The sequence below is a fragment of the Methylobacterium indicum genome (assembly GCF_017347565.1).
GTDB lineage: Bacteria > Pseudomonadota > Alphaproteobacteria > Rhizobiales > Beijerinckiaceae > Methylobacterium > Methylobacterium indicum.
This window is the reverse complement of record NZ_AP024145.1, coordinates 6450702-6508372: the sequence shown is the minus strand read 5'-3', so window position 1 is coordinate 6508372 and position 57671 is coordinate 6450702. Positions and strand designations below refer to the sequence as shown.

Genomic DNA, 57671 nt, shown 5'->3' with positions numbered 1-57671 from the left:
TGCGGTGCGAGATGTCGACCAGGGAATGGGCGCGGCCCTGGAGGTCGGCGGCCACCGCCTCCATGAGGAGGTCGGCCTCGCCCTCGGGCATTCCGATCAGCCACTCGTCGGGCCCGAGCCGCGCGACCCAGCGCCGGTCGTCGCCCGTCACCGTGTTGATCGGCCGGTCGAGGGGGAAACCTCCCGGGGAGAGGGGACCGCGCAGGCGCAGGGAGAAGCGCGCCTCGGCCTCGGCCGGCTGGACGAGGATGCCGCCGCGGGCCAAGGCGGGCGCCACCGGGCGCCCCAGCGGCAGGGTGCGGGCGGTGCGGTAGCGGACCTCAAGCATTGATGCGCTCCCCCTTGGGATCGAGGAATACCGGCTCGGCCACCGTGGCGGTGGTGAAGCCGTCCGGGGTCGTGACGTGGAGCGTCCGGCCCATGAGGTCGCGCCCGTCCGCCACGAGGGCGAGGGCGATGGAGCGCTGGCAATTCGCGCTCCAGTAGCTCGACGTGACGTGGCCGAGCATCCGCATCGGGATCGGCTGGCCCGGATCGGCGACGATCTGGGCGCCCTCGTCGAGGACGAGCTTCGGGTCGTCGGTGACGAGGCCGATCAGCTGCTTGCGGCCCTTGGCGACCACGTCGGGCCGCGCCAGGGAGCGCTTGCCGACGAAGTCCTTCTTCGCCTTGGCGATCATGCCGGCCAGGCCCACGTCGTCCGGCGTCACCGTGCCGTCCGTCTCCTGGCCGACGATGATGTAGCCCTTCTCGGCGCGCAGGACGTGCATCGTCTCCGTGCCGTAGGGGGTGATCCCGTGCGGCCGGCCCGCCTCCATGATCGCCTCCCAGACGGCGAGCGCCTGGTCGGAGGGCACGTTGATCTCGAAGCCGAGCTCGCCCGTGAACGACACGCGGAACAGCCGGGTCGGCACGCCGCAGATCGTGCCGGTGCGCATCGCCATGTGCGGGAAGGCCTGCGGCGACAGGTCGATGCCGTCGACCAGGGGCTCGATCACCGCGCGGGCCTTCGGGCCCTGGAGGGCGATCACCGCCCATTGCTCGGTGGTCGAGGTCAGGAAGACGTCGAGGTCGGGCCACTCGGTCTGGAGGTAGTCCTCCATGTGGGCGAGCACCCGGGCGGCGCCGCCGGTCGTGGTGGTGACGTGGAAGCACTCGGGCGAGACCCGGGCCACGACGCCGTCGTCGAGGATGTAGCCGTCCTCCTTGAGCATCAGCCCGTAGCGGCAGCGGCCGGGTTCGAGCTTGGCCCAGGGGTTGATGTACATCCGGTTCATGAACTCGGCCGCGTCCGGGCCGACGATCTCGATCTTGCCCAGCGTCGACGCGTCGAAGATGCCGACCCCCTCGCGCACCGCCTTGCACTCGCGGGCCACCGCCGCGTGCAGGTCCTCGCCCGGCTTCGGGAAGTACCAGGCGCGACGCCACAGGGCGACGTTCTCGAACAGCGCGCCATGGGCCTCGGCCCAGCCGTGGATCGGCGTGGTGCGGATCGGGTCGAACAGGGCGTGGCGCGCCGGGCCGACCAGGGCGCCGAAGGTGACGGGCGTGTAGGGCGGCCGGAACGTGGTGGTGCCGACGCCCGGCAGGGTCTTGTCGAGCTGCCCGGCGACGATGCCGAGCGCGTTCATGTTCGAGGTCTTGCCCTGGTCGGTCGCCATGCCGGTCGTGGTGTACCGCTTGACGTGCTCGATCGAGTGGAAGCCCTCGCGCACCGCGAGCTTGATGTCCTTGGCGGTGACGTCGTTCTGGAAATCGACGAAGGCCCGGATCTTGGTCGGGTTCGCGTCGGTCGGCATCACCCGCACCGGCTGGAAGCCGGTCGCGGTCGGCGTCGCCGCGAGGGGGTGCCGGGCGTCCGAGCCGGCCGCCGCCGCGCCCGCCGCATCGCCCTCGGTCAGGCAGGCGGCGAGGTCGTAGGTGCCCTTGGCCGCCCCCGCCGAGCGCTCGGCCTGCGCCGAGGTGCCCGGCACGAAGGCATCGATGTCCCAGTCGTAGTGGAGCTTGCCGCGGGACTGCGAGAACAGGTGCACGGCCGGCGTCCAGCCGCCCGACATGCCGACGCAGTCGCAGGAGAGGAGGCGGGAGGTCCCGATGCGCCCCTCGGGCCCGATCGGCGCGACGAGGAGCCCGGTCACCCGCTTGCCGCCCTTGGCGCCGAGCACGGTGTGGCCGGTCAGGACCTCGATCCCCGCCGCCCGCAGCCGCGCCGGCTCCGCCCCGCAATCGGTCTCGAGCCGCAGGTCGACGAGGGTGACCTCGGCCCCGGCCGCCTTGGCGTCGAGCGCCGCCCGATAGGCCGAGGCGCCGGCCGTCGCGAAGACGATGCGCCGGCCCGGCAGCACGCCGTAGCGGTTGACGAAGACCCGCACGCTCTCGGCCAGCATGATGCCGGGCCGGTCGTTGTCGGCGAAGACCAGCGGCCGCTCGTGGGCGCCGCCGGCCAGCACCACCTCGCCGGCGCGGACCTGCCAGAGCCGCTCGCGCGGCGCCTGCCCGCCGCCCGCCGGCAGGTGGTCGGTGACGCGCTCGGCGAGCGCGACGTGGTTGTGGTTGTAGTAGCCGAAGGCCGTGGTGCGCGGCAGCAGGATGACGTTCTCGCGCGCGTCGAGATCGGCCAGGGTCTCGGCGAGCCACGCGGCGGCGGGCCGCCCGTCGATCTCGGAGGTCAGGTCGTGCAGGAGCGAGCCGCCGGGCTCGGGCCCCTCGTCGGCCAGGATCACCCGCTTGCCGGTGCGCGCCGCCGCCAGCGCCGCCGCGAGGCCCGCGGGACCCGCGCCGACCACCAGCACGTCGCAATGGGCGTGGCGGTTGGCGTAGCGGTCCGGATCGGCCACGGCCGGCGCCTTGCCGAGGCCGGCCGCTGCGCGGATGAACGGCTCGTAGACCTTGTCCCAGAACTTCCGGGGCCACATGAAGGTCTTGTAGTAGAAGCCCGCGACGAAGACCGGCGACAGCAGGTCGTTGACCGCGCCGACATCGACCTCGAGCGAGGGCCAGTGGTTCTGCGACAGGGTCTTGAGCCCGTCGCGCGCCTCGACCACCGAGGCGCGGTTGTTCGGTTCGACCCGGCCGGGCCCGCGATCGACCGAGAGCAGCGCGCTCGGCTCGTCGGGCCCGTGGCTCAGGATGCCCCGCGGCCGGTGATACTTGAACGACCGGCCGACGAGGTGGATGCCGTTGGCGAGGAGCGCCGAGGCGACGGTGTCGCCGTGGTAGCCCTGCACGGTCCGGCCGTTGAACGTGAAGGTGAGCGGGCGCGCGCGGTCGATGCGGCCGCCCCGGGAGAGTCTGAACGGCTGTGCCATCACGCCCTCGCTTGAGTCACGGTGGAGTGGGTTGCGGTGGTGGGGATCTCGGCCGGCGCCGCCTCGGCGGGCCGGGAGGGCTCCGCGCCGATCGGGTAGGTCTCGATGAAGCGGTCGCTGACGGTGTCGCGCAGGGCGTTGAACCAGCGCCCGCAGCCGTGGCTGTGGCACCACCGCTCGGCGTGCACGCCGCGGGGGTTCGACCGGATGAACAGGTGCTCGCTCCAGGACTGGTCGTCGAGGGCGGCCGGATCGGCGGGCCGGGCGATGTGGGCTTGGCCGCCGCACCGGAACTCGGTCTCGGGTCGGTTACCGCAATAGGGGCAGGCGATCAGCAGCATCGGGCGCCTCGTGGCGGCGGAGGGGAGGGGGCGTCGCGGTGGAGGGGGAGGGCGCGCCCGGACGTCGCCGTCCGGGCGCGCGCATCAATGCGCGACGGCGGCCGCCGCGGCCTCGTCGATCAGGCGCCCGGTGCGGAAGCGCTCCAGGGTGAACGGCGCGTTGATCGCGTGCGGGGTGCCGGTGGCGAGGGTATGGGCGAAGACGTGGCCCGAGCCCGGGGTCGCCTTGAAGCCGCCGGTGCCCCAGCCGCAATTGACGAACAGGTTCTGCACCGGGGTCTTGCCGATGATCGGCGAGCGGTCCGGCGTCACGTCGACGATGCCGCCCCAGGAGCGCAGCATCCGCATCCGGGTGAATTGCGGAAACAGCTCGCAGATCGCGTCGAGGGTGTGGGTGGTGATGTGGAGACCGCCCTGCTGGCTGTAGGACGTGTACTGGTCGGTGCCGGCGCCGATGACCAATTCGCCCTTGTCCGACTGCGAGATGTAGGCGTGGACCGCGTTCGACATCACGACGCAGGGGAAGACCGGCTTGACCGGCTCCGAGACCAGGGCCTGGAGCGGGTAGCTCTCGAGCGGCATGCGCACGTCGGCCATCGCCATCACGGTCGAGGTGTGGCCGGCCGCCACCACGCCGATGCGCCCGGCCTGGATGAAGCCGCGGGTCGTCTCGACGCCGATCGCCGCCCCCGAGGCGTCGCGGCGGATGCCCTTGACCTCGCAGTTCTGGATGATGTCGACCCCGCGGGCATCGGCGCCGCGGGCATAGCCCCAGGCCACCGCGTCGTGGCGGGCGGTGCCGGCCCGGCGCTGCAGCGCGCCGCCGAGGACGGGGTAACGGAGCTTGTCCGAGATATCGATCGGCGGACAGAACTCCTTGCACTCTTCCTTCGACAGCCACTCGTTGTCGATGCCGTTGAGGCGGTTGGCGTAGACGTGGCGCTTGAAGCTCTGGACGTCGTGGATGTTGTGCGCGAGCATCAGGACGCCGCGCTGCGAGAACATCACGTTGTAGTTCAGCTCCTGGGACAGGCCCTCCCACAGCTTGAGCGCGTGCTCGTAGAGCGCGGCGCTCTCGTCGTAGAGGTAGTTGGAGCGGATGATCGTGGTGTTGCGGCCGGTATTGCCGCCGCCGATCCAGCCCTTCTCCAGCACCGCCACGTTGGTGATGCCGTGGACTGTGGCGAGATAATAGGCCGTGGCGAGGCCGTGACCGCCGCCTCCGACGATGACGACGTCGTAGGCGGCCTTGGGCTGCGGATCGCGCCACTGGCGGCCCCAGCCCTGGTGTCCCTTCAGGGATTCGGAGAGCAGCGACGTGAGGGAAAAGCGGCGCATCGGTCAGCCTCGCTGTGTTGAGGGATCATCGGCCGGGCGCCCCGCCGGAGCTTTCTCGACGGCGACCGCGAGTTTGAGATTTGCGACGCCGCCGGGGCAGGGCGTCGCCCATCGACTACGATTCCCCGCAGGATCGGGTATCCTGGAACGATTCTCGCTTTGTCGGAGCGGAAGCGATGCAGAGGACCGGGGCGCGGGCGATGGAACAGGCCGGATACGGGTCCGCCGTGGCGGTGGAGACGACCTCGGTCGGCTTCATGCTGGTGGCGCAGTTCTCGATGATCGCCTTCACCTCGGCGATCGAGCCCCTGCGCCTCGCGAACCGTGCGGCAGGGCGCGATCTCTACCGCTATTCGCTGTGGTCGGCGGACGGAAAGACCTGCGAGGCCTCGAACGGCGTCGAGGTCAGGGCGACGGGCCGGTTCGAGGAGGCGCAGGGCCTCGACATGCTCATCGTCTGCGGCGGGCTCGACATCCACCGCCACGACCATCATGCGCTCCAGAGCACCCTGCGCCGGAGCGCCGCCCGCGGCACGGCCATCGGGGCGGTCTGCACCGGCACCTACGTGCTGGCGAAGGCCGGACTCCTCGACGGCTACCGGGCGACGATCCACTGGGAGAACCTCGCGAGCCTCGCCTCCGAGCATGATTCCCTCGAGATCGGCTCCGACCTGTTCGAGATCGACCGCGCCCGCTTCACCTGCGCGGGCGGCACCGCGGCGGCCGACATGATGCTGTCGCTCATCGCCCGGGCGCACGGGGCGAGCCTCGCCTCCGACGTCGCCGACCAGCTGATCCACCACCGCATCCGCGAGGCCGACGAGCGCCAGCGCATGGACCTGCGCATGCGCCTGGGCGTCGCGCATCCCAAGCTCCTGCAGGTGGTCGCCCTGATGGAGAAGACCTTCGCCGAGCCGCTCGGCAGCCAGGCCCTGGCGGACACCGTGCGGCTGTCGAAGCGCCAGCTCGAACGGCTCTTCCTCAAGTATCTCGGGTGCTCTCCGGCCAAGCATTATCTGCATGTGCGCCTCGACCACGCCCGCCACCTGATCCGCCAGACGGCGATGCCGCTCCTCACCGTCGCGATCGAGTGCGGCTTCTCCTCCGCGTCGCATTTCTCCAAGGCCTATGTCGACCATTTCGGCCGGCCGCCGAGCGCCGAGCGCAAATCCTCGACGACCCCTCCCGTCCCGCGGGCCCGGCGCGAGGGTGCGGTCCGCCGAAGCGAGGTTGCGGGGCGTCGGGAGCCGGTCTGAGCGGGGACCGCTCCGAAGACGGTGCGGCTCTTCTGCCCGCTCCCCTCTCTCCTTTGGGAGCACGGTACACGACGCAGCAGGTTGTGCGATGCAGGCGCGACGGCTGTGAGCGTGAACCCTCCCCCCTCTGCGGGGGAGGGTGGCCCCTGCGTCAGCAGGGGCCGGGAGAGGGGGCGCCGCTTCCAGAGAGGTCGCGACCATGATGACGGTCGCCATCTGGAACAGCGGCGCGCTGCCCCTCTCCCGGCTTACTGCGTTCGCCACCCTCCCCCGCAGAGGGGGGAGGGGTCACGCTCACGGCCGTCGCGCCCGCACCGCAGAACCTGCTGTGTCGTGTACCGTGATGTAAAGAGAGAGGAAACGCGCCCTTCCCTGACAGCCCCGCCACGAGGGGAACCGGAAAGAGCCTGTATTGACCGCGGCTCGACGCGCAAACGGAAAGCGTGAATCCGGCAAGACCCTGCGAGGGTGACCACGCCCGCCCGGTCGTTACCGACAGGGCGGCCCGCCCGGATGGCCGCAGCCGTGGCCCGGTCCCGCGCCGTGGGGCGCCGGGCGGGGCATCTGCGGCATCGGCCGGGGGGCCATCGGCTGGGGCCGCGGGGCGGCCATCTGCGGCTGGCGCATCGCCTGGGCCTGCTGGCGCCGCATCGCGTCCTGCATCTGCTGCTGCTGGCGCTGCATCATCTGCTGCGCCTCGCCCCGCTGGCGCGCCTGAGCCTGGGCCTGCGCTTGCTGGGCCTGCTGGCGCATCGCCTGCTCCATCCGCATCCGGCGCAAGGGATCGTCGGCCTGTGGCGCCCGAGCGGCCGGGCGGGGCGGCTGCGCCATCGGCGACGGTGTCATGCGCGGCTGGGGCTGGGCGATCCGGGGGTGCATCGCCGGGGGCGGAGTGGGTTGTGCACCGGGGGGCATCCGCAGGGGTTGGGCGCTGCGCAGCGGCTGGACCTCACGCAACGGTTGGACTTGGCGCAAGGGGTGGACTTGGCGCAAGGGTTGGACTTGGCGCAAGGGTTGGACTTGGCGCAAGGGTTGGACTTGGCGCAACGGCGTGACCGGCGGGCGCACGCCCTGCGCCAGGCCGGCTGCCGTTTCTTGCGGCGGCGGAGCGGCCTGGATGCCGGACGGGGATGGACGGTCCGCCGGCGGCGTCGCGCCGGCCCGCGCCGCGGCGGGCGGAATCTGGTTGAGCCCCGCCCGGCCGGCGGGCGGCTCAGCGGGCCGTCCCGGACGGCCGGCGATGGCGGGCAGCGGCGTGCCGCCGGCGCCCGGCAGCGCCTGGACCGGGTTCGGGGCCGGGTTCGGCGCTGCTGGGCGCGGCTCGGCGGCAGGCGGGATCTGCCCCGGCAGGCTCGGCCGCAGGGCCGTCGCGCCCGGGGGCGGGCCGGGAGGCAGGCCGTCGTGCCGCGGGATCTGTCCGGGAGCGCCGGGCGGGCTCTCCGCCCTCCGGGCGAGGGCGGGCGGCAGGGCGACGCGGGCCGCCGCCGCCCCGATCACCGCGCCCGCGGCGGCACCGGCGACCGGCGCGAGGGCCGCCGCACCGGGGGACGCCCCGTGCGGCTCCGGCGCCACCGCGACCGGAGCGTGGAGGTTGTGGAACAGGACCGGGTTCGGCGGCGCCACCACGGCGGGCGGGGCGACCACGTAGGTCGGCACCGGAACGTAGGCCGGCACCGGCAGCAGGTAGGCCACGGGCGGCGGCGGGGGCGGGGCCAGCTCGACCAGCACGACCGGGGGCGGCGGCAGAAAGACCGCGGGCGGCGGCGGCAGGGCGTAGACCGGATCGTCGAGGACGAGGGCCGGGCGCTCGACATAGACGATCTCGTCGGGCGGCGGCGGCGGCACGTCGTAGGCGAAGGCCCGGTAATCCGGCGGCGGCGCCAGCGCCACGGCGAACGCCGAGAGGCGGCGACGGGCATCCCAGGCATGCGGACCGCGGGGATAGCGGGCGAGGTAGGACCAGTAGGAATCCGGCGTGTCCGCCATGGCGCTCGCGCGCCACGTCAGGGCCTCGCGCCGCGCCGCGATGATCGCGCGCACGCGCTTGGCCAGCGGGTCGCGGGGGTAGGCGGCGGTGAAGTCCTCGTAGGCCGGCAGGGTGTCGCGGGCGAGGCAGGCGGCGTAGGCCTCCCGCGCGCCGATCTCGCCGAGCGGCTTCTGCGGCGGCGCGAAGCCGGCGAGGGAGGGCGCGCCCGCCTCCCGCTCCAGGAAGACGAACGGCGCCTCGATGCGGGAGGCGCTCCACGGCACTTCGGCGCCGCGGGTCGTCTCGGCGACCCGCAGGCGCACCCGCTCGAACAGGGCGGCGGGCGCGAGGCCGCCCTCCCGGATCATCTCGACGAGGGCCAGCGCGTAGGCGCCGTAGGGGCCGGTCTCGGCCGGGCCGACGGTGCCGGGCGCGGCGTTGGTGGCGATCAGGCTGCCGGGCCCGGCCTCCATCAGCGGCAGGCCGCCGGCGAGCGGTTCGCCCTTGAGGTGGAAGGGCGAGGCCCGCGCGGCGTCCAGCACCACGAAGCGGGCCTTGAGCGGCAGGGCGGCGAGGCGTGCGACGTAATCCGAGATCCGCAAGGTCCGCAGCGGCACGTCGCTGGCGGTCTCGATCCGCGCGTCGACCGGGGCGAGATAGGCCTCGTTGGCGAGCTGCAGCCCGTAGCCGGAGAGGTAGAGGAACGCCACCGCGTCCGGTCCCGCCGCCGCGGCCTTGTCGGTGAAGTCGCGCAGGGTCCGCCTCAGGGAATCCTCGTCGAGGTCGCGGGCGCCGACGACGTCGAACCCCGCCGCCTGCAGCGTCTGGGCGACGAGGCCGGCATCGTTGGCGGCGGTCGCCAGCGCGCCGCCCGGATAGGCGCCGTTGCCGATCACGAGGGCGATGCGCCGCTCGGCGGGCGCGGCCGCCGCCGGCAAGAGGGGGGCGACGAGGCTCGCCAGCGCTGCGAGCGCGAGAACCAGATGGCGGAGCGGCGGCATGGCTTTGCCCTCCCGTGGCTGACGGGCCGCGGTCCTTCGCGGCGGATCGCACCGGATCGCCTGTTTTCCGGGCAGGACCAAGGCGTGCCCCATCTCGACCCCCGGCCCTTGAACCGGCACTGAACAATGCGGCATCACCCTTGCTGTGTCGCTTGCTGGTGCTGCGGCGCTTGCCGGTGCCGCGGCGCTTGCCGGAGAGGGAGCCTCGATGCCGGACAGACTGATCCACGCCGCCGCCAGCATCGCGCTGATGATCGCCATCGCGGTGCTGTTCTCGACCGACCGTCGGGCGATCCGGCCGCGGGTGGTGCTCTCGGCGCTCGCCGTGCAGGTGACGCTCGGCGCCCTGGTGCTGTTCTGGCCCCTCGGCCGCGCGGGCCTCGGCGCCGTCGCCGAGGCGGTCCAGGCGGTCTTGTCCTACGGCGACAAGGGCGTGGCGTTCCTGTTCGGCGGCCTCGTCGAGCCCAAGATGTTCGAATTGTTCGGCGGCGGCGGCTTCGTGCTGGCCCTGCGGGTCCTGCCGCAGATCATCTACGTCTCGGCGCTGATCGCCGTGCTCTACCATTTCGGCGTGATGCAGGCGCTCGCCCGGGCGCTCGGCGCGGCCTTGCAGCGGATTCTCGGCACGTCGCGCATCGAGACCTTCTCGGCGGTCATCACCATCTTCATCGGCCAGAGCGAGATCGCGGTGGCTTTGCGCCCCTTCCTGGCGCTGCTCACCGGGGCCGAGCTCTTCGCCGTGATGACGAGCGGGGCGGCCTCCACCGCCGGCTCGATCCTCGCCGGCTACGCCGCGCTCGGCGTGCCGATGCCCTACCTGCTCGCCGCCTCGTTCATGGCGATTCCCGGCGGGCTCCTCTACGCCAAGATCCTGGTCCCCTCGACCGGGCCGAGCCGGGTGACGACGATGCAGGTCACCTTCGGCGAGACCCGGGCGGTCAACGTGATCGAGGCCGCCGCCGACGGCACCCAGAAGGGCCTCGCGGTGGCGGCGGCGGTCGGCGCGATGCTGATCGCCTTCGTCGGCCTGATCGCGCTGCTGAACGGTCTCGTCGCCACCGCGGGCGGCCTCGTCGGCATGCCCGGCGCCTCGATCGAGGGCGGGCTCGGGTTCGTCCTGGCGCCGCTCGCCTGGCTCCTCGGCGTGCCCTGGGACCAGGCGACGCTGGTCGGCGGCGCCATCGGCCAGAAGCTCGCCTTCAACGAGTTCCTGGCCTACGCCAACCTCTCGCCGGTCCTGAAGAGCGGCGAGCTCGGCCCCCGCACCACCGCGATCCTGTGCTTCGCGCTGTGCGGCTTCGCCAACCTGTCGTCGATCGCGATCCAGCTCGCGAGCTTCGGCAGCCTGATCCCCGAGCGCCGCTCCGAGGTCGCGGCCTACGGCCTGCGGGCGATCCTCGCCGGCACCCTGTCGAACCTCACCAGCGCGGCGATCGCCGGGGTGTTCATCGGGGCGTGAGGCTCCGGTACACCGCCGTCTCGAACGCCAGAAAGTTCTCGACGGAGGCCGGATCGGCGAAGGGGAAGAGCTGCGTGCCCCAGAACCCGCCGACTCCCCTGGTCCGGTCGATCCAGAAATACAGGTTGGCGAGGCCCGCCCAGGCGAGCGAGCCGGCTGAGCGACCGGTCGGCGCCTCCTCGTCGTTGATCATGAAGCTCAGGCCCCAGGATTTCGGCATCCCGGGGAAGAACTCGGCGTCGTGGGAGAGGTGGCGTTTCACCCCCGGCAGGGCGTGGATCCTGAGATCCGTCCCGAGGCCGTTCGTCGCCGCCATGGCGACCGTCTCGGGCCGCAAAACCGTTCCGTGCGGGCCCGCGCCGTCGTTGAGCCACATCCGGATGAAGCGCAGGTAGTCCTCGGCGGTGGAGTAGAGCCCGTGGCCGCCCATCTCGACCTCGGGCTCCTGCGGCAGCTCGAAGCCGGCGATCTCCGTCAACGCGCCGTCCCCGCCACGCTGGTGCATCCGGGCGAGGCGGCCCCGCATCTCCTGGGTCAGCACGAAGCCGGTCGAGTCCATGCCGAGCGGCGCGAAGATCCGCTCCCGCATCACCGCCCCGAGGCGGCGGCCCGTCACCGCCTCGACCACCTGGCCGGCCCAGTCGATGTTGCTGCCGTATTCCCACGCCTCGCCGGGATCGAACAGCAGCGGGGTCATCAGCGAGGCGCGGGTGCCGCTGGTGACGGTCGCCTGCTTGCGCGCCCGCAGGAGCCGGGCGTAGCGCTCATTGAAGATGTCGTAGCCGAAGCCCGCCGTGTGCAGCAGCAGCATCCGGGTGGTGATCGGGCGCGCCGGCGGGCGCAGGCGCGGGGACCCGTCCTCGGCGAAGCCGTCGAGCACCTGGATCTCGCCGAGGTCCGGCACGTACGTGGCGGCCGGGGCGTCGAGGTCGAGCCGGCCCTCCTCGGCGAGCTGGAGGGCGGCGGTGGCGGTGACCGCCTTGGTGGTGGAAAAGATCGCCATCACCGTGTCGGTGGTCATCGGCGCGTCCGGCGCGCGCTGCCCGGCGGCGCCGGCATAGAGAATGCGGTCCCGATCCGTCGCCATCGCGACCACGCCGGTGAGCGCCGGGGACCCGGCCACCCCGCGCCGCAGGATCGCGTCGGCCGCTTCCGTCAGATCGTTGCCCATCCGCGTGTCCTCCCGGCCCGTGGCCGATCTCGTTGCGAGCCAGACTAAGCAGACTTGCGTGGGCAGGCCACACGGTACACGACATTGAAGAAAGTGGAGGCCACCACGCGGGCGTTCCACCCCCTTTCCCGGACGACTGGAGCGTCAGCGGAAGGAGATCCGGGATCCAGCAGAAGACATGCCGCGAAGCGGCTCAACCTGTTGCACCGTCGCAGACAATGAGACGCTTCGCGGCTTTTCGTGCTGGATTCCGGATCTCCTTCCGCTTCGCTTCAGTCGTCCGGAAAAGGGGTCGGTTTGCAATGGGTCATGAAGCCTGGCTGCACGGTTCCCGGCCAGGGTCGTGTACCGTGGGCAGGCCAACGCTTCGCCCGCTTAGGTTCTTGTTGTGTCGCAGATTTTTGCCGCCGATCGGTGTCCACTTCGGCGAAATCTGCTTAGATCGCCTCCGCCGCCCCGTCAGGCGGGACCGGACGGCGCCCGGACCGTCCGGAATGCCGGCGGCGCAGGCCTGACCCGAGGGAACGCCCCGGCCGGGCGCGCGATTGAACCGGCGCCGAGCGGACGGGGTGAGGACCTCGTTTCCGCCGGAGCAGGAGAACGCCCGTGACCCTCATCTCCCGCCGCGACACCCTGGCCGCCGCGGCCGCCGGCCTCGTCGGCACCGCCGCCACCGCCCAAGCGCAGGCACCGGCCGCCCCGTCGGGGCCGCAGCCGATCCGCGGCCGGGACGGCGCCGACATCCTCGGGCCGGTGAACCCGCCCCGGCAAGCGGAGGAACCCTTCACCACCCTGCCGCCGAAGACCGACCACGGCACGATGCCGAACCTCAAATGGTCGTTCACCGACAGCCACATGCGGATCGAGGAGGGGGGTTGGGCCCGCCAGACCACGACCCGCGAATTGCCGATCTCGACCGCGATGGCGGGCGTGAACATGCGCCTCAAGGCCGGCGTCGCCCGGGAGATGCATTGGCACAAGGAGGCCGAGTGGGCCTACATGCTCAAGGGCCGCGCCCGCATCACCGCCGTCGACCAGATGGGCCGCACCTTCGTGGACGACGTCGGCGAGGGCGACCTCTGGTACTTCCCCTCCGGCATCCCGCACTCGATCCAGGGCCTGCCGGGCGAGGTCGACGGCTGCGAGTTCCTGCTCGTCTTCGACGACGGCCATTTCTCGGAGGATTCGACCTTCCTCATCACCGACTGGCTCGCCCACACCCCGCGCGACATCCTGGCGAAGAATTTCGGCGTGCCGGAATCGGCGCTGGCCGGCTTGCCCGACAAGGAGAAATACATCTTCCCGGCGCCGATGCCGGGACCGATCGCCGGCGACAGGACCGGCGGCGCCGGGCCGGTGCCGGAGGGCTTCAGCTACCGCATGCTGGCCCAGGAGCCGATCCGCACCAAGGGCGGCTCCGTCCGCATCACCGATTCCAAGGTGTTTCCGGCCTCGAAGACCATCGCGGCGGCCCTCGTCGAGCTGGAGCCCGGCGCGATGCGCGAGCTGCACTGGCACCCCAACGGCGACGAGTGGCAGTACTACCTCTCGGGCCAGGGCCGGATGACGGTGTTCGGCTCCGAATCGAAGGCCCGGACCTTCGACTACCAGGGGGGCGACGTCGGCTACGTACCCTTCGCCATGGGCCACTACATCGAGAATACCGGCTCGACGCCGTTGCGCTTCCTGGAGCTCTTCCGCAGCCCGGCCTATGCCGACGTGTCGCTCAACCAGTGGATGGCGCTGACCCCACACGCTCTGGTCCGCGCGCATCTCAATATCGATGAATCGGTGCTGGCTGGGCTGCCGGTGAAGAAGACGCCGGTGGTGCCGGGATAAGACCGGTTCGCCTCGATGCTTGTTCGGACGGTGCTGACAGTCCCGATGTCATCCCGGGCTCCGCTGCGCGGCCCCGGGATGTTGGGGTGGACGGCCTCCGACGGCATCGAATGTGCCAGGTTGAGGACGTCGAACACCCAACCGAGGAGAGCGTCCGTACCGCCTCTCGCGCGACAAGCTGCTGCCGGCGCTCGAGAAGATCCCCGCCACCGTCGGGCCGGGCCGGTCGGCTGCGTTCCGCCGCCGCTCGAGGAGCGGCGGGACGCCGCCCTCGGTGAACGAGGAGGGGCAAGCACGGCCAAGGCCAGGGCGGAAGGCCAGAGCAGGATGAGGGACCCTGGGACCAGGACATTCCGCCGTGTCGTCGCGCGTCACGGCGCGTCGGGTTGTTGGGAGCCTGGTCTTCACAAGGGCATGCTTGTGCGAACCCCTCGGTGGCCCGCCGCCGTCCCGTCGCTGCACCGCGACGGCACGACGGCATCAGAGACCGGATACATGACTGCTCCTGAACCCACTGGCCGAAAGCCGATGCTCTCAACCCCTTGCGAAACGGGGGCCGTCCATACATGACCCGACGGATGGTCAGGGATCAGGCAAAGGGCTGCCCATCCGCTTTCGAGCGACCCGGGCATCCGGATCCTCTGCTCCGCTTCGCGGCCCGGCGACGATCCGGAGGGCGGCCGAGCCGGCGAACGACCCGGCGGGGTTCCGCATTCCGCGCCACGGCGGATCCATCCCCGCGATCCACAGCTCCGCACAACCCGCACGTGTCAGACACGTCCCGGCCTTGGTTTCGCCGAAGACGCGGCCGATGTCTTCGCTTGTGAACCCCTGCCGCCGCGCGTCGGCGTCTTGCCCGACGCGCCTGTTGAGCGAATCCGCGCAATCTTGACCGTTCTTGCGGTAAGAGGCGGGTAAGTTTAACGAAGCTATGGGGTTGGGGAGAGCGGTCCCCGGCGTCAGGGTGCCGGGACTCTGGAGCGGGAAGGCGGGGTTGTCCCATGGTGCGTCTGGCGAGGCGTCTGGCGATGCGTCCGGTGCTGGCGGCGAGCGGCTTGGCCGCCGCCCTGTCCCTCGGAGCCTGCCAGGATGCCGGCTTCTCCGCCGCCGGGTCCGCCCGCGCCCGTGAGCCGATCCCGCAGAAGACCGTCGCCCTGATGACGGCCAAGAACATGTCGGCCCGCGACCCGATCCTGATCCGCGCCTTCAAGAAGGAATCGGAGATGGAGGTCTGGAAGCGCGGGCCCGACGGGCAGTACGCGCTCCTCAAGACCTACCCGATCTGCCGCTGGTCGGGCCAGCTCGGCCCGAAGGTGCGGGAGGGCGACCGGCAGGCGCCCGAGGGGTTCTATCCCATCGCCATGGGACAGATGAACCCGAACTCGTCCTACTACCTCTCCTTCGACACCGGCTACCCGAACGCCTTCGACCGCGCCAACGGCCGCACCGGCAGCTACCTGATGGTGCACGGCACCTGCTCGTCGGCGGGCTGCTTCGCCATGACCGACGAGGCGATCGCCGAGATCTACGCCATCGCCCGCGAGGCCTTCGCCGGCGGGCAGCGGGCGTTCCAGTTTCAGTCCTATCCGTTCCGGATGACGGCGCAGAACCTCGCCAAGTTCCGCAACGACCCCAATATCGGCTTCTGGCGGAACCTGAAGGAGGGCTCGGACTACTTCGAGGCCCTGCATGAGGAGCCGCGGGTCGGCGTCTGCGGCACCCGCTACGTCTTCGGCGGCGCGGACGCGGCTGCCGGCGCCTGCAGCCCGAAGGTCGATCCGGTCGTCGTCGCCAAGCGCGAGAAGGACGAGGTCGAGGTGGCCGAGCTCGTCGCCAAGGGCACGGCGGCGACCCGCCTCGTCTACCAGGACGGCGGCCAACATCCGTTCTTCCGCGAGACCGCGCCGAGCACCCAGCTCTTCGCCGAGCAGCCACAGCCGCGACCGAACATGGGCACGATCAGCCGGCCCGAGGCCCTGGCGGCGGCGCCCGAAGAGATCACGATCGAGCCGAAGCTGAAGCCGGTCCTGCTCGCCAAGATCGACGCGAAGCACGAGAAGGGCAAGCACGGGGCGGTGAAGCCGACCGCGCTCGCCTTCGCGGCCCCGGCGACCAGCCCGGCCCCGATCCCGACCCGCGAGGCGGCCGAAGCGGTGGCTCCGGCGGGCCCGATCACGGTGGCGAGCGCCGACGGCGATCCGGCGGCCTATCGCAAGCTCCTCGGCAACCTGTTCGGCGGCGCGCCCGCAGCGCCCCCGGTCGCGCCGGCCGCTCTGCCGGCGGCAGATGCTGCCCCGGTCGCCGCGATCTCGCCCGCCGCGCCCCTGCCGAAGAAGGTCACGGCGCGACTTCATCCGGCCCCGGCCGCCCACCCGGCGGCGGCCACCGCCAAGGCGGACATGAAGGCGGACATGAAGGTCGACGGCCTCAACCCGGCCGGTGCCAAGAAGCCCGAGGCCAAGGCGACGGAGGGCAAGGCGACGGAGGTCAAGCCCGCGTCCAAGGCCGGAGAGAGCAAGCCGGCCGAGAAGGCCCCGGAGACCGGCAAGCGCACCGAAGGCCACGGCCGCAACCGCGTCGCCGCTTCGCAGCCGGCGAATTGAGAGCGTCCGTCGGGTCGCTCGCCCGTTCCCGACACCCTCGATGTCATCCCGGGGCCGCGTAGCGGAACCCGGGATCCATTGCCGCTGACAAGGCAGCACCGGGCGGGCCCGCTCCGCTCCGGCTGCCATGAGCCCGGCCTGCGTCCTCCGCCGCCACCGGCCGCGCCGACGCCCTCGGGCCGGGCGAGACCACGGGGACGCCCGCCCGCGTCGCGAGGACCGATCCTACGATCGCCCCGGGCATCGTCTCGGTGGCGCAATCCCGCGTAATCGCACAGGTGAGGTCGCCGCCCCAAGCTCGTCACGAGCGGGCTTCGCAGGGCCGTGGGCGGGCGCGGCAGGCGCCTGGGAGAGGCTGCATCTCCCGGGCTTGACGGCCAACGGCGGGCGATCAACGCAGAGGATACATCACCCTCACCCCCGCCCGAGCGCCGCCCGCACCAGCCGCACCGCGTCCTCGCTCGCCCAGTCCGCAGGGCCCTTCATCACGCCGATCTCGCAGCCATGGGGGTCGATCAGGAAGGTGGTGGGCAGGCCCACCACGTCGCCGCCCTGCTGCAGCACCGGCAGCGCCCGCCCGCCCGGATCGGCATAATAGGCGAGGCGCGCGATCCCGTTCTCCTTCATCCAGAGCGGCGGCCGCTCGGGGTTGCGGGTGTCGAGGTTGAGGGCCACCACCTCGAAATCGGTGCTCCCGAGCGCGCCCTGGAGGCGGTCGAGGGCCGGCATCTCCGCCTTGCACGGCGCGCACCAGGTCGCCCACAGATTCAGCAGGATCGTGCGGCCCTTGAGGTCGGCAAGCGTGCGCGGCTGCCCGTCCGGACCGGTGAAGGTCAGGGCGGGCGCGGGCTTCGGGCTCGCGGCGACCTGGAGCGCCGCGACCTCGCCGCGGGCGAGCGGCGCGACCCGGGAGGCGGTGGCCTTCGCCAGGGGGCAGGCGCCGCCGTTGCTCCCGCCCGCAACCCCGTATAGGGCAGCCCCGAGGCCGAGGATTGCGGCGAGCCCCCCCGCGACCAGTGCGAGGCGGGTTTTTCGCGGTGATGCGAGACGAGGTGAGGACATGAGCAACCGGATGTGGGGCGGGCGCTTCGCGAGCGGCCCCGCCGAGATCATGGAGGAGATCAACGCCTCCATCGGCTTCGACAAGCGCCTCGCCCCCCAGGACATCCGGGGCTCGCTGGCCCATGTCGCGATGCTGGGCAAGGCGGGGATCCTGCCGGCCGAGGATGTGGCGAAGATCGAGGCCGGGCTCAAGTCCGTCCAGTCCGAGATCGAGGCCGGCACCTTCGAGTTCCGCCGCGAGCTCGAGGACATCCACATGAGCGTCGAGAGCCGGTTGCGCGAGATCGTCGGCCCCACGGCCGGCCGCCTCCACACCGCGCGCTCGCGCAACGACCAGGTCGCCACCGACATGCGCCTGTGGGTGCGCGACACCCTCGACGCCCTCGACGGCCAGGCCGCCGACCTCCAGCAGGCCATGGCCGAGCTGGCGCTGAAGCATGCCGGCACGGTGATGCCGGGCTTCACTCACCTGCAATCGGCCCAGCCCGTCACCTTCGGGCATCATCTCCTCGCTTACGTCGAGATGCTGAACCGCGACCGCGGCCGGTTCCGCGACGCCCGCGCCCGCCTCAACGAATGCCCGCTCGGCGCCGCCGCGCTCGCCGGCACCTCGTTCCCGATCGACCGCCACGCGACTGCGAGCAGCCTCGGCTTCGACCGGCCGACGGCGAACTCCCTCGATTCGGTGGCCGACCGCGACTTCGCCCTGGAGGCCCTGTCGGCGGCGGCGATCGCGGCGGTGCACCTGTCGCGGTTCGCGGAAGAGATCGTGGTCTGGACCTCGGCGCAGTTCGGCTTCGTCAAGCTGTCGGACCGGTTCACCACCGGCTCCTCGATCATGCCGCAGAAGCGCAACCCCGACGCCGCCGAGCTGGTGCGGGCGAAGTCGGGCCGGGTCATCGGCGCCCTGTCGGGCCTGCTCATCGTCATGAAGGGCCTGCCGCTCGCCTATTCCAAGGACATGCAGGAGGACAAGGAGGGCACCTTCGACGCGCTCCAGACCCTCTCGCTGTGCCTCGCCGCCATGGCGGGCATGGTCCGCGACCTGGAGCCGGTGCCGGACGTCCTGAAGGTGGCGGCCGGCTCCGGCTACGCCACCGCCACCGACCTCGCCGACTGGCTGGTGCGCGAGCTCGGCCTGCCGTTCCGCGATGCCCACCACGTCACCGGCCGCCTCGTCGGCGAGGCCTCGTCCCGCGGCATCGGCCTCGAGGCGCTGCCGCTCGACGTGATGCAGGCCGAGGAGCCGCGCATCACCGACGCCGTCTTCGCGGTGCTCGGCGTCGAGAACTCGGTGGCGAGCCGCACCAGCTACGGCGGCACCGCGCCGGACAACGTGCGGGCGCAGGCCGAAGGCTGGCTGAAGCGGCTCGCCGGCGAGACGGCCTGAGCGATTTTCACCTCGCGCACCCCCTTCGCGACCTCATCCTGCGGTGTCGGTCCATCATCGATGGACTGACCTCGAAGGAGGGTTCCAGGGATCGCGGAGATTCCTGGAGCCCTCCTTCGAGGCTCGCCTCGCTCACACCTCAGGATGAGGTTCCGGGTGGGTGAGGGCGAGCACTCGTGTTAGTTCCTAGCGGCATCGAACAAGCTCGACCATCACGGGAGGAACCACCATGGATCTCGGTCTCAAGGGCAAGCGCGCCCTCGTCCTGTCGTCCAGTCGCGGCCTGGGCCGCGGCATCGCCGAAGCCCTGGCGGCCGAGGGTGCGGACGTGCTGCTCACCGCCCGCACCGCCGAGCGCCTGGACGAGGCGGTGGCGGCGATCAACGCCCGCGGCCAGGGCCGCGCCTACGCCTTCGCGGGCCCCCTGAAGGACAATGTCGAGGCGATCCATGCCGCGGCGCAGGAGCATCTCGGCGGGGTCGACATCCTGATCGCCAATACCGGCGGTCCCCCGGCCGGCACGGCGCTGACCGTGCAGCCCGAGGCCTGGACGCCCCAGTTCGAGGCGATGGTGACCCCGGTCTTCCGCCTCGCCGGGCTCGTCCTGCCGGGCATGCGCCAGTCCGGCTTCGGCCGCATCGTCGTGGTGGCCTCGAGCGGCGTCGAGCAGCCGATCCCGAACCTCGTGATGTCGAACGCGCTCCGCGCCTCGATCGCCGGCTGGGCCAAGACCCTCTCGGCCGAGGTCGCGGCCGACGGCGTCACCGTCAACATGATTCTGCCCGGCCGGATCGAGACCGACCGTACCGGCGAGCTCGACACCGCCAACGCCAAGGCCCAGGGCAAGTCGCGCGAGGAGATCGCCGAGGCCGCCCGCGCGGCGATCCCGGCCAAGCGCTACGGCAAGGTCCAGGAATTCGCCGACGTGGCGTGCTTCCTGGCCTCGGAGCGGGCCTCCTATGTCACCGGCAGCATGATCCGGGTCGACGGCGGAGCCGTGCGGTCGATCTGACGAGGTTCGTGGGGCGGGACGACAGTCGTCTCGCCCCAGCCCTTCTCCAAGGCCGATGACCTATTCGGAGGAGAAAAAGGCGCGGGTCCCTCCTCTCCCCGCGGGCGGGGAGAGGTGATTTCCACGCGTCACGTCGTTCCCCGGAGCGCCTTGATGGAAACCAAGGCAGGGTAGACGAAACGAGAAAGGGCGGCCCCGACGGGACCGCCCTTTTTCATCTCCGAATCGGCCGCGCCGGCCTACTGCCGCTTGCCCCAGCGGACGCCCGGCGCCGGCCCGGCGCCCGCGGCAAGCTGGCCGATCGCCGGGCCGCTGGCATCGCCCGGGTGGTGCTGCGAGCCGGGGCCCATCGGTTCGGCGGCGATCAGGTCCGGGGTCGCGGCCATCTCGGGGGTGCCGCGGCCGGTGGCGAACTGGCCGGCCTTGCGGAAGCGCCAGAGGTAGCCCGGCACCACCGCCTCGACCGCCGTCGGGGCGATGCCGATCCCCTCGATCGTACGGCCTTCCGACTTGGCCGCCTCGGACACGACGTTGTCGCTCTGGAGCAGGGTGACCTGGTCGCGGGTGAGCTTGAGGGTGTCGGGCAGGAGGCCGAGCGTCGCGGTGTCGACGAATTCCATCACCCGGGCCTGGAGTCGGGCGGCGGGGCTCGGCAGCGGCAGCACCACGCGGCTGCGCATCGTCACCTTGAGGGTGTACTCGACGAGCTGCTGCAGCGTCAGGATCTCCGGCCCGCCGAGCTCGTAGACCCGGCCGCCCTGAAGCCCGCCCTCGACCGCCCGGGCGATCGCCTCGGCGACGTCGCCGGCGAAGACCGGCTGCATCCGGGCCTCGGCGCCGGCGAGCGGCAGCACCGGCAGCATCCGGGCGAGCGACGCGAAACGGTTGAAGAAGCTGTCGCCCGGCCCGAACACGATCGAGGGACGGAACACCACCGCGTCCGGCCGCGCCTCGAACACCCGGGCCTCGCCGATCGCCTTCGAGCGGGCATAGGCCGAGGCGGAATGCGCGTCGGCGCCGAGCGCCGAGACGTGGACCATCGGGGCGCCGACCGCGGCGGCGGCCCGGGCGACCTCGGCAGCGCCGTCGGCCTGGAGGCGCTGGAAGCTCTGGCTGCCGGTTTCCTGCAGGATGCCCACGAGGTTGACGACGATGTCGGCGTGCTCGGCGGCCCGCACGATCGAAGCGGGGTTGCGCAGGTTGGCCTGCACGCCGACGATCTGGCCGACGCGGCCGAGGGGCTGGAGGAACTGTGCGAGGTCGGGCCGGCGCACCGCCACCCGGATCCGGTAGCCGCGCTTGGCGAGCGCCCGCACGACGTGGCGGCCGAGGAAGCCCGATCCCCCGAACACGGTCACGAGCTGCGAGGCGGGCCGGGTCAGGCCGACATGGTCGAAGCCGGTCATGGTCGTGGGGTCCTTCCGCGGGTCTTCACCGGGGCTCTCGTCGGCTCCTTAGTCGAGGGGGCGGGCCCTGTGAAGCTCTTTGCGCGGCGCCCGTCGGGGTTGCGGCCGGTCCCGCCTCTGAACGACCGATCGGCCGCGCGACCTCGTGACCCGGCAAAAGCCCGGGAAGCCCCCGGGGGGCGGATGCCGGCGCGGCGCGGGAGGATGCCGACCGGGCGCACCCCGGGCCTCCGGTCGAAGGCGCCGCCGCCGGGTTTGTTGAAAATGACCTTGGGTCACTTAGGATGGTGGCGGCGACAGCGACCGGGTGGCGAAAGACACGATGATTTCGAACGCGCAGGCGATGATCGTCGCGGCCCGCGCCGGCCTGACCCGCTCCACCGCCCTGTCCCGTTTCATGGGGCAATCGATCAGGGGACGGTTCGCTGCCCCGGATCGTCGATGCGAGGATCGCGAAATACCGGCTGGGGAGCGAAACACGGTGGTGCGTGATGCGAACAGGGTCCCGCCGCCTTCGGAGGACGAGGCGGGCGCGACCTGCGTCCTGTGCGGCCCGCGATCCAGGGAGCCGCACGGCCGCTCGGTTCGGCCCCGGGGCCTGCGCATCGTCGCGGCCGCGACGGCCGTCGTCCTGTTGTCCGGAATGACGCTGCTCCTGTCCCGCGACGATGCAGCGGTCTCGGTCGAGGCGCTGCTCGCGCAGGCCGGCCGGGGCCTGAGGGAGGCCGGCCTCGGGGTCGACGACGAGGCGGAGGGCGCCCGTCCCCTCGCCGGGGCTGAGGGGGAGGCGCAAGGACCCGACCTGGCGGCCCGGTCGCGCCGGCTCACCGCCGAGATGGAGGCGCTCGACCGCGCCGTGCGCCGGCGCCGGGACGAGCTCGATCTCGTCGGCGCCTCGGTCGCGCGGCTGCGGGACGCGGCGGAGGTGGATCAGGAGAACCGCCGCGCGGCCGAGGCGATCAGGGCCTCGGCCGATGCCGGCGCGGCGGAGGCCCGGGCGGGGATCGAGGCGGTGGTCCGGGAGATGGCGGCGCTGCGGGCGCAGGTCGCCGAGCAGCGCGAGGCGCTGGCCGCCGCCCGGATGGAGGCCGACGCGGCCCGCACCGCCCTGACCGCTCTCAGGGCCGAGATCGCCGAGCAGGCCGGCCGGATGGAAGCCGCCCGGGCCGAGGGCGAGGCGGGGATCCGGCTGGTCACCGACCGCCTCTCCGAACTCGGCCGGACCGCGCGGATCAACCGCGAGGCGATCGGCCGGATCACCGGGACCATCGGCAGCCTCCAGGCCCTGTCGTCGCGCGGCATCGAGGCCGCCCGCGACCCGCTTGTCCCGGAGCGGGTGTCCCTCGTCGGCGGCAGCGAGGCCGCGCGACCGCTCCCCGATCTCAAGACCCGGATCGCCGCCCTCAAGGTGGCGCTCGCCGAAACCCCGGATTCCGGCGTCGGGATCGCGCCCGCGGCTCCGTCCTGGACCGAGGCGGCGTTGCGGCCGGAGCAGTGGCGCACGATCCAGCACGCCCTGGCGCGATCCGGGCATTACGCCGGGATCCCCGACGGCCGGCCCGGGGCGGGGACCCGGGCGGCGATCGCGCGCTACCAGCGCGGGCTCGGCTCGGCCGCGACCGGCCGCCTCTCCCCGGCGCAGATCGCGCGGCTGCTCCCGCTCGCCCCGGAGGGGCAGCCGGTGGCGGTGCGGTAGGCCCACGGCGCGGCGACACCCGGAACGGGCGCGGTTCCGGGCGCGTCGCAGGCGGCTCACGCCACCTTGCGCGGCACCATCCGTTCGCTGGCGAGGGCCTCGCAGGCGCCCGACAGGCCGGCCTCGCCGTACTCGGCATCCTCGTTGACGTTCCACACGTCGTAGCGCCGCTCGCCCAGGATGATGTTTCGCGCCGTCAGCATGGCGGTCATCATCGCGTGGTCCTGGTTGTTGTACTTGTGCATGCCGTTGCGGCCGACGAGGTGGAGCGACGGATAGTTCCCCTCTAGGTCCCGGCGGATCGTCGCGACATGGGCGCGGTAGGCGTCGTCGTAGACCGGGTAGGCCTTGGGCTGGCGCACCACGCAGGCATCCACGACGCTGGAGGGATCGACGAGGCCGATCTGGCCGATCTCGCGGCGGGCGAGCGCGATCAGCTCGGAATCCGGCGCGTTCCACAGGCCGTCGCCCTCGAAGCAGAAATATTCGAGGCCGAGGCAGGTATAGGATTCGTCCGGCACCATCTCGGGCGACCAGGAGCGGAAGTTCTGCACCCGGCCGACCTTCACCGCCGGGTCGTGGACGTAGATCCAGTTGTCCGGAAAGCTGTCCTTGGCCTTCGCGATCAGCGCCACGGTGACGAAGTCACGGTAGTGTAAGGAACGCGCCTGGAAGGTGCTCAAGGGCGCCGGGCGGATCGCGCCGACGAGCTCGCGGATCGGCGCCGAGGAGACCACGTTGCGGGCCGTGAAGGTCTCGCGGCTGCCGTCCTCGCGCCGGGCGCTCACGGTCCAGAGCTTGGTGGCGGCGTCGTACGACAGGCCGTCGACCCGCCGGTCGAGCAGCACCCGGCCGCCATTCTCGCGGATCGCCGCGGCTGCGGCGTCCCACATCATGCCGGGGCCACGGCGGGGATAGCGGAACGACTCGATCAGGGTCTTGATGACGGCGCCGTCGCCGGAGGCCGCCGGCCGGTGCAGGCCGAGCGAGCGCTTGAGCCCGTCGCGGATCGCGGCGCCGAGGTCGAGCCCCTTGATGCGCTGCGCCGCCCAGTCGGCCGAGATGTCGTCGCAGGACATGCCCCACACCTTCTCGGTGTAGGTCTTGAAGAAGATCGAGAAGAGCCGCTCGCCGAACTGGTTGCGGACCCACTCGTGAAAACTCTTCGGCTCCTTGATCGGCCGGGCGCGGGCCCAGAGATAGGAGGCGACGCAAAGGCCGCTCTCCAGGATGCCGAGGTTGCGCAGGGCCTCGAAGGCCTTGAGCGGGTAGGCGTAGGTCTTGCCCTTGTAGTAGATCCGCGACAGGCGCGGCCGCTCGATGAAGTCGTCGGGCAGGATCTCGTTCCAGAGATCGACCACCTCCTTCGCCTTCGAGAAGAAGCGGTGGCCGCCGATGTCGAACAGGAATCCCTTGTACTCCACCGTGCGGCTGATGCCGCCGACCTGGACTGGGTCGCGCTCCAGCACCACGACGTCGCGGCCGGCCTTGGCCAGCATGTAGCCGGTGGTCAGGCCCGCCGGTCCCCCGCCGATCACCAGCGTCTCGGTGTGAAGGCTCATCGCTCGGGCAACTCCGGGGGCCGGCACGGCCGCTACGCGTGGAGACGGGTCTCGTTCTCCCCATGCTTTAGCGGCCGGATGGTAAAGAACCGCTCAACCGCGCCCGCTAACCGGGGGGTAAGGCCGGTATGCGACCCCGGTCCGACCGGATGTCCGAGGCTCGTCAGGGATCCCGCCATGCTCGCCGCCCCGCTGACCCAGGCCCGGCCCGGACCGGAGGCGGCCGAGCGCTCGCCGTTCGAGCGGCCGGCGGTGGTCTGGCTCATCGTGGCGGCGAGCGTCGCCGGCATCCTGTCCTGGCCCGACCTCGTGGCGGTCCTGCGCGATCTCCGCCTGCCCGACACCGACGACGCGATGCGGCTGGTGCAGGTGCGCGACCTTCTCGCCGGCCAGGGCTGGTTCGACCTCGCCCAGCATCGCCATGCCGGCGCGCCGCCGATGCACTGGTCGCGCTTCGTCGATCTGCCGATCGCCGCCCTGATCCTGCTGGTCCGGCCCTTCGCCGGGCCGGCCGCCGACGGGATCGTCGCGGTCGCCTGGCCGCTCCTGCTCCTCGGGCTCTACGCCGCGATCCTCCATCGCGGGGTGGCCCGCGCCTTCGGCTGGAGGCCTGCGGCCTTCGCGCTGTTCGCCGCCGGGCAGGCGGTGTTCGTCACCGGCATGTTCGCGCCCGGGCGCATCGACCATCACAACGTCCAGATCTGCGCGGTCCTGGCGCTGGCCCTCCGCCTCGCCCGGCCGGCCCCGACGACGAAGGACGGCGCGGCCGCGGGCGCGCTCGCGGCCTTCTCCCTCGCGGTCGGGCTCGAGGCGCTGCCCTTCATCGCCGCCGCCGGCCTCGTCCTCGCCGGCTCGTGGTGGCGCGACGGGCGCGCGGCCCTGGCGCCGTTCCGCGGCTTCGGCCTCGGCCTCGGTCTCGCCGCCCCGGCCCTGTTCCTCGCCCAGACCGGCTCGGCCCACTGGACCGTCACGGCGTGCGACGCCCTGTCGCCGCCCTGGCTCTGGCTCGGGGCGGCGGCGCTTGCGACGGCCTGCGGCGCCGGCCTCGTGGCCGGCGCTCGCGCGGCGCGGGCCGGGTTCCTCGTCGCCTGCGGCGCTGTCGCGGTCGGCGGGTTCGTCCTGCTGTTCCCGGCCTGCGCCGCCGGGCCGTTCACCGGCATGCCGGCCCTCGTCCACGACGAGTGGCTGGTGAAGGTGCGCGAGATGCGCCCGGTCTGGCAGCTCCTCGCCCTGGCCCCCGACGCGGTGCTGGCCGGCCACGTCCCGGTGCTGATCGGTGCGGTCGCGGCCAGCCTGTGGGCCTGGCGCGGCGGCGAGCCGGCGCAGCGGCGCCTGATGGCGGTGGCGGCCGGGGCGCTCTGGCTCGGCGTGGCGCTCGGGGTGCCGCAATTCCGCGGCCTCTACGTCGCCGGCGCCTTCGTGCCCTTGGTCGCCGGCCCGGTCCTCGACCGGGCGGTGGCGCTGCTGCGCGATCCCCGGGCGACCTCGCGCCGGCGGCTCGCCGCCATCGGGCTCGGGCTGGCGCTCTGCGGCAAGGTCTGGCTCCTCGTCGCCTCGGTGCCGCAGGCCTTCGCCAAGACCGAGACGGCCTTCGCGGCCGAGCACGCCGCCTGGCAGGAATGCGGCGCCCGCCGGTCGATCGCCGCCCTCGACGCCCTCGCGCCGGGGGTGATCCTGGCCGAGATCGACCTCGGCCCCAACCTCCTGCTGCACAGCCATCATTCCGTCGTGGCGGCGCCCTATCACCGGGCGCTGCCCGGCCTCGTCGCCTCGCTCGAAGGGTTTCGCGACCTCGACGCCCTGCCGCGAGTGGCCGCGCGGGCGGGGGCGGACTACATCGTCGCCTGCGCCCCGCCGGAGAAGCCCGGCGAGACGCCCAACGTCGCGGTCCGTCTCGGGCGCGGCGAGGTCACCCCGCCCGGGCTGGAGCCGGTCCCGGTGCGGGATACGCCCTTGCGGGTCTGGCGCCTCCGGCCGGCGCCCTGAGAGACACGTCGTGATCTGGCGTCCGGCTGCGCTCGTCCTGCTCGGCCTCTTCCTCGCGGTCCTGGCCGCCGGGGGGCTGGCGGTCGCCCGCGGCGAGGAGCCCGGCGGCATCGAGGAGGTGTGGATCGCGCTCTTCGGCCCGCCGGATCTCGGCCCGGTCGCCTTCGCGAACCTCGCCCGCACGCCGTCCCGGGTCGACGCGCTCGCCTGCGCCCCCGACATCTGCCCCCTGGCGCGGGCCGACGCGGTGCCGCCGGACTACGCCGTCCCGGGGGCGCGCCTGCGCGAGATCGTCAGAGGAGTCGCCGAGGACCAGCCGCGCACCGCCCTGGTCTTCACCGACCGCTGGGGCGAGCAGGACCGCTACGTCGCCCGCACGGCGTGGCTGCGCTGCCCCGACACGATCGCGGTCGAGATCGTCGGCCGGGGGGAGGGCCGCGCCAGCCTCGCGCTCTACATCCGCAGCCAGGCCGGCTGCCCGGTCCCGGCGACGAGCCGCGACCGGCTCGACACCTGGCTCGCCGCGATCGCGGCGGCGGCCGGCCTCGACTCGACGAAGGGGTGATGACCCGGATGCCGCGCGCCGCCCACCAGCACCTGCCGCCGACCGGCGTCCCGCCCCTGGCGGACCTGCCCGCCTCTCCCGACGTCGCGGTGATCGGCGCAGGCGCCGCCGGGATCGGCGCGGCGCGGCGGCTGCGCGCGCTGGGCCTGTCGGTCGCGGTGCTGGAGGCCCGGCCGCGGCTCGGCGGGCGCACCGTCACCACCGCCTTGCGCGGCCATCCGGTCGATCTCGGCGCGCACTGGCTCCATGCCGGGCCGATCAACCCGCTGGTGGCGCTCGGCCTCGCCCGCGGCGAGCCCCTGCGCCGGGCCGCCCAGGAGAGCCACCTCTGGGTCGGGCGCCGCCCGGGACGTCCGGCCGAGGAGGCCGCCTTCGGCCGCGCCTGGTCGGTCGCCGACCGGGCGATGACCGACGGCGCGCGCCTTCCCGGGGCGGATCGTCCGGCGTCCACCTCCCTGCCGCCGGGCCTCGGGCCCTGGGGCAAGCGGGTCTCCCTGGTGCACGGCCTCGTCTCGGGCCGGCCGCTCTCCGAGATCAGCCTGCACGACTTCCCGAGCATGGAGTACGGCGACAACTTCTTCATCGCCGGCGGCTACGGCGCCTACCTCGCCCGCCTCGCCGCCGGGCTGCCGGTGGCGCTCGGGACCCCGGTGACCGCCCTCGACTGGGCCGGGGAGGGGGTGAGCCTCGATCTCGGCGCCCGCGGCACCCTGCGGGCCCGGGCGGCTCTCGTCACTGCCCCCATGATGGTGCTGCAGGAGCCGGCCCCCGCGCTCCGCTTCGCTCCCGATCTGCCGGGCCCGGTACGCGCGGCGATCGAGGGGTTCGCCACCGGCATCTACGAGCACGTCGTGCTGCACTGGCCGTCCTCGCCGTTCCGCGGCCGCGACCGGCTGGCGAGCCTGATCGGCGGACGGTGCCAGCCGCCGGGCCTGCTGACGCGGGTCGACGGCACGCCGTTCCACTATTTCGAGCTCGACGTGCCGATGGCCGCGCGCCTCGACGCGGCCCGGGCCGGCGCCGATGGCGCGCGCCGGATGGTGCGCGAGAGCCTGGCCGAGCAGGTCGGCCGCGGGTCCTTGCGCGACCTCGCGGTGCCGGCGGTGACCGAGTGGCGCCACGATCCCTGGTCGCGCGGCTCCTGGGCGGTGGTGCCGCCCGGTCATACCGGCGCCCGCGACCTCCTCAAGGAGGCGGTGGGCGAGCGGATCTGGTTTGCCGGCGAGGCCCTGTCGCGGGAGCAATGGGGCACCGCGGGCGGCGCCTTCGCGGAGGGCGAGCGGGCGGCCGACGCGATCGCCGGAGCGCTCGGCCGATCCATGCTTTGATCCAGTTGGGTTTTCCGCGCTCCGTGCCTACATTCCTCCTATGCTGACCCGCATCCTCACCGTTCTCGTGCTCCTCGGCCTGTCCTGCGCCGCCGAGGTCCACGCCCAGCCCATGACCCGCAACGTGCTCAAGGGCACCTGCGACAAGCTCGTCATCGCCGGGAAGGACGTCACCTCGACCTGCGGCGACAGCCTCGCGAACATGGTCCAGGGCCGGCGCACCTCGTTCGACTTCACCTCCAGCGACGGCACCACGATCAGCTTCAGCGGCACCGGCATGCCGCAGGACCGCCAGGAGGAGGTCGGCGTCGACGCGCTCCAGCCGGTCAGCGCCGTGATCCTGACCGTGAAGGGCAGCGACGGCGGTATCACCCGCGACACGCTGATGACCGTCGGCTCCTGCCGGTTCCCCGCTTCCCCGCCCGGCCGCTCGGTCGTCGCCTGCTCGGCCGACACCCAGCGCGGCCATTTCGAGGGGACCTTCACGACGGTGAGCGACGGGACTGGCAAGGATACCGCGCCCAAGGAGACAGGTGCGAAGGAGCCTGGGGCGAAGTAGGACGCGCCGGCTTCACCTGATCTCGATCCTGCGACGAGGGGCGAGCTGTCCGGCGCTGCCGGGCGGCGACCGCCGTTCATTGGCGGGCCGCAGCGCATGCCCTGCCGTGCTCGGCCGGCGAAGCCACGCCCTCGACCGTGTCGCGATGCCCGATCGGCGCCACCCGGAGCCGTCGGTCTGTGGATCATCCCTACCGTCACGGTACACGACCCTGGCCGGGAACCGTGCAGCCAGGCTTCATGACCCATTGCAAACCAACCCCTTTTCCGGACGACTGAAGCGAAGCGGAAGGAGATCCGGAATCCAGCACGAAAAGCCGCGAAGCGTCTCATTGTCTGCGACGGTGCAACAGGTTGAGCCGCTTCGCGGCATGTCCTCTGCTGGATCCCGGATCTCCTTCCGCTGACGCTCCAGTGGTCCGGGAATGGGGGGTGGAACGCCCGCGTGGTGGCCTCCACTTTCCTCAATGTCGTGTACCGTGCCCTACCGTAACGGAGCCGGCCCTACCGCCCTGCAGGTCTTGCACTCCGTAGGCTTTGCCGCAAGGACAAATGAGTCCTGCTGTCTCGGCCGTGTGATCTCTCCCGATCTAACGATATTGCAAATGCTCGGCGAATTTCTTATGTCATCAAAGTGAGGCATTTCGTTGCTAAAGCCTCTTTCCGAAAGACGTCGGGCAAAAGCAACGTTATTTAGGGGTCAGGATTGCGCATGAAAGATAATTTTATGTAATTTTTACTTTTTGGGATATTTTTTGTGGGGATATAGGTCTAAAAATATCACATTACGCCATAAACAGATAAATATTGAATAACGTATAACAGCATGTTAATAAGATGTTTGTTCAATCGCGGCTCTTTTGCTCGGTAATTTGCTGCAGGCTGTTTAATTATTTATGTATATGTAACTAAATTGCAACATATCCTGAAGTTATTGCCGGCCGCTGGCTGAACGCGTGACCAAGGGTTTCATAGGCCGGACATTCGCGGGGCTCAAACCGCGGCGATGATCGCGGCACCGCTTATCCTCGACGAAAGGCCGTACAGGCCATTCGCATGACACGGCGCGTGACCGGACCAGACATGCGAATCGACGAGATCTGTTTCGTCCCCCGGTGTCTCTGTCCACTCCACGCGTGCCGAACCTTCCCGAAGACCTGCAATCCCGAACCAGGGAGCGTCCCATGTTGCGCGCATCGAGGTGGCTCGTGAGTTGTCTGTTTCTCGGCCTGGCCGGCCAAGCCTCGGCCGCCGGGCTCGACCACTGGCCGAAGGAGGCGGCGCAGCAGCTCGATACGATGATCGCCGCGAACGCGAACAAGGGCGCGTACGCCGTCTTCGACATGGACAATACCAGCTATCGGTACGACCTGACCGAGGCGCTGCTGCCCTTCCTGGAGATGAAGGGCGTCCTCACGCGCGACACCCTCGATCCGTCGCTGAAGCTGATCCCGTTCAAGGACAAGGGTGATTACAAGGAAAGTCTCTACAGCTACTATAACCGGCTGTGCGAGATCGACGACATGGTGTGTTACCCATGGATCGCGCAGTCCTTCTCCGGTCTCACCCTCGAGAGGCTGAAGGGTTACGTCGACGAGATGATGGCGTCCGGAAAGGCCATCCCGACGACCTACTACGAGGGCGACACGATCAAGACGATCGAGGTGCAGCCGCCCAGGATCTTCACCGGCATCAAGGAGCTGTACGCCAAGCTGCGCGAGAACGGGATCGCGGTCTATGTCGTGAGTGCGGCGCATGAAGAGATCGTGCGCATGGTCGCGTCCGACCCGCGCTACGGCTACAACGTCAAGCCCGAGAACATCATCGGCGTGACGACGCTGCTCAAGAACCGGAAGACCGGCGAGTTGACGACGGCACGCAAGCAGATCGCGGCCGGCCACTACGACGAGAAGGCCAACTTGTCCCTCGAAGTCACGCCCTACCTGTGGACCCCGGCAACCTGGTACGCCGGCAAGTACGCGGCGATCATGACCTATATCGACCCGTGGAAGAAGGCGGTCCTGGTCGCCGGCGACACGCCGGTGAGCGACGGGCCGATGCTGTTCCACGATGTCGACGTGCCGAAGGGCGGTGTCCGGGTCTGGGTCGATCGCAAGGCGAAGTACCGCAGCCAGATCGAGGAGATGAAGAAGACCAGCGCGACCGCCCAGGCCGCGAACGGTCTTCCCCTCACCGCCGACAAGAACTGGATCGTCGTGAAGCCCGAGGACATCCAGTAGAGCGCCCGTGAAGCCGCCGGGATCCCCGGCGGCTTCCCCTCATGGTCCGTCGCCGTTACCGCCGCGGCCCCCGATCGAGCCCAGCCTTGCGCAGGGCGTCCGCCAGCGCGCCGCCGCCCGCCGGCTCCTCCCGGCGGCCTTGCGGCCGCGGGGCGTCGCGTCGGGGCGCGTCGCGGTGCTGGCCGCCCTGTTCCCGCGGCGGGCGGGCGCCGACCTCGTCGTCGAGGCGCAGGGTGAGCGAGATGCGCTTGCGCGGCACATCCACCTCCAGCACCTTCGCCCGCACCACGTCGCCGGGCTTCACCACCGCGCGGGGGTCCTTCACGAAGGTCTTGGACAGGGCCGAGATGTGGACGAGCCCGTCCTGGTGCACGCCGATATCCACGAAGGCGCCGAAGGCCGCGACGTTGGTCACCACGCCCTCCAGCACCATGCCGGGCTTCAGGTCGCCGATCTTCTCGACGCCCTCCTGGAAGGTCGCGGTCTTGAAGGTCGGGCGCGGGTCGCGGCCGGGTTTCTCGAGTTCCGCGATGATGTCGGTGACGGTGGGCAGGCCGAACGTCTCGTCGGTGAAGGTTTTGGGGTTCAGGCCCTTCAGCACCGCGCCGTTGCCGATCACCGCCTTGATGTCGCTCTTCGTCGCCTGGAGGATGCGGCGCACCACCGGATAGGCCTCCGGGTGGACGCCCGAAGCGTCGAGCGGGTCGTCGCCGTCCTGGATCCGCAGGAAGCCCGCCGACAATTCGAATGCCTTCGGCCCCAGCCCCGCGACCTTCTTCAGGCTGGATCGGCTGCGGAACGGCCCGTTGCTGTCGCGGTGGCTGACGATGTTCTGCGCCACCCGCTCGGTCAGGCCCGAGACCCGCGCCAGCAGAGGCCCGGAGGCGGTGTTCACGTCGACCCCGACGCCGTTCACGCAATCCTCCACCACCGCGTCGAGGGAGCGCGACAGCTTTCCTTCCGCGAGATCGTGCTGGTACTGGCCGACGCCGATCGCCTTCGGCTCGATCTTCACCAGTTCCGCCAGCGGATCCTGGAGACGCCGGGCGATCGAGACCGCGCCGCGCAAGGACACGTCGAGCCCCGGCAATTCCGCGCTGGCATAGGCCGACGCCGAATAGACTGAGGCGCCGGCCTCCGACACCATCACCTTGGTGAGTTTCAGCTCCGGCTGCTTGGCGATCAGCTCGGCGGCGAGCTTGTCGGTCTCCCGCGAGGCGGTGCCGTTGCCGATCGCCACCAGCTCGACCTTATGGGCGCGGCAGAGCTTGGCGAGCGCCATCAGCGACCCGGTCCAGTCGCGCCGGGGCTCGTGCGGGTAGATCGTGTCGGTCGCCACCACCTTGCCGGTCGCGTCCACCACCGCGACCTTCACGCCGGTGCGGTAGCCCGGATCGAGGCCGAGGGTCGGTCGGGCGCCGGCGGGTGCGGCGAGCAGCAGGTCGCGCAGGTTGCCGGCGAAGACCCGCACGCCTTCCGTTTCCGCCGCGTCCCACAGGCGGGCGCGCAGGTCGAGCTCGATCGAGAGCTTCAGCTTGGTGCGCCAGGCGAAGCGTACCGCCTCCATCAGCCAGCGGTCGCCCGGCCGGCCGCGGTCCTGGATGCCGGCCGAGAGGGCGATGCGGCCGTCGTACAGGCTCTGGGCGTCCACGCCCTCGGGCGCCTCGTCGAGGCGCAGGTCCAGCACCTCCTCCTTCTCGCCCCGGAACAGCGCCAGCACCCGGTGGGAGGGGAGGCGGGTCAGGGGCTCGGAGAAGTCGAAATAGTCGGAGAACTTGGCGCCTTCCTGCGCCTTGCCGTCCCGCATCCGGGAGACGAGGCGCCCGCGGGTCCAGAACGCTTCGCGCAGCTGCCCCACCAGTTCGGCATTCTCGGCGAAGCGCTCGACCAGGATCGAGCGGGCGCCCTCCAGCGCCGCCTCCGGCGTCGCCACGCCCTTGGCCTCGTCCACGAACGGGGCGGCGGCCTGGAGAGGCACCTGGTCGGGCCGGGCGAGCAGCGCCTCGGCCAGGGGCCCGAGGCCGGCCTCGCGGGCGATCTGCGCCTTGGTGCGGCGCTTGGGCTTGAACGGCAGGTAGAGGTCTTCCAGCCGCGCCTTGGTGTCGGCGGCGAGGATCTGGCCCTTCAGCGCGTCGTCGAGCTTGCCCTGGGACCCCACGCTCTCGAGGATCGCGGCGCGGCGCGCCTCCAGCTCGCGCAGATAGCGCAGGCGCTCCTCCAGGGTGCGCAGCTGCGCATCGTCGAGGGTGCCGGTCACCTCCTTGCGGTAGCGGGCGATGAACGGCACCGTCGAGCCGCCATCGAGCAGGTCCACCGCCGCCTTGACCTGCCATTCCTGCGCGCCGAGTTCGGTGGCGATGCGCTGGGTGATGCTGGACATGACGACTCCGCGATTCCGGGGCGACGGGGAGGCGTGTCCTTAGAAGGGTTGGGGGCGAGTGGGAAGGGTGGGCGAGATCGGGGTCGGTCGGCCCGGATGCCTGATGCGTCCGCCGCCCGAGGCCGGGCAGGTTCTGAGACGGCATCAGGCGGCGAACTTGCGTCCGCCGCCCGATGTCATGGCCTAGAAATCGAGCGCGCGATGAGGACGGTCCCTCAGCGCACCCCGCCCGCCGGCAGCACCCCGGTCGGGGCCGGGACGCGGCGCATCCGCTCGCGGTGGGCGGTGTAGAGGCCGCTGCCGCAGATCACCAGGACGCCGAGGCCCATCCAGGCGGTCGGCACGGTGCCGAAGAACAGGAAGCCGAGGAGGCCGGCCCAGATGATCTGGCTGTAGGAGAACGGCACCAGGGTCGAGGCCGGGGCATGTCGGTAGGCGATGGTGACGATCCAGTGCCCGGCGGTCGAGATGAAGCCGATGGCGGCGCCGATCGCGACCTGGTTGAGGTTCGGGGTCTCCCACACGAAGGGCACGAGGGCCGACAGGATCACGAAGCCGACGATCGCCGACCAGGTCATGGTGGTCTGGGGGGCGTCGTAGCCGTTGATCTTGCGGGTGACGACGAGGGCGGCGGCCCAGAACAGGGCGGAGACGATGGGCAGCAGGGCCGCGGCCTGGAAGGCGCTGGTGCCCGGCCGGACGATGATCAGCACGCCGAGCAGGCCGACGAAGGCGGCGGCCCAGCGCCGGGCACCAACCTTCTCGCCCAGAACCGGGATCGACAGGGCGGTGACGAAGATCGGGGAGACGAAGGCGATGGCGGTGGTCTCCGCCACCGGCAGGACCCGCAGGCCCGCCAGAAAGAGCAGCGACGAGCCGACCAGGGCGACGCCGCGCACCACCTGAAGGCCGGGCCGGGCGCTGCGGAACGGCGTGGCGCCGCGCTTGAGCTGCGCCCGCACCACGGCCGCCGCCAGCATCACGGCGAGGAAGCCGACATAGCGCAGCCACGCCACCTCGATCCCCGAGAGCTGCCCGGTGAGGTACTTCGCCGTGGCGTCGGAGCTGGACAGGAAGACGGTGGAGATCACCACCAGCACGATGCCGCGCAGCGGCTGGTCGCCGAGCAGGGCCGGCATGGCCGGACGGGCGGAGGGGGCGGCGACGGGGAGTGTCAGGGTGGCCACGGGTGTCACGGCGGGTGTCGACGAGGGGCCTCATCTCTAGCACCGCCCCGTCCGGCCAAGCCGTGCCGATTGCGCGCCGCCGCCATGCTGCCGGATCAGCCCTAGTTAAGGCGTGCTTTACCCGATCGTGTCGCGGGAGCGGCGACTTGCGACATCGCCGCCATCATCCCGCCGCAAGCGTTACGGGTGTATCCTGAAAGACTCGTGAACGGATTTCGTCTTTGTGGGAACAAGGTCCGGCATTGCGTGTTGTTTCGCCCGCGCAGGGTTAAGGACCCTGCGCGGGCGAGGTCGGTCAGCAGCAGCGGAAGCCGCCGCGGCCGCCGACGCCGTAGCGGGCGTTCTGGCGCTCGCGGAAGAACTCCGTCGCGGTCATCGGCTGCTGGTCGGGGTGGGTCTTGCGGATATGGGCGACGTAGGTGTCGTAGTTGCCCTGTCCGACCATCAGGCGTGCCCCGTCGCAGACGCAGCGCGTCAGGGTGGCCCAGCGATCCCGTAAGGTCTCGGCGCCCATCGGCCTTACTCCGCCGCCGCCGGCATCGCCCGCGGATCCGCCTCGACGGCAGTCCAGCGGTCGGCCCGGTAGGCCTTGAGGCAGGCCTGCACGCCGAAGGCGATGATCGCCACCACGACGCCGACGAAGACCAGCGCCAGCACCGCGTCGATGCGGTCGTTGAGGATGATCTGGCGCATCTGGTCGGCGGTCTTGGCCGGGGCCAGCACCTTGCCCTCGGCGAGCGCGGTCGCGTAGCGCTCGGCATGGGCCAGGAAGCCCACCCGTGGATCGGCGGAAAAGACCTTCTGGAGGCCGGCGGTGAGCGTGCAGGCGACGAGCCAGAGCGTCGGCACGATGGTGACGAGGGCGTAGCGCTCCCGCTTCATCTTGAAGATGACGACGGTGCAGAGGGTGAGCGCGATGGCCGCCAGCATCTGGTTCGAGATGCCGAAGAGCGGCCACAGGGTGTTCACGCCGCCGAGCGGATCGGTCACGCCCTGGTAGAGGAAGAAGCCCCAGGCCGCGACGCACAGGCCCGTCGCCACGATGCTCGGACCCCAGGACGAGGTGTCCTTGAAGGCCGGCACCGCCACGCCGATCAGGTCCTGGAGCATGAAGCGCCCGGCCCGGGTGCCGGCATCGACGGCGGTGAGGATGAACAGCGCCTCGAACAGGATGGCGAAATGGTACCAGAACGCCATCATCGCCTTGCCGCCGACGACGTTCGAGATGATGTGGGCCATGCCGACCGCGAGCGTCGGCGCGCCGCCGGCCCGCGAGATCACCGTGTGCTCGCCGACATCCGCGGCGGTCTGCTTGATGGTCTCGGCCGAGATCGGGAAGCCCATGGCGGTGACCGCCGCGGAGGCGCTCTCCGGCGTGGTGCCGACGACCGCCGCCGGGGAGTTCATGGTGAAGTAGACGCCCGGATCGATCACGGTGGCGGCGACGAGCGCCATCACGGCGACGAACGACTCCATCAGCATGCCCCCATAGCCGATGAAGCGGGCATTGACCTCGTTGTCGATCAGCTTCGGCGTCGTGCCCGACGAGATCAGGCTGTGGAACCCCGAGACCGCGCCGCAGGCGATGGTGATGAACAGGAACGGGAACAGCGAGCCCGACCAGACCGGCCCGGTGCCGTCGACGAACTTTGTCACCGCGGGCATCTGGAGGTGGGGCGCCAGCACCAGGATGCCGAGCGCGAGGCCGACGATTGTGCCGATCTTGAGGAAGGTCGAGAGGTAGTCGCGCGGGGCGAGCAGCAGCCAGACCGGCAGGATCGAGGCGACGAAGCCGTAGCCGATCAGCATCCAGCACAGCTGGGTGCCGGTGAAGGTGAACATGGCAGCCAGCGTCGGGTCGGCGGCGACGGTCTGCCCGTAGAGGATCGCGGCCATCAGCAGCACGAAGCCGAGGATCGAGACCTCGCCGATGCGGCCCGGGCGGATCCAGCGCGAATAGACGCCCATCAGGAGCGCGATCGGGATCGTCGCCATCACCGTGAAGGTGCCCCAGGGGCTCTCGGCCAGCGCCTTGACGACGATGAGCGCGAGCACCGCCAGGATGATGACCATGATCAGGAAGGCGCCGAACAGGGCGACGATGCCGGGGATGGTGCCGAGTTCGGCGCGGATCAGCTCGCCCAGCGAACGGCCGTCGCGGCGCATCGAGACGAACAGCACCATGAAGTCCTGCACGGCGCCGGCGAGCACCACGCCGGCGAGGATCCAGAGCAGGCCCGGCAGGTAGCCCATCTGCGCGGCCAGCACCGGGCCGACCAGCGGGCCGGCGCCCGCGATCGCCGCGAAATGGTGGCCGAACAGGACGTACTTGTCGGTCGGGACGTAATCGAGCCCGTCATTGTGCCGGACCGCCGGGGTCTGGCGGGTCGGGTCGAGCCGCATGATGCGGTCGGCGATGTAGAGCGAGTAGTAGCGGTAGGCGATCAGGTAGACCGAGACCGCCGCGACGACGATCCAGAGGGCGTTGATGCTCTCGCCGCGCTGCGTCGCCACCACGGCGAGGGCGGTGGCCCCGAGCGCGCCCACGAGGGCCCAGGGTCCGTGCTTCCGGACGGCAGTCATGGGGTGTTCCTCCCGGCTGTGCCGCCGGGCTGAAAAACAGGCTTCGGCGGCGTCCTTCGACTTTCGGGTAAAGGAAACCTTGTGCACTGCCAATGCGGCCGCCGGGCAGGGCGCCCGCGCCGTGATGAGACTTTCGTCGTAGGGATTCGGGTCGGCGGATGCGGGTCCGGCGGTCGCCGTTCGACGCGATGCCGTCGGTTTCACCCGGGTTTCGGCCCGGAGATGCGGCCGGCAGCCGGTGTGCCCGACCGACACTGTTGGCGCCCACCTGGTCACTCCGGGCTCCGCGACGCGGCCCCCGAATGACGCGATGCGTATAAACCCCGTATAGACCGATCGAACAGGCGATCAGTTCGACGGCAGGGTCGACATGATGTTGTCGTAGTCGAGATTCGCCGTCTCGATGACGATCTGGGTCCGGCTGATCACCCCGAGCTTGCGCAGGATCTCGGAGACGTGGGCCTTGACGGTGGAATCGCCGACGCCGAGCTCGTGGGCGATCTGCTTGTTGAGCTTGCCCTGGCGGATCATCAGCAGCACCCGTACCTGCTGCGGGGTCAGTTCGGCGATGCGCTCGGCGATCGGCGGCTTGCCGGTCTTGCGGCCGGGGGCCTCGGCGGGACCGGACAGGCCCTCGGGCACGAAGATCGCGCCGTTGAGCACGTCGGTGATGGCGCGGATCAGCACCGGCTTGCCGGCGGCCTTGGGCACGAAGCCGGCGGCGCCGTGCGACAGCGCCTCGCGCACGATGCGCGGATCGTCGAGGCCCGAGACGACCAGCACCGGGATGCGCGGGAAGCGGGTGCGGATCGCGATCAGCCCGTCGAAGCCGTTGACCCCCTGCATGGTGAGGTCGAGCAGGGTGAGGTCGATCGACCGGCCGCGGGACAGGGCCGCGCACGCGCTCTCGATGCCGTCGGCCTCCTCGACCTCGGCGGCCGGGAAGGCGAGGCGGACGGCGCTGCTCAGCGCGTCGCGAAACAGCGGGTGATCGTCCACGATGATCAGGTGCATGTCCGCCCCTTCCGCGACGGGCGTCGGCGCCCCGTCCGGCCGTGGAAGGGATACCTCAGGGGCCCGGCCGGTCAATCCCACCATCGCAGCGGATCATCCTCTCGCAGGCGCGCCGCGGTCTGGCGCGCACTCGTAGATGCGGTGCAACATTGTTGCCGCATCCGTAAGTCGAGATAAGAGTTACCATCCGCCCACGGGAGCAGCCACCGTGCTTTGGTAGGGAGGTATGGCGAAGAACCGGATCACTGCACCTTGGTCCTATGGTGGCTGACGGCGGCCCGGTCCTATCCTCGGGCAACCTCGGCGGCGCAAGGACATCCTCACCGCGGAGTGGGCGGGACGGAGCGGGGCATCTGGCGGCCGCGTCGCGTGGGGCGGCGCGACCGCCGATCGCGGGGGCGATCGCCCTTGCCGTTCCCGACGCGCAGGCGCGGCCGCCGCACCGGCCGCGCCTGTGCACCCGGCGAGGCCCCGAATACGGGACCTCCCCACGGACGAGCTTCCGGTGAGCTTGCCGAAATGGCACGTGGAACCTGTCCGCCGGTGTGATTTCCTTAAGGGAAACTCCGCAAGGCCGGCGGCCGCCGTTGCCAGCCGTCCCTCCGCGCCGCATACTGGAGCGAAGCCAGGCGGAGCGGGCGAGGACGGGAGGGGACCCTTGGCGCGGGGAAGTTCTGCGCGGACAGTGTCGGGCCCGGTGCCGGGTCAGGACACGCGCACGCGGTCGCATCGCTGTGGCATTCAGACCGCCTGGACCGACGCGGTCGGGGCCGAGGCTGCCGTTGCGGCGGTCGCCGCCTCCCTCGACGTCAGCCGCATCGCCCATCTGGTGATCTTCTTCTCGCCGGTCTACGGCGTCGCCGCCCTCAATGCGGCCCTCGCCCTGGCCTTTCCGGGCGTGCGGATCGCCGGCTGCACCTCCTCGGGCGAGATCAGCCCGATGGCCGGGCTCGACCGGGGCCTGGTGGTGATCGCCTTCCCGCATGACGGGTTCCGCATCGCCTCCGCGGTACTGGAGGAGGTCGACAATCTCGACGCCGAGCGCGCCGCATCCTCGATCAGGGCCCTGCGGGCCGATCTCGAGCGGATCTCCCGCGGCGGGCAGCGCTTCGCCATCTCGCTCATCGACGGGCTCGCCAATGCCGAGGAATCGGTGATCGCCGCCGTCGGCTACGGCCTCGACGGGGTGCCCCTGGTCGGCGGTTCGGCCGGGGACGAGCTGACCTTCTCCGAGACCGCGCTGATTCATGACGGCCAGGTGCATCGCCGGGCCGCGGTGCTGCTGCTGATCGAGACCGACTTCCCGGTCGAGATCTTCAAGAACGACAATTTCGAGCCGACCGGCGTCAAGTTCGTGGTCACCGAGACCGACCAGGAGCAGCGCACCGTGCGCGAACTCAACGCCGAGCCGGCGGCGGTCGAGTATGCCAACGCGCTCGGCCTCGACCCCGACGCCCTGACGCCGACGAGCTTTGCCGCCCATCCCCTCGTGGTGCGGGTCGGCGGCGACTATTTCTGCCGCTCGATCCGCCATCTCAACCCGGACCGCTCGCTCAGCTTCCATTGCGCCATCGAGAGCGGCGTGGTGCTGACGCTCGCGCGGCAGAAGGATCTCGTCGAGGCCACGCGAGAGGAGCTCGCCCGGCTCGACGCGCGGCTCGGCGGGGTCGACCTGGTGATCGGCTTCGAATGCGTGCTGCGCCGCCTCGACGCCGAGATTCACCAGGCGCGTCACAGCATCGCCGAGCTTTACCGGCACTACAACGTCGTCGGCTTCGAGACCTACGGCGAGCAGTACCGCTCGATGCACCTGAACCAGACTTTTACGGGCATCGCCATCGGCCGGCCGGCGAGCCCGTGACCCGCGACGACGTACCTTCCCGCCCGGCCGCGGAGGCCGAGGCGGAGGCCGTGTCCCTCCGCGCCCGTGTGGCCAAGCTCGAGCGCATCAACGCCGCGCTGATGTCCCAGGTCGAGCGCCGGATGGACCAGCGCGGCAGCGCCTACTCGTTGTTCCAGACCGCCATCACCCTCGAGGGCCAGGTCCGCACCCGCACCGAGGAGCTGACCGCGCTGATGCGCAGCCTCGAGCGCTCGAACCAGGCGCTCACCGCCGCCAAGGAGGAGGCCGAGCGCGCCAACAGCTCGAAGACCCGCTTTCTCACCGCCGCGAGCCACGACCTGCTCCAGCCGCTCAACGCCGCGCGGCTGTCGCTGTCGGCGCTGGCCGACATGCCGGTGGGGCCGGAGGCCCGTGGCATCGTCGGCCAGGTCGAGCGCGGTCTCCAGACCATCGAGGACCTGATCAAGACGCTCCTCGACATCTCCAAGCTCGATGCCGGCCTGATCCAGCCGGTGGTGCGCCCGGTCCTGGTGGCCGACGTGCTGGAGAGCCTGGAGGCGAGCTTCGGGCCGCTCGCCGCCCGCAAGGGCCTGCGCTTCTCGGTGCGCGGCGGGCGGACCTGGGTGAAGAGCGACCTCGTGCTGCTCCAGCGCATCCTGCAGAATCTGGCCTCGAACGCGATCCGCTACACCGCGGCCGGCGGCGTGCTGGTGGCGGCGAGGAAGCGCGGCGACGCGGTGCGCATCGACGTGGTCGATTCGGGCTCCGGCATCCCGGAGAGCGATCAGGAGCTGATCTTCGAGGAATTCCACCGCGGCGGGCGCGAGAGCGTCGACGGCGAGATCGCGCTGGGCCTCGGCCTGTCGATCGTGCGCCGCTCGGCCCAGGCGCTCGGCCACGGGCTGAGCCTCGAATCCCGGGTCGGGCACGGCTCGCGCTTCAGCCTCTACCTCACCCCGTGTGCCGCGGAACCGCCGCGGCCCGCCCCCTCGCTGGTGCCGCCGACGAGCCTCACCGGCGCCCGCATCGCGCTCATCGAGAACGACAAGCCGGCGCTCGAGGCCCTGGCGCGGCTCTTCCACGGCTGGGACGCCAACGCCTTCGCGGCCCGCGACCACCTGAGCCTGGTGCGGCTCCTCGGCACGACCTGGAGCCCCGACGTCGTCGTCGCCGACTTCCACCTCGACGGCGGCGCCTGCGGCCTCGACACCGTGGCCTGGCTGCGCTCGGTCCACGGCCACGACATCCCGGCGGTCATCACCACCGCCGACCACTCGGCGGAGGTCGAGGCGCGGGTCCGGGCGGCCCGCTGCGAGCTGGTCTACAAGCCGTTGAAGCCGGCTCAGTTGCGGGCGCTCCTCGCCCACCTGCTCAGCCGCGCCTGAACCGCGCATCCCCCAGGGAAAACGTTTCTGAAAGATGTCTGTCTCCATCCGTTGCCGTCTCGAACGGTCGGCGATTGGCGGCGTATGTCCGATCATAGGCCTGACGGACTATATCGGTTTGTGTCTATTACATTTCTAGCGCGATTTTTCGGCGAATGGTCTAAGCATAACGAGAAATAGACGGTTGCGCCCGGGCAACATACTGCATGAACACGAGTTCGGTGCCGCAGAAGTGGGTTATTTGTCCGCTGACATGTGGCACCTCTCCTGAATGCGGGGAGGTCCAGCGTGGCACGGATATTACTGACGGGTGCAACCGGCTTTCTGGGTGGCGCCGTCCTTCATCAGAGCCTGAGCCGGCGCGACGGCACCGAATGGGTGTGCCTCGTGCGCTGCACCAGCGCCGAGCAGGGCCGGCAGCGGATCGCCGCGCGCCTGTCGCGCTTCACCGACCCGTTCACCGCCCAGCGCCTCGCCCGCGCGGTCGAGGTGGTCCCGGGCGATTTCACCCGCGCCGATCTCGACGCCGACCCGCGTCTCGATTCCTGCACCCACGTCCTGCATCTCGCCGCCGACACTTCGTGGTGGGGCGAGGAGCGGGTCAGCCGCACCAACCACGACGGCACCCTGGCGCTCGCCCGCCGGGCGCGGGGCATGCCGGGCCTCGTGCGCTTCCTGCACGTCAGCACCGCGATGATCTGCGGCGCAGAAGCGCCGTCCCTCGTCGAGGAGGCGGATTATCCGTCCCGGGACGCCCGGCACCTCGTCGCCTACACGGTCTCGAAGGCGGCGGCCGAGACCTCGCTCGCCGGGAGCTTCGCCGACCTGCCGATCGTGGTGGCGCGCCCCTCGATCGTGGTCGGCCACTCCACGCTGGGGGCCGCGCCGAGCTCCAGCATCCTGTGGGTGATCCGCGCCGCCGACCGCCTGCGCCTGGTGCCCTGCGCGCCCGAGAGCGCCGTCGACATCGTGCCGGTCGACTGGGTCGCCGACAGCCTTCTCGGCCTCCTGCGCAAGCCGACGCTCGCCCACAGCCTCTATCACATCTCGGCCGGGGCCGGCGCCCGCTCGCGCTGGGACGACCTGATGCAGGCCTTCGCGGCGGCCGACCCGGCGAGCGGCCCGCGCGACGACTTCAGCCGCTTCGACCTCGCCGCCGACCGGGCGCTGCTGCGGCGCCGTTTCGCCGAGACCTTCGGCCTCGACGGCGCCCTCAAGCAGGCGATGCTGCGGGCGGTGCGCGCCTACTACGCCTTCTGCTCCCTCGACCTGACCTTCTCGAACGAGCGGCTGCTGGCGGAGGGGCTGGCGCCGCCGCCGGCCTTCACCGACTACCTCAAGGTCTGCCTGGAGAACGCCCCCGAGATCGCCGAGCAATTCGCCGACGACCTTGAGATGTTCGTCGCCCCGGCGCCGTCGCCGGACCTGCCGCTGACGGCGAGCGCATGAACCCGTTCCTGATCCTCGCGGTGGCGATCGGCGCCGAGATCACCGCGACGCTCGCCCTCAAGGCCGCCGACGGGCTCACCCGCCCGGGGCCGACCGTGCTGGTGGCGCTGGGCTACGGCACCGCCCTGTGGCTGATGTCGAGCAGCATGGACATGCTGCCGATCGGGATCGTCTACGCGATCTGGGCCGGCGTCGGCATGGTCGGCGCGGCGCTCGGCGGCGCCATCCTGTTCGGCGAGCCGGTGACGCCGCTGATGATTCTCGGCATCGGCGTCATCGCGGTCGGCGTCGGCATCCTGGCGGCGGCCCAGGCTCACGGCTGAGGGCGGGAGATGGCGGCGAGGAGCTGCACGCCGCCGTCGATCGCCGCGCGCATCGCGTCCGCGTCCCAGTGCACGCGGGCGAGCACGTAGCCGCCCTCGACGATCGCCAGCAGGGCGGCGGCCAGCGCCGCGGGCTCGATGCCGGGCAGGAGACTGCCCGCCGCCTTCGCTTCCTCCAGGCTCGCCCGCAGCGAGGCCTGGATATGGCCGAGATAGGCCGCGACCGGCTCGCGCAGGGCCGGTTCCTCCATCGCCGCCTCGTTGGCGAGGCGCGCCAAGCGGCAGCCGCGCAGGGCCTGCCGCTCCCGGGTCAGGTAGGCGTGGACCCGGTCGAGGGGCGGCGAATCGGGCGCGAACAGCCTGTCGATCGCCGCGATCTCCTCCTCGGCCATCTCGGCGAGCGCCGCCGCCGCCACCTCCCGCTTGCCGGAAAAATGGTGATAGAGGCTGCCCTGGCCGGCGCCGCTGCGGTCGAGCACGTCCCGCGGGCTCGTCGCCTCGTAGCCGCGCTCCCACAACAGCGCTTTTGCCGCCGCGACGATCGCCTCGCGCTTCGATGATCCTGGCCGTGCCATGTCGTGTCTCTCGCCGTCGGCGGCGCTGTCCGGATCAAGGCGTGGCGCGGGGAGAGGGAACTTCCCGCGCTTCGCCTCGTCCCGAACGGCCTTGCGACGTCGGACACGATATGCCGCGTCGGGTGCCGCCCGGCCAGCCGTCAGACCGCGGATCCCGCCAGATGCGGCGGCGGAACGTCGGCATAGGTGGCGAGGCCGTGGCCGAACGACCAATTCTCCCGGGCGATCTCGACCAGGGTCACGAGCACGTCCTCGGGTCGAAGGCCGAGCGCGCCGAGTTTTTCGGCGATGGCGGCGAACAGGGCCTTCTTCTGCGTGACGCTGCGCCCGGTCGAGAGATGGACCTGGATCATCACCAGGTCGTCGGTGCGGTGGATGCCGAGATAGGCGGGATCGTAGATCACGTCGTCGAATTGGCTCGAGACGACCTGGAACCGGTCGTCGGCCGGGATGCCTATGCTGCCGACCAGGGCGGCATGGACGGCATCCGCGATGGCGCGGCGCTCGTCCGCCGGACGGTTCCGCTTCAGGGTGATGGTGACCAGGGGCATGGGAGGGGTCTCCGGGGCCGCGTCGGCAGCCACGATCCTTCTATTGTACATACTGGTATGTATGCAACCATGGCGAGCGCAGCCCAGGCCTGCGCCCGGCTCACCGCTCTAGCATCGCGGTTTCCGTCTCGCGCGCCTGCCAGCCGTGCCGCACCAGTTCCGGGTCGGCGTGCTCCTCGGCCGGGTAGCCGACGCACAGATAGGCGACGAGCCGCCAGGCGGCGGGCACGTCGAGGACGCCCGTCACCTCCTCGGGGCACAGGATCGAGACCCAGCCGACGCCGAGGCCGTGGGCCCGGGCGGCGAGCCAGAAGGTGTGGATCGCCGTGACGACGGAATAGCGCAGCATCTCCGGCATGGTGGCGCGGCCGAGCCCGTGGCCGGCCGCCGTCGCCTCGTCGCAGAAGACGGCGAGGTGGACCGGCGCCTCGCGCAGGCCCGCGAGCTTGAGGCGGCGATAGGCGGCGGCGCGCTCGTCGTCGTAAGCCACGGCCGCGGATTCGTTGCAGCGCGAGAAGCTTGCCGCGACGGCGGCGCGGCGCGCCGACTGAGAGACCCGCACGAAGCGCCAGGGCTGGCTGTTGCCGACCGAGGGGCTGAGGCACGCGAGCGCCAGGCAGTCCCGCAGGGCATCCTCCGGCACGGGATCGGTGCGGAAGCGCCGCACGTCGCGGCGCCACGCAACCAGATCCGCGAAGCGGGCCCGAAAGTCCGCCCCGAATTCCGGCACTCCCGTCACGGCCGCGCAGGATCCTGCTTGACGGGATCCTGCCGGGCGAGATCCCCCAGCAGGCTCGCCGCCACCGAGACCTTCGACACCGTGAGGCCCGAGGCGGCGATGGCCGCGACCGCCGTGCGGATGCGGGCGAGGGAGGCGCCGCGGGCCTGGCTCCAGGCCTCGACCGCGGCGGCGCCCTCGGCGTCGAACGCCGCGGCCTCGGCGGTGAGCGCCCGGTGGGCCGAGGCGATGCCGGCCACCGCCCGCTCCAGCGCGATGCGGTCGAAGGTGTCGGCCACCGGCACCGCCTGGGCGGCGGCCGAGAGCGCGTTGAGGCGGAACAGGTCGGCCAGCGCGAAGTGGGTCGCGGCGATGGCGGCCGGCGGACGCCCGGTCGCCTCGGCGACCTCGACGATGTCGGGCGCCGCGCCGAGCTCGCCGAGCGCGGCGAGGCGGGAAGCCAGCTCCTCCGGCACGCCGTGGTCGGCCAAGGCCCGGATCCGCCGGGCCAGGGCCTCGGCGGCCGCAGGGGGGAGGGCGCCCGGCAGGGCCCGCGAGACCGCCGCGATGCCGTCGCGGTAGCGCTGCACCGCCGCCTCGATGCCGCCGGACGCGGCCTCGCCGTTGCGGATGAACCAGACCATGCGCTGGCGCAGCAGGTCCTGCAATTCGGCGTAGAGGGCGAGCTGCTGGTCGCCGGAGATCGCGCCGTCGAGGGCATCGACCGCCTTGTTGAGGTCGATCAGCCCGAAGGCGTCGCGGGTCACCGCGTAAGCGGCGGCGATGGCCGGGGCCTCGGCGCCGGTCTCGTCGGCGAGCCGGCTGACGATGGTCGGCCCGCCACGGTTGACGATGGCGTTGGCAAGGCTCGTGGCGATGATCTCGCGGCGCAGCCGATGGCCCTGCACCGCGTCCGGGTAGCGCGCCACCAGCACCGGCGGGAAGGAGCGCTCCAGCTCGCGGGCGAGGTAGGGATCGTCCGGCACCGCGCTGTCGAGGAGCGCGTCCTTGAGCGACAGCTTGGCGTAGGCGAGCAGGACCGCCAGTTCGGGCCGGGTCAGGCCCTCGCCGCCCTGCGCCCGCTCGGCCAGGGTGGCGTCCGAGGGCAGGTACTCGACGGTGCGGTCGAGGCGTCCGTCGGCCTCCAGGGTCTGCATCAGCCGGGCGGCGAAGCCGGTCTCGGCGGCCGCCGAGCGCTGGGCGAGGGACAGGGCCAGCGTCTGGAGCTGGTTGTTCCTCAAGACCAGGTCGGCCACCGCCTCGGTCATGCCGGAGAGGAGCGCGTTGCGGCTCTCCGGGCTCAGGCGGCCGTCGCGCTCGGGCGTGGCGAGCGCGATCTTGATGTTGACCTCGACATCCGAGGTGTTGACCCCGGCCGAGTTGTCGATCGCGTCGGTGTTGAGGCGCACCCCGCGCCGCGCCGCCTCGATGCGGCCGCGCTGGGTGAGCCCGAGATTGGCGCCCTCGCCCACCACCCGGGCGCGCAACTCGGCGCCGGTGATGCGGATGGCGTCGTTCGCCCGGTCGCCGGCCTCGTCGTCGCTCTCCGAGGTGGCGCGCACGTAGGTGCCGATGCCGCCGAACCACAGGAGGTCGACGGGCGCGCGCAGGATCGCCTGCATCACGTCCGCCGGCGTCGCCTCGGCCTGGTCGAGCCCGAGGCGGGCCCGCATCTGGGGCGACAGCGGCACGGTCTTGGCCTGGCGCGAGAAGACCCCGCCGCCGGCCGAGATTTTTTGCCGGTCGTAATCGGCCCAGGACGAACGCGACAGATCGAACAGGCGCTGGCGCTCGGCGAAGGCCACCGCCGGATCGGGATCGGGGTCGAGGAAGATGTCGCGGTGGTCGAAGGCGGCGACGAGCTTCAGGCAGCGCGACAGCAGCATGCCGTTGCCGAACACGTCGCCCGACATGTCGCCGACGCCCGCCACCGTGACCGGCTCGGCCTGGATGTCGATGTCGACCTCGCGGAAGTGGCGCTTCACCGCCTCCCAGGCGCCGCGGGCGGTGATGCCCATCTGCTTGTGGTCGTAGCCCTGGCTGCCGCCCGACGCGAAGGCGTCGCCGAGCCAGTGATGCGCCTCCAGCGACAGGGCGTTGGCGACGTCCGAGAAGGTGGCGGTGCCCTTGTCGGCGGCGACCACCAGATAGGCGTCGTCCTCGTCGTGCCGCACGGTCGAGGACGGGGGGACGATCGCTCCGTCGACGATGTTGTCGGTGAGCGAGAGCAGCGTGCGGATGAAGATCCGGTAGCTCTCGGTGCCCTCCTGCATCCAGGCCTGGCGGTCGGAAGCCGGGGGCAGGCGCTTGGGGAAGAACCCGCCCTTGGCGCCGACCGGCACGATCACGGCGTTCTTGACCTGCTGCGCCTTCACGAGACCCAGCACCTCGGTCCGGAAGTCCTCCGGCCGGTCCGACCAGCGCAGGCCGCCCCGGGCGATGTAGCCGAAGCGCAGGTGCACGCCCTCGACGCGCGGCGAGTAGACGAAGACCTCGAACAGGGGCCGGGGCAGCGGCATCCCGTCGACCTTCGCGCAGCGGAACTTGAACGCGATGGTCTCAGGCGGCAGGCCGTTGCGGCCGATCTGGAAGAAGTTCGTGCGCTGCGCCGCTTCCACCAGGTTGACGAACCGGCGCAGGATCCGGTCCTCGTCGAGGCTGGTGACGCCGCCGAGATCCGCCTCGATTTCGGTCCGTATCGCCTCCTGGGCCCCCGACCGGTCGCCGTCGCGGCGGGGGTCGAAGCGGGCGTAGAACAGGGCCACCAGCCGCCGGGCGAGGGCGGGGTGCCGGGCGAGCGTCGCCGCGAGGTAGTCCTGGCCGTAGCGGATGCGCAGCTGGCGCAGGTAGCGTCCCAGCGCCCGGATCAGCGCGACGTCGCGCCAGCCGAGCCCGGCTTCCAGCACCAGGCGGTTGTAGGCGTCCGATTCGGCCAGCTCTCGTGCGAGCGCGAGCAGCGCCGCCTCGACCGGTCCCTCGACCGACGCCACGTCGACCGTCCCGCCGCCGGCCCGTTCCAGCACCATGTCGTGCAGGTAGACCCGGGCGCCGGCGCCCTCGGGCTTGAGGCGGTAGGAGCGCTCGTCGATGACCCGGAAGCCGAGATTCTCCAGGACCGGCACCCGCTCGGAGAGGGGGAGCGCCGCGCCGCGGGAAAACACCTTGAGGCCGATGCGGGTCTCGGGGTCGCCGGGGCGGCGGAAGAGGTCGACCGCCCGGGGCTGGGCCTCCGAGATCCGCTCCAGGATGGCGATGTCGGGCAGCGCCTGGGCGCCGGCATACATCTCGCGGTAGCCCGCCGGGAAGGCGTCGGCATAGACCGCCGCGAGGCCGCGGGCGTCGCCGCCGCGGGACTCGGACAGGGCCTCGCGCAGCGCATCGGCCCAGGTGCGGGCCAGCTCCGCGATGCCGGCCTCGAGCGCGGCCGCATCGATCTCCTCCGGCGGCGCGCCGGGCGTCGCCACGATGACGTGGAGGCGGGCGAGCGGCCCCTCGGGATAATCCGGCGCGATGGTCGAGAGACGCCCGCCGAGGGCCTCGGCCAGGTAGGCGCCGATCCGGGCCTGGAGCCGGGCGTCGGTCCGATCCTTCGGCAGGTAGGCGATCAGCGAGACGAAGCGGCCGAACTTGTCGGGCCGCGCCAGCACCCGCACCCGCGGCCGGTCGGCGAGCGACACGATGGCCAGCGCGAAGCGCAGGAGCAGGCCGGGCTCGATCTGAAAGAGGTCGTCGCGCGGATAGGTCTCGAGGACGTGGACGAGGGAGCGCCCGGCATGGCTCGTCGGGTCGAGGCCGGCCTTGCGCAGCACCGCCGCCACCTTGCGGCGCAGATACGGCACCTCCTCGGCCCGGCTCGCATAGGCGCTGCCGGTGAACAGGCCGACGAGGCGCAACTCGCCCGCCAGCCCGCCGTCGCGGGCGAACAGCTTGATCGCCACCATGTCGAGATGGGCCTGCCGGCGCACCCGCGAGCGCAGGCTCGCCTTGGTGACCATGAGGGCTTCCGGCCCTTCCAGGAAGGCGCGGATCTCGGGCGTCACCGCCACCATGGCGTCGCCGCGCCGCAGCACCTCGACGGCGGGGTCGCGCAGGAGGCCGAGCCCGCTGCCGGGCACGCCGGCATGATCGGCGGCGCCCGCGTCGCGGTACTCGCGCAGGCCCAGCAGCACGAAATGCCCATCGCGCAGCCAGTCGAGGAAGGCGCGGGCCTCCTCCCGCTCCTCGGGCGCCAGGGGGGAGGGCGCATCCGCATAGGACGCCGCCGCTTCGGCCAGGCGCTCGACCATGGCGCCGTGATCGGCCGCCGTCACGGCGACGTCCGCGTAGATCCGGGTCAGGCCGGCCTGGAGCGCCGCCTGGGCCGCCTCGTCGTCGATGCGGTCGAGATGGACGTGGATGAAGCTCTCGCGGGCCAAGCCTCCCGCATCGATCTCGCCGCCGGCCCCGCCGCGGGTCTCCTGTGCCGTCGTCTCGCCGACGACCTGCACCAGGGCGCCTTCGCCGTCGCGCTCGACGCCGAGGATCGGATGGGCGACGAGGCGGGGCCGGTAGCCGCGGGCGACGAGTTCGGCGAGGGTCGAATCGAGCAGGAACGGCCGGTTGGCGTTGACCGCCTCCACCACCGTGAGGTCGCGCCGGCGCCCGCCCTGCGTGACCTCGACGTTCGAGAGCCGCACCGCATCCGTTCCGCGGCCGGGCCGCGCGGCGGCGAGGTGCCGGCGGGCGGCGAGCGCCAGATCGGCCAGGTCGTCGGGCGTGTAGGCGGTGAGGTCCTCGGGCGCGACGCGGCCGAACAGGTCGCGGACGAAGCCGCCGGGTCCGCCCCTGTCCTCGGCCAGGGCCGCCGCTGCGGCGATCAGGTCGGTCCGGCTGGCTTTCGCTTCGGCGGTCGCGGTCGCGGTCGAAGGTTCCATGTCTGGCCTTCCTCTTCTGCTCGTCCTCTGCCGAGGTTGAGGGCCGGAGCGGTGGCACAGCGTCTCGGCCCCCGCAAGCCCGGCCTCGCCTGCCCGAGGCAAACTGCCTATAGCTGAGGCACGATCACCGGGAGGGCACGGGCATGAGCGGCGGCAGGAAGAAGGCGGGGGAGAAGCCCGAGATCGGCGAGCGGCCGGCCCGGCAGGAGATGGAGGGCACCGTGATGGCCCTCGATTTGTCCCCCTCGCCGGACCTGTCGCCCGCGATGCGGGCCTATTTCGACAAGTGCCGGGAAAAGATCGGCTACGTGCCGAACGTGCTCCTGGCCTACGCCCACGACAGCGCCAAGCTCGAGGCGTTCGCAGCGCTCTACAACGACCTGATGCTGGCGCCCTCGGGCCTGTCGAAGCTGGAACGCGAGATGATCGCGGTCGCGGTCTCCAGCGTGAACCGCTGCTACTACTGCCTCACCGCGCATGGCGCCGCCGTGCGCAGCCTTTCGGGCGACCCGGTGCTCGCCGAGATGCTGGTGATGAACTACCGCGCCGCCGCCCTCTCGCCGCGCCACCGCGCGATGCTCGACTTCGCCGTGGCGCTGACCGAGGCGCCCTGGACGATCGAGGAGGAGGACCGCGACGCCCTGCGGGACGTCGGCTTCTCGGAGCGCGACCTGTGGGACATCTCCGCCGTGGCGAGCTTCTTCAACATGTCGAACCGCATGGCCTCCGCCGTCGACATGCGCCCGAACCGCGCCTACCACGGCGAGGCCAGAGGTTTGTCCGGCGCCGAGGAGGCCTGACGACGGCCGGTCACCCGGTTGCCGTATTGTCGGCCTAGGCGCAGCACGAGAACGGATCTGGGCCGAAGGCGCGCGTCGCGTCGCGTCTTGCCCCGCGGGAGTGAAGGATGGCGTACCAGGCGAAGTCGGCGCTCGAAGTCCAGCTGGACGTGCTGGGCGCGCTCATGCTGCGCGACATCCGGACCCGCTTCGGCGGGACGATGTGGGGTTACAGCATCGCGGTCTTGTGGCCGTGTGCCCACATCCTTGTCATCACCGCCGCCTACGTTGTCATGAAAAAGCCGACGCCGCTCGGTGACAGTATCGTATTGTTTGCCGTCTCCGGACTATCTCCCTACATTATCATCAACTATATGTCCAGGAAGATGATGGAGGGCCCGCTGGCAAATAAACAGCTTGTTTATTTTCCTCAGGTCAAATTCTTCGATGTCGTAATGTCGCGCGCGCTCGTCGAAGTCTGTACAAGTAGCCTGAGCATTTTTATGGTGTTCTTGATTGCGGCGTGTTGCGGTGCTCATATTATCCCCAGAGACTCCTTGGCTTTCTGCGAATCCATGCTTCTCGCGCTTTTTTTCGCAATGGGATTCGGACTTTTCAATGTTTTTATTTCGCAGATTTTTCCTCAGTGGCTAATAGTTGTCATCGTCCCCATCCTCATTATGTATTTTACTAGCGGTACGGTCATCGTGGTTGAGGCTATGCCGGCCATCATTTATGATTACGTACAATTGAATCCGCTCATGCACATCGTCAAAGTGTGCCGATCGGCTTTCTATCCGGGGTACGGGTCGGATGCCGACATCATGTTCGTGCTCATTGTCAGTGGCGTGATGGCGCTGATCGGCCTCCTGGGCATCCGCTTCGTGGTGCCGCGCTTCCTCAACTAAGACCCCGCTTCCTGAGGCGCGGGCGAGTCGTCTGACGAGGATCATGGCGGCGGCGGTACGACCGCGGCAAGCTTCGCAATCCCACCGATCCGACGGGTGAGGAGTGGACGCTTGTCGCTCCGCTGATCCCGCCGGCCCGACGCGGAGGGAACAAACGCACGGTCGATCTGCGCGAGATTGTCGATGGCTTGACGTATGGTCTTGGCACGGGATGCCAATGGCGTGCCATTCCAAGATATCTTCCGCCGCGCTCGACGGTTCACGGCTCCTTCGATCTCCGGGATCGCGACGGGACCATTCTGCGCATCCATCATGCCCCGTACGTCCTCTGCCGCGAGCAGGCCGGGCGCGAGGCCGGTCCTACGGCAGCGATCGTTGACAGCCGGAGCGTCAAGAAGCGCGGAAAAAGGGGGCGCACGATCGACCCGTTCGGTTGCGACGCGGGCAAGAAGTCAACGGTAAGAAGATCGAGGGCAAGAAGCGCCATCTCCTCGTCGACACCCAAGGTCTGCTGATGCCGCCCTGGTGCATCCGGCTGACGCCCAGGATCGCGACGGCGGCGTATGGGTCATGACGACGCTCTCGAGCCTCTGCCCGTTCCTGCCGAAGCTGTAAGCGGAGGGTGGTTGCCAGGGGCCGGCGTTCCGGGGGGCTTTGGAACGGGTGTGCCGGTCCGTGACGGTGGAGATCGTCAAACGTTCGGATCAGGAGGTGGTCGGGTTCGAGGTCCTGCCCAAGCGTCGGATCGTCGAGCGGACGATCGGCCGGCTCGAGCGATGCCGACGGCTGGCGAAGGATTGGGCGTGCCGCACCCGCAAGGCACTGGCTTTCCTGCGCCCTGCCTCGGTCCGCATCATGCTCGGAAAGCTCTGCCAGCAATCAGCATGATCCCGGACAGACGCTCATGGATCGGTTCAGTTCGTGCCGCTCGGCCTTCGTGCCGGAAGCATCCTGGAGGCTCTATGGTCCGCACGCAAAGTTGCGATGTGATCCCCAGCGATGCCTCCCGATGTGTCGCTGTCGCTCCGGTAGGCGATCGGCAGGATGGTCTCGATCCGCGTGGTCTTGTCGAAGCACGGCATCGCGGGTCGTGCAAGCACGCCCGCGCCACATCTCATCTATTATGCTACTTGAGAATTCCGATCATCTTGCCTCGAAAGCAGGATGGTGCGGCCGAGAGGACTCGAACCTCCACTGGTTGCCCAACTAGCACCTCAAGCTAGCGCGTCTACCAATTCCGCCACGGCCGCGGAGTTTGCTGAATATCAAAATGATCCAGCTTTTCTCAAATTCGATCAACGCCCGTCGGCGTCAAAAACGTCGCATGAGCAATCCATAGTGTCATGCAACCCGAGCTCAATCGCGATACTTCGACAGAGCCTGTCTCCATCTCATCTGAGTTCGGTCGATGACCTCAGGAGAGAGATGGTGCGGCCGAGAGGACTCGAACCTCCACTGGTTGCCCAACTAGCACCTCAAGCTAGCGCGTCTACCAATTCCGCCACGGCCGCGGATCGCTTCGTCTCGCCGGGAGCGGCGGGGCGGGGGTGAAACCCGTCCGAAGCGAGGCTGCGAATACCAGTCCCCCCCGGGGGACGCAAGCGCCCCGATGCGGATCTGGCAAACATTCTCGTCAGAGCGCGTCCGACAGGGCGCCCAGGAAGGCGGCGCCGCCGTCGCCGATGCGGATGCCGGGCTCGCGCACCACCTCGGCCTTGCGGATCAGCTCGGTCACCTCCACGGAGATGCGGTTGCCCGTGACCACGATCTGGCCGCGGGCGATCGGGTGGTTGTTGGCGAGGATCTCGACCATATCGCTGTCGGTCGAATCGAGCTCGATCACCGCGCCGCGGCCCATGCGCAGCAGCATGTGGATCGGCATCCGGGTCCGCCCGAGCACCACCGCGAGGTCAACCTTGAGAATGTCGAGAACCGCCAACGGACAGACCCACCCTGACCACGAACCAATGCCCCGACAATCCGATCTTATGGTGAAGCCTTGGTAAACGACCGGCTCGGAACCGCCCCGGGCAGCCTGATGGCCGCACCCGGCAGCCCTCCCGTCGAATGGGTCGTGCGCGACGCGCTCCTCGACTACCGCGAGGCGGAGGCCGCCATGGAGGCGCGGGCGGCGGCGATCGCCGAGGGCCGCGCCCTCGAGCGGGTGTGGCTCGTCGAGCACCCGCCGCTCTACACCGCCGGCACTTCGGCGAGGGAGGCCGACCTCGTGGCGCCGGAGCGATTTCCGGTCCACCGCACCGGGCGGGGCGGGCAGTACACCTATCATGGGCCCGGGCAGCGCGTGGCCTATGTGATGCTCGATCTCAACCGGCGGCGGCCGGACCTGCGCGCCTATGTGGCCGCCCTGGAGGCCTGGCTGATCGCGACGCTCGACGCCTTCACGGTGCGGGGCGAGCGCCGGGAGGACCGGGTCGGCGTCTGGGTGCGCCGGCCGGAGAAGGGGCCCGGCATCGAGGACAAGATCGCGGCGATCGGCATCCGGGTGCGGCGCTGGACGACCTTCCACGGCATCAGCCTGAACGTCGAGCCGGACCTGACGCACTTCTCCGGCATCGTACCCTGCGGCGTGCGCGAGCACGGTGTGACGAGTCTCGTCGATCTCGGCCGGCCGGTGACCCTGCCGGAAGTCGACGCCGTGCTGCGCGGGCGCTTCGAGGCGATCTTCGGGCCGACCGTCCTCGTCGACGATGACGGTCGGGGCGAGGCGGCCTCGTCTCCCGAGCCGTGACCGTTACGCCGTTGCCCGACCCGTTTTCACCGCGCCGGGACTTGCTCTAGAGTGCTGTGTCAGAACGCGCAGACGACGCGGCCGCCGGGCGGGCGGCCCCGGCCGCGCCATCACGGAGGCCCCGCCCGTGCCGGCTGAGACGCCCGAGAGCCCCGGGCCCAAGGTCTCCGTGCTTCTGCGCGCGGTTCTCGCGGCGTCGCCGCTGCCTTCCCTGCTGGTTGAGCCCGGTCCCGACGGGGCGGTGCTCTTCGCCAACCCGGCGACCGAGGCCCTGCTGGGCGGGATCCCGGACAGGATCGCGGCGCTCGCGGCCGATCCGGAGGCCGAGGCGGCGTTGCGCGCGCACCTGAGCGGTCGTGAACCGGCCAGCGCCGAGGTAATGATGCGCCGCCGCGACGGTGCGACGCTGTGGATCGCCCTCCACCTCTCGCCGACGGGCGGGGAGGGCGGCGCGTTCCTGGTGCAGCTCGTCGAGACCTCCCGCTGCCGCGACCTCGAGGCGGCCCTCGGCCTGGCGCAGCGCCGCGAGGCGCTCGGCCAGCTCACCAACGGCGTCGCGCACGAGTTCAACAACCTGCTGCAGATCCTCGTCGGCTACGTCGACGGCCTGCGGCGGCGCCTCGGCGAGCACCCGGACGCCTTCGTGCAGCGGGCGCTGACCCGCTCGACCGATGCCGCCGAGCGTGCCTCGACGCTCACCCGCCACCTCCTGGCCTTCTCGCGCAAGCACCGGCCCGAGCCGCGCCCGGTCGATCTCAACGGGCTGCTGCGGGAGCATCGGACACGGCTGGACGTCGTTCTGGGCGAGATCATCGCCCTCGATCTCGACCTCGCCGACGACCTGTGGGTCGCCTGCATCGACCCGGTCCAGACCGAGCTGATCCTGCAGATCCTGCTGCGCAACGCCGCCGAAGCGATGCCGACGGGCGGTCGCGTCACGATCGAGACCCGCAACCACGGCGGCGAGGGCGTGGCGGCGGACGGATCGGCCGGGCGCCACGTGGCGCTGACGGTGGCGGATACCGGCACCGGCATGCCGCCGGAGGTGCTGGGCCGGGCGCTGGAGCCCTTCTTCACCACCCGCGAGCCCGGGCGCGGCACCGGCCTCGCCATCCTCAACGCGGTGGTCAAGCGCCAGAACGGCGCCGTGGCGCTGCGCAGCACCCCCGGCGAGGGGACGTCGATCCGCCTGACCTTCCCGGCGGCAGAGGAGCGGCGCCCGCAACGAAGTGCCACTATGCGCTAATCCCCGTCAGATCAAAAATTTATCGCTTGGCAGATCTGATGCCGATCGGTGACTTTTCATCGTGTGTAGTTACGACCAGAGCGGCATCCGGGGCGTGTCCTCCCTTCTACTGCACCACCCGCACCCCCATATGTGCGGCAGGGGAAGGGCCACCGCCCACGGACGGAGCCCCCACTGGTGATGGCACGAGGCGAGACGAACCGATGATGACCACCTTCACCCGCGGCCGCCGAACGGTTGCAGCCTTCGGCCTCGCGGCCCTGATGGCCGTGGCGGCGACGGCCGGCGAGGCGCGTCCCGGCAGCGGCTCCTCGATGGGGTCGCGCGGCTCCCGCACCTATTCGGCGCCGGCCCCGACCACGACCGCCCCCGGCGCCCCCGCGCCGATGCAGCGCTCGATGACCCAGCCCGGCTCGTCGATGGGCGCCCCCGCCGCTCCGCAGCGGCGCTTCGGCGGCGGCTTCTTCGCGGGCCTGCTCGGCGCCGGCCTGCTCGGCGCGCTGATCGGCGGGGGCTTCTTCGGCGGCCTCGGCGGCATCGCGTCGTTCTTCGGCCTGCTGCTCCAGGTCGGCCTGCTGGTCGGCGTGGTGATGCTGGCCCTGCGCTTCTTCCGCCGCCGCCGGGCCGAGCCGGCCATGGCGGGCGCCTACAACCGCAGCGGCCCGGCTTCCGGTCCCGGCGGCCCGCTCGGCGGCATGGGTGGCAACACGGGCGGCGGCCTCGGCGGTCTGGGCGGCATGCTCGGCGGCGGTGCGGCGGCGCAGCAGGCCCGCCCGCCCAAGCGCGACGAGGTCGGCATCGGCCCGCAGGATTTCGACGCCTTCGAGCGCACCCTCAACCAGGTCCAGCTCGCCTACGGCGCCGAGGATGCCGCCACCCTGCGCCGCCTGACGACGCCGGAGATGTTCGGCTATTTCGGCGAGGAGATCCGGGCCAACGCCGCCCGCGGCGTGGTCAACAAGATCGCCGACGTGAAGCTGCAGCAGGGCGACCTCGCCGAGGCCTGGCGCGAGGGCCCGGTCGACTACGCGACCGTGGCGATGCGCTACACCCTGCGCGACGCGGTGATCGAGCGTGCCAGCGGCAAGGTCGTCGAGACCAACCCGCCCGAGGCGACCGAGGTCTGGACGTTCCTGCGCGAACGCGGCGGCCAGTGGGTGGTCTCGGCCATCCAGCAGACCCGGTAACGGTCGATCGTGCGGGGAGCCACGCTCCCCGCCACCGTCGCGGAGCCCTCGATCCGGCCTGGATCGGGGGCTTTTTCGCGTTCGGCCGCATCTCGAAGGCTCGGGCGTCAGAGCGCCCGGGCCATCGCCACGAAACCGGCCACCGGCACCTCCTCGGCCCGGGCCGTCTCCGGGATGCCGGCGGCGGCGAGGAGGGGAGCGGGATCGGGGGTGGCCCCCTTGAGGCTCTGGCGCAGCATCTTGCGGCGCTGGCCGAAGGCGGCGCCGGTCACGGTTTCGAGCGCCCGGACCCGGCAGGGCAGGGGCTCGGGCCTGGGCACCAGCCGCACCACGCTCGAGGTCACCTTCGGCGGCGGCACGAAGGCCGAGGGCGGCACGTCGAACAGGATCTGGGCTTGCGTGCGCCAGCCGCACAGCACGCCGAGCCGGCCGTAATTCGCCCGGTCGGTCTCGTCGGCGACGATGCGCTCGGCGACCTCGCGCTGGAACATCAGGGTCAGCGAATCCCACCAGGGCGGCCAGGCCTCCTGGGTGAGCCAGCCGGTGAGGAGCTGCGTACCGACATTGTAGGGGAGGTTCGCCACGATGCGGGCCGGCCCCTCGCCGATCAGCGGGCGCGGGTCGAATGCGAGCGCATCGGCTTCCACCACCTCCAGGCGGCCGGGGTAATGCGCGGCGATCTCGGCGAGCGCCGGCAGGGCGCGGGGATCGCGCTCGACCGCGATGACGCGGGCCGCGCCGTGCATCAGGAGGGCCCGGGTCAGGCCGCCGGGGCCGGGACCGACCTCGACCAC

Annotated in this window: 41 protein-coding genes, 2 tRNA genes and 1 pseudogene (2 of these 44 cut by a window edge); 22 read left to right on the top strand and 22 right to left on the bottom strand. The window is 71.1% G+C overall.

Annotated features, from left to right (window positions below; translation table 11 throughout):
- From miv_RS30135 to miv_RS30120, 4 genes are all read right to left on the bottom strand, one after another.
- Window positions 1-328, bottom strand: the 5' portion of a protein-coding gene (locus tag miv_RS30135; RefSeq protein ID WP_048430355.1) for a sarcosine oxidase subunit gamma. Its footprint begins 263 nt before the window's first position; the window shows 328 of its 591 coding nt (coding positions 1-328); it begins with the start codon at window positions 326-328; its stop codon lies beyond the left edge, outside the window.
- A complete protein-coding gene (locus miv_RS30130) occupies window positions 321-3308 on the bottom strand; it encodes a sarcosine oxidase subunit alpha family protein (protein WP_207180685.1) in 2988 nt (995 codons plus the stop codon). Before miv_RS30130 ends, miv_RS30135 begins: the two co-directional genes overlap by 8 nt.
- Window positions 3308-3649 carry a sarcosine oxidase subunit delta gene (locus tag miv_RS30125; RefSeq protein WP_058618792.1) on the bottom strand — a complete coding sequence of 114 codons (342 nt, stop codon included), beginning with the start codon at window positions 3647-3649 and terminating at the stop codon, window positions 3308-3310. The genes miv_RS30130 and miv_RS30125 overlap by 1 nt, the downstream gene beginning before the upstream one ends.
- An 84-nt stretch (window positions 3650-3733) precedes the next feature.
- Window positions 3734-4987 carry a sarcosine oxidase subunit beta family protein gene (locus tag miv_RS30120; RefSeq protein WP_048431262.1) on the bottom strand — a complete coding sequence of 418 codons (1254 nt, stop codon included), beginning with the start codon at window positions 4985-4987 and terminating at the stop codon, window positions 3734-3736.
- 200 nt (window positions 4988-5187) lie between these two features.
- On the opposite strand from miv_RS30120, the gene miv_RS30115 reads away from it, so the two are divergent.
- Window positions 5188-6243: a GlxA family transcriptional regulator gene (locus miv_RS30115; RefSeq protein WP_244749107.1), complete on the top strand. Its 1056-nt coding sequence runs from the start codon at window positions 5188-5190 to the stop codon at window positions 6241-6243.
- A gap of 489 nt (window positions 6244-6732) precedes the next feature.
- On the opposite strand, the gene miv_RS30110 is transcribed toward miv_RS30115, so the two are convergent.
- Entirely contained in the window at window positions 6733-9210 is a 2478-nt protein-coding gene (locus miv_RS30110; RefSeq protein WP_207180682.1) for a caspase family protein, read from the bottom strand.
- Window positions 9211-9418: 208 nt separating this feature from the next.
- Between miv_RS30110 and miv_RS30105 the strand changes: the two genes are divergently transcribed.
- Window positions 9419-10669 carry a NupC/NupG family nucleoside CNT transporter gene (locus miv_RS30105; RefSeq protein ID WP_207180680.1) on the top strand — a complete coding sequence of 417 codons (1251 nt, stop codon included), beginning with the start codon at window positions 9419-9421 and terminating at the stop codon, window positions 10667-10669.
- Here miv_RS30105 and acmB read toward each other — a convergent pair.
- Window positions 10656-11840 carry a methyl acetate hydrolase AcmB gene (gene acmB, locus miv_RS30100; RefSeq protein WP_207180678.1) on the bottom strand — a complete coding sequence of 395 codons (1185 nt, stop codon included), beginning with the start codon at window positions 11838-11840 and terminating at the stop codon, window positions 10656-10658. The two genes, miv_RS30105 and acmB, sit on opposite strands and share 14 nt — an antisense overlap.
- Window positions 11841-12446: 606 nt before the next feature.
- Here acmB and miv_RS30095 point away from each other — a divergent pair.
- Window positions 12447-13679: an oxalate decarboxylase family bicupin gene (locus miv_RS30095; protein WP_048431071.1), complete on the top strand. Its 1233-nt coding sequence runs from the start codon at window positions 12447-12449 to the stop codon at window positions 13677-13679.
- 1028 nt (window positions 13680-14707) lie between these two features.
- A complete protein-coding gene (locus tag miv_RS30090; protein WP_244748802.1) occupies window positions 14708-16282 on the top strand; it encodes a L,D-transpeptidase family protein in 1575 nt (524 codons plus the stop codon).
- 414 nt (window positions 16283-16696) lie between these two features.
- Here the strand turns inward: miv_RS30090 and tlpA are convergent, their stop codons facing one another.
- Complete coding sequence (gene tlpA, locus miv_RS30085) at window positions 16697-17344, bottom strand: thiol:disulfide interchange protein TlpA (RefSeq protein WP_207180676.1); 648 nt, start codon at window positions 17342-17344, stop codon at window positions 16697-16699.
- Between tlpA and argH the strand changes: the two genes are divergently transcribed.
- Both argH and miv_RS30075 read left to right on the top strand, forming a co-directional pair.
- Window positions 17343-18734 carry an argininosuccinate lyase gene (gene argH, locus miv_RS30080; protein ID WP_207180674.1) on the top strand — a complete coding sequence of 464 codons (1392 nt, stop codon included), beginning with the start codon at window positions 17343-17345 and terminating at the stop codon, window positions 18732-18734. The two genes, tlpA and argH, sit on opposite strands and share 2 nt — an antisense overlap.
- 229 nt (window positions 18735-18963) lie before the next feature.
- Window positions 18964-19746 carry an SDR family oxidoreductase gene (locus miv_RS30075; RefSeq protein ID WP_048430954.1) on the top strand — a complete coding sequence of 261 codons (783 nt, stop codon included), beginning with the start codon at window positions 18964-18966 and terminating at the stop codon, window positions 19744-19746.
- 239 nt (window positions 19747-19985) lie between these two features.
- Here the strand turns inward: miv_RS30075 and miv_RS30070 are convergent, their stop codons facing one another.
- Window positions 19986-21152, bottom strand: a complete 1167-nt coding sequence (locus miv_RS30070; protein ID WP_058618724.1) for a complex I NDUFA9 subunit family protein — start codon at window positions 21150-21152, stop codon at window positions 19986-19988.
- Between the two features lie 643 nt (window positions 21153-21795).
- Between miv_RS30070 and miv_RS30065 the strand changes: the two genes are divergently transcribed.
- Window positions 21796-22848: a peptidoglycan-binding domain-containing protein gene (locus tag miv_RS30065; protein WP_207180671.1), complete on the top strand. Its 1053-nt coding sequence runs from the start codon at window positions 21796-21798 to the stop codon at window positions 22846-22848.
- A 56-nt stretch (window positions 22849-22904) separates the two neighbouring features.
- Here miv_RS30065 and miv_RS30060 read toward each other — a convergent pair whose 3' ends face one another.
- Window positions 22905-24410 (bottom strand): NAD(P)/FAD-dependent oxidoreductase, encoded by a 1506-nt coding sequence (locus miv_RS30060; RefSeq protein ID WP_207180663.1) that lies wholly within the window; start codon window positions 24408-24410, stop codon window positions 22905-22907.
- Between the two features lie 177 nt (window positions 24411-24587).
- Between miv_RS30060 and miv_RS30055 the strand changes: the two genes are divergently transcribed.
- From miv_RS30055 to miv_RS30035, 5 genes are all read left to right on the top strand, one after another.
- Window positions 24588-26396, top strand: coding sequence for a hypothetical protein (locus miv_RS30055; RefSeq protein WP_207180661.1), 1809 nt, complete (start codon window positions 24588-24590; stop codon window positions 26394-26396).
- 10 nt (window positions 26397-26406) lie between these two features.
- Window positions 26407-26961 carry a hypothetical protein gene (locus miv_RS30050; RefSeq protein ID WP_207180659.1) on the top strand — a complete coding sequence of 185 codons (555 nt, stop codon included), beginning with the start codon at window positions 26407-26409 and terminating at the stop codon, window positions 26959-26961.
- An 8-nt stretch (window positions 26962-26969) separates the two neighbouring features.
- Window positions 26970-28289, top strand: a complete 1320-nt coding sequence (locus miv_RS30045; RefSeq protein ID WP_425312997.1) for a flavin monoamine oxidase family protein — start codon at window positions 26970-26972, stop codon at window positions 28287-28289.
- A gap of 40 nt (window positions 28290-28329) precedes the next feature.
- A complete protein-coding gene (locus miv_RS30040) occupies window positions 28330-28848 on the top strand; it encodes a hypothetical protein (RefSeq protein ID WP_179945805.1) in 519 nt (172 codons plus the stop codon).
- Window positions 28849-30055: 1207 nt separating this feature from the next.
- Complete coding sequence (locus miv_RS30035; RefSeq protein ID WP_280529460.1) at window positions 30056-31087, top strand: HAD family hydrolase; 1032 nt, start codon at window positions 30056-30058, stop codon at window positions 31085-31087.
- Window positions 31088-31142: 55 nt separating this feature from the next.
- Here miv_RS30035 and miv_RS30030 read toward each other — a convergent pair whose 3' ends face one another.
- The 5 genes from miv_RS30030 to miv_RS30010 all read right to left on the bottom strand — a co-directional run bounded on the left by miv_RS30030 (window position 31143) and on the right by miv_RS30010 (window position 38251).
- Window positions 31143-33467: a Tex family protein gene (locus miv_RS30030; protein ID WP_207180655.1), complete on the bottom strand. Its 2325-nt coding sequence runs from the start codon at window positions 33465-33467 to the stop codon at window positions 31143-31145.
- 215 nt (window positions 33468-33682) lie between these two features.
- Window positions 33683-34654: a DMT family transporter gene (locus miv_RS30025; protein ID WP_048428753.1), complete on the bottom strand. Its 972-nt coding sequence runs from the start codon at window positions 34652-34654 to the stop codon at window positions 33683-33685.
- Between the two features lie 295 nt (window positions 34655-34949).
- Window positions 34950-35168 carry a YbdD/YjiX family protein gene (locus tag miv_RS30020; protein ID WP_048428752.1) on the bottom strand — a complete coding sequence of 73 codons (219 nt, stop codon included), beginning with the start codon at window positions 35166-35168 and terminating at the stop codon, window positions 34950-34952.
- Window positions 35169-35173: 5 nt separating this feature from the next.
- A complete protein-coding gene (locus miv_RS30015) occupies window positions 35174-37237 on the bottom strand; it encodes a carbon starvation CstA family protein (protein WP_207180654.1) in 2064 nt (687 codons plus the stop codon).
- Window positions 37238-37585: 348 nt separating this feature from the next.
- Window positions 37586-38251, bottom strand: a complete 666-nt coding sequence (locus miv_RS30010; RefSeq protein WP_089504122.1) for a response regulator — start codon at window positions 38249-38251, stop codon at window positions 37586-37588.
- A 697-nt stretch (window positions 38252-38948) separates the two neighbouring features.
- Between miv_RS30010 and miv_RS30005 the strand changes: the two genes are divergently transcribed.
- The 4 genes from miv_RS30005 (at window position 38949) to miv_RS29990 (ending at window position 43251) form a co-directional block, all read left to right on the top strand.
- Entirely contained in the window at window positions 38949-40112 is a 1164-nt protein-coding gene (locus tag miv_RS30005) for an FIST N-terminal domain-containing protein (protein ID WP_207180653.1), read from the top strand.
- Window positions 40109-41479 carry an ATP-binding response regulator gene (locus miv_RS30000; RefSeq protein ID WP_425312950.1) on the top strand — a complete coding sequence of 457 codons (1371 nt, stop codon included), beginning with the start codon at window positions 40109-40111 and terminating at the stop codon, window positions 41477-41479. Before miv_RS30005 ends, miv_RS30000 begins: the two co-directional genes overlap by 4 nt.
- 288 nt (window positions 41480-41767) lie before the next feature.
- Window positions 41768-42928 (top strand): SDR family oxidoreductase, encoded by a 1161-nt coding sequence (locus miv_RS29995; protein ID WP_244748801.1) that lies wholly within the window; start codon window positions 41768-41770, stop codon window positions 42926-42928.
- Window positions 42925-43251, top strand: coding sequence for a DMT family transporter (locus miv_RS29990; protein WP_048428747.1), 327 nt, complete (start codon window positions 42925-42927; stop codon window positions 43249-43251). The genes miv_RS29995 and miv_RS29990 overlap by 4 nt, the downstream gene beginning before the upstream one ends.
- On the opposite strand, the gene miv_RS29985 is transcribed toward miv_RS29990, so the two are convergent.
- The 4 genes from miv_RS29985 to miv_RS29970 all read right to left on the bottom strand — a co-directional run bounded on the left by miv_RS29985 (window position 43242) and on the right by miv_RS29970 (window position 50008).
- Window positions 43242-43826, bottom strand: coding sequence for a TetR/AcrR family transcriptional regulator (locus miv_RS29985; protein WP_207180652.1), 585 nt, complete (start codon window positions 43824-43826; stop codon window positions 43242-43244). The two genes, miv_RS29990 and miv_RS29985, sit on opposite strands and share 10 nt — an antisense overlap.
- Window positions 43827-43966: 140 nt before the next feature.
- Entirely contained in the window at window positions 43967-44377 is a 411-nt protein-coding gene (locus tag miv_RS29980) for a tautomerase family protein (RefSeq protein WP_048428745.1), read from the bottom strand.
- Between the two features lie 100 nt (window positions 44378-44477).
- A complete protein-coding gene (gene bluB / locus miv_RS29975) occupies window positions 44478-45116 on the bottom strand; it encodes a 5,6-dimethylbenzimidazole synthase (RefSeq protein ID WP_207180651.1) in 639 nt (212 codons plus the stop codon).
- Window positions 45113-50008 (bottom strand): NAD-glutamate dehydrogenase, encoded by a 4896-nt coding sequence (locus miv_RS29970; protein ID WP_207180644.1) that lies wholly within the window; start codon window positions 50006-50008, stop codon window positions 45113-45115. Before miv_RS29970 ends, bluB begins: the two co-directional genes overlap by 4 nt.
- Window positions 50009-50217: 209 nt before the next feature.
- On the opposite strand from miv_RS29970, the gene miv_RS29965 reads away from it, so the two are divergent.
- The 3 genes and pseudogenes from miv_RS29965 to miv_RS29955 form a co-directional block, all read left to right on the top strand.
- Window positions 50218-50808 carry a peroxidase-related enzyme gene (locus tag miv_RS29965; protein ID WP_423793857.1) on the top strand — a complete coding sequence of 197 codons (591 nt, stop codon included), beginning with the start codon at window positions 50218-50220 and terminating at the stop codon, window positions 50806-50808.
- A 107-nt stretch (window positions 50809-50915) separates the two neighbouring features.
- Complete coding sequence (locus tag miv_RS29960; protein WP_048428741.1) at window positions 50916-51695, top strand: ABC transporter permease; 780 nt, start codon at window positions 50916-50918, stop codon at window positions 51693-51695.
- Window positions 51696-51742: 47 nt separating this feature from the next.
- Window positions 51743-52583, top strand: a pseudogene (locus tag miv_RS29955) (IS5 family transposase); the annotation flags it as partial.
- 277 nt (window positions 52584-52860) lie between these two features.
- Here the strand turns inward: miv_RS29955 and miv_RS29950 are convergent.
- From miv_RS29950 to miv_RS29940, 3 genes are all read right to left on the bottom strand, one after another.
- A tRNA-Leu gene (locus miv_RS29950) sits at window positions 52861-52945 on the bottom strand.
- A gap of 176 nt (window positions 52946-53121) precedes the next feature.
- Window positions 53122-53206 (bottom strand) — tRNA-Leu (locus miv_RS29945).
- Between the two features lie 122 nt (window positions 53207-53328).
- A complete protein-coding gene (locus tag miv_RS29940; RefSeq protein WP_048428740.1) occupies window positions 53329-53634 on the bottom strand; it encodes a FliM/FliN family flagellar motor switch protein in 306 nt (101 codons plus the stop codon).
- A gap of 99 nt (window positions 53635-53733) precedes the next feature.
- Between miv_RS29940 and lipB the strand changes: the two genes are divergently transcribed.
- The 3 genes from lipB to miv_RS29925 all read left to right on the top strand — a co-directional run bounded on the left by lipB (window position 53734) and on the right by miv_RS29925 (window position 56877).
- Complete coding sequence (gene lipB / locus miv_RS29935; protein WP_207180642.1) at window positions 53734-54444, top strand: lipoyl(octanoyl) transferase LipB; 711 nt, start codon at window positions 53734-53736, stop codon at window positions 54442-54444.
- A 127-nt stretch (window positions 54445-54571) separates the two neighbouring features.
- Window positions 54572-55690, top strand: a complete 1119-nt coding sequence (locus miv_RS29930; protein WP_244748799.1) for an ATP-binding protein — start codon at window positions 54572-54574, stop codon at window positions 55688-55690.
- 203 nt (window positions 55691-55893) lie between these two features.
- A complete protein-coding gene (locus miv_RS29925; protein ID WP_207180638.1) occupies window positions 55894-56877 on the top strand; it encodes a TIM44-like domain-containing protein in 984 nt (327 codons plus the stop codon).
- A 107-nt stretch (window positions 56878-56984) separates the two neighbouring features.
- On the opposite strand, the gene rsmA is transcribed toward miv_RS29925, so the two are convergent.
- Window positions 56985-57671, bottom strand: partial view of a 16S rRNA (adenine(1518)-N(6)/adenine(1519)-N(6))-dimethyltransferase RsmA gene (gene rsmA, locus miv_RS29920; protein WP_048428736.1) — the 3' portion only. It continues 150 nt past the right edge of the window; 687 of the gene's 837 nt are visible here — the last part of the coding sequence; the start codon falls outside the window, past its right edge; its stop codon occupies window positions 56985-56987.

Bases quoted from the DNA above. Each gene is read 5' to 3' on its own strand.
- acmB (WP_207180678.1), bottom strand. From the start codon at position 11,840: ATGGGCAACGATCTGACGGAAGCGGCCGACGCGATCCTGCGGCGCGGG.
- miv_RS30130 (WP_207180685.1), bottom strand. From the start codon at position 3,308: ATGGCACAGCCGTTCAGACTCTCCCGGGGCGGCCGCATCGACCGCGCG.
- miv_RS30110 (WP_207180682.1), bottom strand. From the start codon at position 9,210: ATGCCGCCGCTCCGCCATCTGGTTCTCGCGCTCGCAGCGCTGGCGAGC.
- miv_RS29960 (WP_048428741.1), top strand. From the start codon at position 50,916: ATGGCGTACCAGGCGAAGTCGGCGCTCGAAGTCCAGCTGGACGTGCTG.
- miv_RS30115 (WP_244749107.1), top strand. From the start codon at position 5,188: ATGGAACAGGCCGGATACGGGTCCGCCGTGGCGGTGGAGACGACCTCG.
- miv_RS30065 (WP_207180671.1), top strand. From the start codon at position 21,796: ATGACGCTGCTCCTGTCCCGCGACGATGCAGCGGTCTCGGTCGAGGCG.
- miv_RS30105 (WP_207180680.1), top strand. From the start codon at position 9,419: ATGCCGGACAGACTGATCCACGCCGCCGCCAGCATCGCGCTGATGATC.
- miv_RS30090 (WP_244748802.1), top strand. From the start codon at position 14,708: ATGCGTCCGGTGCTGGCGGCGAGCGGCTTGGCCGCCGCCCTGTCCCTC.
- miv_RS30030 (WP_207180655.1), bottom strand. From the start codon at position 33,467: ATGTCCAGCATCACCCAGCGCATCGCCACCGAACTCGGCGCGCAGGAA.
- miv_RS30125 (WP_058618792.1), bottom strand. From the start codon at position 3,649: ATGCTGCTGATCGCCTGCCCCTATTGCGGTAACCGACCCGAGACCGAG.
- miv_RS30045 (WP_425312997.1), top strand. From the start codon at position 26,970: ATGCCGCGCGCCGCCCACCAGCACCTGCCGCCGACCGGCGTCCCGCCC.
- miv_RS29990 (WP_048428747.1), top strand. From the start codon at position 42,925: ATGAACCCGTTCCTGATCCTCGCGGTGGCGATCGGCGCCGAGATCACC.
- miv_RS30015 (WP_207180654.1), bottom strand. From the start codon at position 37,237: ATGACTGCCGTCCGGAAGCACGGACCCTGGGCCCTCGTGGGCGCGCTC.
- miv_RS30010 (WP_089504122.1), bottom strand. From the start codon at position 38,251: ATGCACCTGATCATCGTGGACGATCACCCGCTGTTTCGCGACGCGCTG.
- miv_RS29925 (WP_207180638.1), top strand. From the start codon at position 55,894: ATGATGACCACCTTCACCCGCGGCCGCCGAACGGTTGCAGCCTTCGGC.
- argH (WP_207180674.1), top strand. From the start codon at position 17,343: ATGAGCAACCGGATGTGGGGCGGGCGCTTCGCGAGCGGCCCCGCCGAG.
- miv_RS30075 (WP_048430954.1), top strand. From the start codon at position 18,964: ATGGATCTCGGTCTCAAGGGCAAGCGCGCCCTCGTCCTGTCGTCCAGT.
- miv_RS29980 (WP_048428745.1), bottom strand. From the start codon at position 44,377: ATGCCCCTGGTCACCATCACCCTGAAGCGGAACCGTCCGGCGGACGAG.
- miv_RS30040 (WP_179945805.1), top strand. From the start codon at position 28,330: ATGCTGACCCGCATCCTCACCGTTCTCGTGCTCCTCGGCCTGTCCTGC.
- miv_RS30055 (WP_207180661.1), top strand. From the start codon at position 24,588: ATGCTCGCCGCCCCGCTGACCCAGGCCCGGCCCGGACCGGAGGCGGCC.
- lipB (WP_207180642.1), top strand. From the start codon at position 53,734: ATGGCCGCACCCGGCAGCCCTCCCGTCGAATGGGTCGTGCGCGACGCG.
- miv_RS30120 (WP_048431262.1), bottom strand. From the start codon at position 4,987: ATGCGCCGCTTTTCCCTCACGTCGCTGCTCTCCGAATCCCTGAAGGGA.
- miv_RS29970 (WP_207180644.1), bottom strand. From the start codon at position 50,008: ATGGAACCTTCGACCGCGACCGCGACCGCCGAAGCGAAAGCCAGCCGG.
- tlpA (WP_207180676.1), bottom strand. From the start codon at position 17,344: ATGTCCTCACCTCGTCTCGCATCACCGCGAAAAACCCGCCTCGCACTG.
- miv_RS29965 (WP_423793857.1), top strand. From the start codon at position 50,218: ATGGAGGGCACCGTGATGGCCCTCGATTTGTCCCCCTCGCCGGACCTG.
- miv_RS30020 (WP_048428752.1), bottom strand. From the start codon at position 35,168: ATGGGCGCCGAGACCTTACGGGATCGCTGGGCCACCCTGACGCGCTGC.
- miv_RS30060 (WP_207180663.1), bottom strand. From the start codon at position 24,410: ATGAGCCTTCACACCGAGACGCTGGTGATCGGCGGGGGACCGGCGGGC.
- miv_RS29985 (WP_207180652.1), bottom strand. From the start codon at position 43,826: ATGGCACGGCCAGGATCATCGAAGCGCGAGGCGATCGTCGCGGCGGCA.
- miv_RS30070 (WP_058618724.1), bottom strand. From the start codon at position 21,152: ATGACCGGCTTCGACCATGTCGGCCTGACCCGGCCCGCCTCGCAGCTC.